Source organism: Cobetia sp. 5-25-4-2 (genome assembly GCF_013374075.1).
Lineage (GTDB): Bacteria > Pseudomonadota > Gammaproteobacteria > Pseudomonadales > Halomonadaceae > Cobetia > Cobetia marina.
This window is the reverse complement of the sequence record NZ_BLWK01000008.1, coordinates 1-57,671: the sequence shown is the minus strand read 5'-3', so window position 1 is coordinate 57,671 and position 57,671 is coordinate 1. Positions and strand designations below refer to the sequence as shown.

Here is a 57,671-nt window from a genome sequence, read left to right as displayed (position 1 = left end):
CTGCGGATGGAGAGTCAGACCACCCTAACCGCAACGCGACTCGCATGCCAACCGACCAGTGCCACACCGGCAATCAGCAGGAAACCCATGAGGCTGGCAGCGTCCGGCACTTCTCCCCAGATCGCCCAGCCGGCCAATGCGGAGAACACGATGGTGAGATAGGAATAGATCGACACTTCCCCCGCGGGCGCCAGCCGATAGGCCGTGGTCATCAGGATCTGGCCACCGGCCGCGAAGACCCCGATCCCCAACAGGGCCAGTGCCTGTGGCGCACTGGGCATCACCGGATTCATCAGCATAGGCACCAGGGTGACGATGCTGGAGACCAGCGAGAAATGTAACACGATTGTCGCGGAAGCCTCACGCCCTCGCAGCGCCCGAATCAGTGTGTAGGCAGCGCCGGCCAACATGGCCGAGCCCAATCCGACCAGCGCCGGAAACAGTGCCTCCACACCTCCCTCGGCGAACGCCATCTGCGGCTTGATGACCAGAGTCGCCCCCACGAAGGCAATCAGCATGCCTACCAACCGCCAGCCGCCCAGGCGCTCTGCCAGAAACATGCCGGCAAACAGCATCACGAAAAACGGCGACAGCTTGTTTAGGATAGTCGCATCCGCAAGCAGCAGGTGATCGATGGCGTAGAAGAAGCTCATCACGCCGCCAAGCCCGATCAGCGAGCGCGCCAGCAGCAACGGCTGATGGTGCCAGTGTCCCAGCAGACGAGCGCCCGCCATGCGAACCATCACGACGGCAACCACCAGGCTTACGAGGTTGCGCACGAAGACCTTCTCGAACAGCGGCAAGTCACCGCTCAACTTGACCATCGCCCCCATCAACGCGAAGGAGATCGCCGACAGGCACATCAGCACGACAGCGCGTGGACGGTTCTCGCCCTCGGTGGATGACGATGATGCAACCTGTGAGGAAGTGGCGGGCTGAGACGTGGCGCAGGATGCATCCGACTTGCCTGCTGACATGGGGGCTGCCTTGATCATGAAGTGAATGAGGAAATGCTCAGGGAGGCCATCAGGCCCACCTGTCGCATGCGGGTTGTCGCATCATTATCAAGTCAGCCGCTCATCGATGGCCAACCTTTCCTGCTTCAGACACGGCCAGGATGTGCACGAGACAGACACTCACGAAACAGGCACCCACGAAACAGGAGCGCATGACCCGGACGCACACGAAAAAAGCGCGGGAGCCAAGCTCCCGCGCTTTCGATGTCGCGACGTGTCTCGTCAGGCCTGCATGGCCGCCATCCGACGAGTTCAGCGGTTGGCGCGATGCTCGATCAGATCATCCACCACCGTCGGGTCCGCCAGCGTCGAGGTATCCCCAAGACCGTCGGTCTCGTTGGCGGCGATCTTGCGCAGGATACGCCGCATGATCTTGCCGGAACGCGTCTTGGGCAGTCCCGGTGCCCACTGGATGACATCAGGTGACGCGATCGGCCCGATGTCCTTGCGCACCCACTGGGTCAGGGTCTTCTTGAGCTCATCGCTTGGCTCGATGCCATCATTGAGCGTCACGTAGATGTAGATCCCCTGCCCCTTGATGTCATGGGGATAACCGACCACTGCGGCTTCGGCGACCGCCTCATGCGCGACCAGCGATGACTCGATCTCGGCCGTGCCCATGCGGTGCCCGGAAACGTTGAGCACGTCGTCGACGCGTCCGGTGATCCAGTAATACCCATCCTCATCACGGCGGCAGCCATCGCCGGTGAAGTACATGCCGGCATAGGTGGAGAAATAGGTCTGCACGTAACGCTCATGGTTGCCCCAGATGGAGCGCGCCTGCCCCGGCCAGCTGTCGAGAATCACCAGATTGCCTTCGGTGGCTCCCTCGAGAATGTTGCCCTCGTTGTTGACCAGCGCCGGCTGCACGCCAAAGAACGGCAAGGTGGCGGAACCCGGCTTGAGATCCGTGGCACCCGGCAGCGGCGCGATCATGATGCCGCCGGTCTCGGTCTGCCACCAGGTATCCACCAGCGGGCAGTTGCCCTTGCCGATCACGCGGTGGAACCACTCCCATGCCTCAGGATTGATCGGCTCACCCACCGAGCCGAGCAGGCGCAGGCTGTCGCGGGAACTGGAGTCCATCACGCCATCGCCGTGTGCCATCAGCGCGCGCACGGCAGTCGGGGCCGTGTAGAGAATATTGACCTGATGCTTGTCGACGATCTCCCCCATGCGCCCGTGAGTCGGATAGCTGGGCACCCCCTCGAACATCAGCGTGGTCGCGCCGTTGGCCAGCGGTCCATAGACGATGTAGCTGTGCCCTGTCACCCAGCCGACATCCGCCGTGCACCAGTAGATGTCGCCATCGTGGTAGTCGAAGACGTAACGATGGGTCATGGCCGCATAGAGCAGATAGCCGCCCGTGGTGTGCTTCAGCCCCTTGGGCGTGCCGGTGGAGCCGGAGGTGTAGAGAATGAACAGCGGGTCTTCCGCGCCCATCGCTTCTGCCGGGCAGTCGCTGGACTGACGGTCGACCAGCTCGTGGAACCACAGATCACGACTCCCCCAGTGCACGTCACCCCCGGTACGCCGCACCACCAGCACGTGGTCGACGCAGCCGTTGCCATCGCGCTCCAGCGCATCGTCGACATTCTCCTTGAGCGGCACTCGCTTGCCACCGCGCAGCGATTCATCGGCGGTGATCACGATGCGCGAGCTGGAATCGGCGATCCGTCCTGCCAGCGCGTCCGGCGAGAAGCCCCCGAAGACCACCGAGTGCACCGCACCGATACGGGTACAGGCCAGCATCGCCATGGCCGCTTCGGGGATCATCGGCATGTACAGGGTGACCACGTCACCACGCCCCACGCCCAGTTCCTTGAGGCCATTGGCGAACTGGCTGACGCGCGCATGCAGCTCGCGATAGGTGATCGACTGGGACTCACTGGGGTCATCCCCTTCCCAGATGATCGCCACCTGGTCGCCACGCTCCTCGAGATGACGATCCAGGCAGTTGTGGGCCACGTTGAGCTGACCATCCTCGAACCAGCGCACATCGACATTCTCAGGGCCGAAGTCGGTACTGCGTATCACCGAGGGCGCCTTGAACCAGTCCAGCGACTGCGCCTGCTCGGCCCAGAAATCCTCGGGTGCCTCGACAGACTGCTGATACATGGCCTGGTAGCGCTCACGATCTACCCATGCACGGGCGGCAACATCAGGCTTGACCGGGTGAACCTTGGCATCTTCGCTCATTGTTGTTCGACCTCTGGAAGTTGGCGGGCGACACGCCTCGGGCTGCCTCATACGACACGGGTACGCTGCGGACGAGTCATGGCTAGTCCGTTTCAGCTTAAACCCAAGCATGGGGGGGCCACACACTAGACCTTGGTAGACAATTTTTTCCCAATAATTTCAACTATTTATCAACAAATAACACCAAGGTCACAGCGACTTTCGCCGCAGAAAACCCGCACTCCAGAGGGACTGAGCGCGCCACGGCGGCATTGAAAACGGGAGGCAGGACAGCACGGAAGGCGATGGCAGGCATCAGGAATCGCTCAATGGCCCCTTGAGCGCTTTCCCGCACTGCCGGCATCGGTAACGCTGCCCACGAAGCGCATTGGCATGTCGACGATGACTCAGATAGTGCGGTGTCTCGCAATCGCATCCGTAGGCCCAGGGCATCGGACTCGCGCGGGAAACATCCATGCGGTGGGTCACCTCAGGTGCGACACCATAGAGATTCGTCATGACCTGCTGCCACTCCGGGCCATGCGGCTTGACCCGCTGGCCGCGCGCGCGCTCCACCACTTCCATCACCACCCAGTGCGCCACCTCATGAGGGACGGTCTGGCTCAGGAAGTGATGGCGGTTCTCGCACAGCAATTGCCAGTTGAAGCGCAGGCGCTGGCGCGCCGGTTCGGCTGTCCCGGCAGTGCGTCCTCTGAGACGACAGGACACGGCGGGCATGCGCATCTCGGGATAGTGCGCACGTGCGCGCGCCAGACAGGCCAGCACACGGGATTGCAGCATGGCATGCAGTTGCGGCTCGCTGAGGGCATCCAGTGTCTGCTCATCGGCCAACGGCAGGGGGTCGGCGACCGCATCACCGAGACACGCCAGCACATGGTCGACGGGAAAGCGATATCGACTGACGACACCGCCATCCACGGCGGGCGCGACACGGGAACAAGACATGAGACGACCCCTTGATGCCAGACGATCGAGGTGAACGGCAACCGCTGAAGAAAGTGGAGAATTCGACGATTCAGGGGCTTTCGTGGCGACGAAAACCCCTGCCACGAGATGATACACTAGCCACATTCGCAGTGGCCGCGACGCCCTGCCCGACTTCTATCCCGCATGTGAGACCTTCCCCATGGCCGAGCCTGTCCAGACCCAGCCGTTGCTGGATGATGAATCCCTCGACATCCTCGATGAGTTCCTTGAATCCGACCTGGTCGGCCCGGAAGCCCTCGACATCATCAGCGCGCATGGCTTCATGCTGGCACTGGCCATCGCACCACGCGAAGTGCCTTCCAGCCTGTGGCTGCCGGAGCTGTTCCAGGGGCAGCCAGCCTATGAAAGCCCCGAGCAGGAAGCCCAGGTGGTCGCGCTGTTCGAGCAGATGCGCGCCAATGCCATCGACGCCCTCGAGCACGGCATCCTGCCTGAGCTGCTGTTCGAGCTGGAACTCGGTGGCCTCGACCCTGTCGAGACGCCGATCGGTGACTGGTGTGCAGGCTTCATGGAAGGTGTCTTCATGGACGAGGATGCCTGGTTCGGGACCCAGGAAGAGACCGCGGCCGAGCTGCTGCTGCCCTTCATGGCCATCTCGGGCGTATTCGACGATGAAGACCCGGAGATCGGCGAGCTGATCGCCGACCCCGTCGGTGCCCAGCGCTTCGTCAACCAGCTGCCGGAACTGCTGCTGGATCTCTACCTGCTCTATCGCGTGCCGCCGGAAAGCCCCAAGCCATCACCGCGCCGCAAGGGAGCCGCAACGCCGGGCGCCGCGGGCATTCCGCGTGGCAAGCATGCGGGCGGCAAGGGCAGTGGCAAAGGCGGCGCGAAGAAGCCTGCTGGCAAGGGTAGCGGCAAGAAGCGCTGAGCCCCCGCCATCCCCCTCTTTGCGCCGCGCAGCGCCAGACACGACAACGCCGGACGCCCCTTGGGGTCGTCCGGCGTTGTCGTTTGATGAAGCAGTGTCTGACATCCGTGAACTGGCTAGCGCAGCCGCGTCACCAGGCTATCCAGGGTGCCATAGCCCCACTCGCGACAGCGTTGCGCCAGAGAGCGTCGCTGCCAGGCAGCCCGGGTGATCTCGACGCTGCGCGCGAAATGCTGCTCGAACAGCGCCGCCACCTCCGCCGCGAAGCGATGGTCCTGCACCTCCTGATTGGCCTCCAGATTCCATTGCAGGCTCCAGTGATCGAAGTTGCATGACCCCAGCGTGACCCAGTCATCCGCCAGCGAGAACTTGGCATGCAGAAAGCGCGGCTGGAATTCATGGATCCGCACGCCCGCCTTGAGGAGACTCGCATAGAAACGCTGCCCCGCAGAACGCACGCCGGGATGGTCGTGATGCTGTCCCGCGATCAACAGCTGCACATCGACGCCGCGCCGAGCCGCCCGCTTGAGGCGTCGACGCATGCTGAAGGTCGGCACGAAGTAAGGCGTGCAGATCCACAGCCGCTTGCGGGTGCTGCTGGCCTGATGCTGGAGCGAGTGGCGAATCGCCTGATAACGAAATCCATGGCCCCAGACGACACGCCCGCGCATCCCCAGATATCCCGTGACGACGTTGACCGCATTGATGTTGACGCTGCGCACGGCCTCACGACGCCCCTGCCCCTCGCTGGCAGCGGAATCCCAGACCCGCGCGAACAGCCTGACCCAGTCACGGATACAGGGCCCCTCGATGCGTATCGCCACTTCTGACCAGGCCTCGGCAAACTCATCGACCGCGCCGAAACCACCGGTGAAGCCCACCTCGCCATCCACGACCAGCAGCTTGCGGTGATCCCGCGTCAGGTTGCGACCGAACCGCCACCAGCGAATCGGGTTGTAGAAGCGCAGGGCGATGCCGACCTCGGTCATGCGCTGGCGATCCGCCTCCTCGAGCCCCAGCGAGCCGAAACCATCCAGCAGCACCAGTACATTGACGCCACGCTGGCACGCAGCGCTCAAAGCCTCGATCAGGACCCGACTGAGGTGACCGCTTTCGGCCAGATACAGTTCGAGCAGTATCGAGTGACGTGCGCCTTCCACCGCCTCCAGCATGCTGGGCAGAAAGCGCGCCCCCTCCGGCAGCAGGGTAAATCGATTGCCTGAACGCCACATTCCGAGCATGACATGCCTCCCGTCGCTCCCGCACTGGGCAATGACAGCCGATATCGGCGTCATCGAACAGAATGCGTATAATGATCAATATCATGCATGCGGCGACCCAACGTCGATATCCTCGGATCGCCACTCCCGCATCCTGTGAGTCAACGCAAACGATCCTGCTTGTGACAGCGTCTCACCATCGAACTTTTCGAGTACACCTGCGAGGCTCCGCCATGTCGCCCGTCACCCTGTTATTGCGCCCTCTGCGCAACCTCAGCCGCCGTCTGCTGGACAAATGGGTGGAGCTGCGCGCGGTGGAACCCGACATCAACGCGCTGGACCACAGTGCCCTGAATCTCGACCCCGACCTGCCGGTGGTCTACGTCTTCCCCTATCAGGCGCTCTCCGATGAACTGGTGATCGAGCAGCTTTGCGAGGGGCGTGGCCTGCCATCTCCCACTCTGCCCTTGAGCATAGGCGACATGCGTCTGAGTCACTCGCGGTTGCGCCTGCTGCGTCACTCACGCAAGGGCAAGGGCCTGCTCTCCCGACGACTCGCGCAGCTGATCGAGGCACTGGAGAACGCCCCGGATGAGGTCGAGGTCCAGCTGGTACCGGTCAGCGTGTTCTGGGGGCGTGCGCCGGGCAAGGAATTCGGCTTCTGGAAGTTCATCTCCGCTGACAGCTGGCGTGTCACCGGGGTATTGCGTCGCGCCATCGCCATCCTCGTGCATGGTCGCTCGGTGGATGTGCACTTCGGCCAGCCGCTCAAGCTCCACGAGGTGCTGCGCGAAGGTCCCGAGGATCAGGCGCTGGCGCGCCGGCGCATCGCTCGTCTGCTGCGCGTGCACTTTCGTCGCGTGCGCACTCGACTGCTGGGGCCGGACCTCTCGCATCGCCACACCATGATCCGCAATCTGCAGAAGGCGCCCGCCGTACAGGACGTGATCAGCGAGCTGGCCCGCGACCAGAACCAGCGTCCCGCGCGTCTCGAGAAGCGCGCGTTGAGATACGGCCGCGAGATCGCCTCCAACATGGGCTATCCCGTGCAGCGCTTCCTGGCTCACGCCCTCAAGCGCTTGTGGCACAAGCTGTATGACGGCATCGAGATCCGCGGCATGTCGCGCGTCAAGGCGATCGCCGGGGACTGCGAGCTGATCTATGTGCCCTGCCATCGCAGCCACATCGATTATCTGCTGCTGTCCTACGTGCTGTTTCACGAAGGGCTGATGACGCCGCACGTGGCAGCCGGCAAGAATCTCGACATGCCGGTGATCGGCCCGATCCTCCGGCGTGGCGGCGCCTTCTTCCTGCGCCGCAGCTTCCGTGACAATCGCCTCTATGGCGCGGTCTTCGATGAATATGTCCACCAGCTGATCACCCGCGGGCACCCGGTGGAATACTTCATCGAGGGTGGACGCTCACGCACGGGGCGCATGTTGCCGCCACGCCCGGGCATGCTGGCGATGACGCTGCGTTCCTTCCTGCGTGACACGCGCCGCGAGGTCGCTTTCGTCCCGGTCTACATCGGCTACGAGAAGGTCTTCGAGAGCCTCAGCTATCAGCGTGAACTGTCGGGCGCCAGCAAGAAGAAGGAGTCGCCGCTGGATCTGATTCGCGTGCTGGGCCAGCTCAAGCAGCCCTTCGGCAAGGTCTATCTCAACATTGGCGAGCCGCTCAAGCTGGGAGCCTGGCTGGACGAGACCACTCCCGAGTGGCAGGCCAGTCGCCACCAGCGGCGCCCGGAATGGCTGACCAGTGCCGTGCCGCGACTGGGCAACGAGATCGCCACGCGCATCAATGCCGCCGCGGCCCTCAACCCTGTCTCGCTGTCGGCGCTGGTGCTGCTTTCCACCGCACACCACGCCATCGAGTCCAGTCTGATGCAGCGCCAGCTGGCCATGCTGGTGCGACTGGCCGGCAAGCTGCCTGGCCGGCAGGACCACAGCCTGCCCGAAGGCACGCCGGAAGAATGGATCGCGCACTGTGCGCACCTGGGGCTGGTCACCCTACGCCCCCAGCACCTCGGTGAGCTGGTGATCGCCACACCGGAACAGGCCAGCCTGCTGACCTGGTACCGCAACAACGTCCTGCATCTGCTGGCGCTGCCGGCGCTGATCGCCTTCGCCTTCCGCAACACCGCCCAGTACACCCTGCAGGCGCTGGATGAGCAGATCAGCCCGGCCTGGCCCGTGCTGGTACGTGAACTGTTCGTGCCGGAAGCCCCGGAGCTGAAAGGCGATATCGCCGCCACCCTCGCGCTGCTCAGCGACGAGGGCCTGCTGGAGCACCAGCCGGCAACCGAGAACACGCCCGAACGCTGGTCGCGTCCGGTCGCAAGCCAGGAATCCTCCGAGCAGCTGCGGCTGCTGGCCCAGCCGGTCCAGCCGACGCTGGAGCGCGGCTACCTGCTGATCGCGGCCTTGCTGCAACACGGCAGCGGCACGCTGGATCGCGAAGCCCTCGAGACCCACTCCGGCGCGCTGGCAGAGCGGCTGACGCTGCTCTCGGGCCTCAACGCGCCCGAGTTCTTCGACAAGCGACTGTTCCGCGGCCTGCTGGATACCCTGCTGGAGCTGGACTTCATCTGGCTGGACGACAACCGCCTGTGCTTCGGCGAAGCGCTGGAAGACCTGCAGACCCGTGGGCGCGACCTGTTCGACCCGGCATTGCGCCATCGCTTGCAGCATGTGCGCCTGCGCGATACGCCGGACACGCCAGAGGACAATGCTGACTCGGCTGACGAGCCACGCTGACAACGGTGCCACGCCATCCCTTCGCATGAACGACAGGACCCCGCTCGCGGCAGACGCGAGCGGGGTCCTGTCATCTTCAGAGCGGTCATGCACGTCAGGGTGCATCACCCGGCCTTCGCGGCTAGCGCAGCGCCTGCTTGACGTAGACGTCGTAGCGGCTGGTCTTCTCCTCCACCACATGACTCGGCGCGATGCCGCCGATCGGCTCAGCCTTGCGTGGACGCTTGACCACCACCCGATGGGTCGCGACCTCCAGTGCCGAATCCAGCAAGGCCGGCGCATCCGCGTCATCCCCCGCCAGGGCACGGAAGAGCCGCATCTCCTTCTTCACCAGCGCGGACTTGTCACGGTGCGGGTACATCGGATCCAGATGCACCACCTGCGGCGGCTGATCCCACAGCGCGACGAGCTCTCCCAGATCACGCGAGGCATCCCCCTGCAGCGCCTGCATGCGTAGCGCGATCTCGCGTATCTCGTCGTCTGCACAGCCCTGCGCGCGGGTCAGGCCATCGACCAGGATCGCCGCCGTCGCGGCGACACGCTCGATCATCAGCACCGGCGATCCGAGACTTGCCAGCACGAAGGCATCGCGCCCCAGCCCGGCGGTGGCATCGACGATGCTTGGCAGTGCGCCGCGATTCAGGCCACAGGCCCGCGCGATCAGCTGATTGCGCCCCCCACCGAAACGCCGGCGGTGGTCCGCCCGACCAGCGACGAAATCCACATGCAGCGGTTTGCCGTACTCGCGCTCGTCACCGGCGATCACGACCCGCGGTATGCCCTGCTCGTCCTGCGCCACCTCGAGCCGCAGAGCCGGCAACGCATCATCGTCCCGGATGGCGATCCCGAAGTGCGCCGCCAGCATGGCGAGCTCCGGGTGCACCGCCAGCTGCGAGCGAGCGATGGCGATCACGGGGGTCGCGGCAGCGGCGTCAGAGGAAGGAGCGAGGGGATCGGATGGCAGCATGAACGGGCTCTATGGAAATGAAGAGACGCTGGGACTCGCGAAAGACCAGCACAAAGGCGACATGATAAACGCAAGCAAGGCTGACAGAAACGCCGACGGCGCCGCAAGAGCGACGCCGTCGGAGAAAGACTGAACCTGCCGTATGCGACTTACAGCAACAGCATGCCGAACAGCAGCACGCCCAGCAGCAGACGGTAGATGACGAAGGGCAACATGCCGATGCTGTCGATGGCCTTGAGGAACAGCTTGATGCACACCAGCGCCGAGACGAAGGACAGCACCACACCCAGTCCGACATCGAACAGCTGGGCTTCACTGCCGGTCTCGATCAGCTCCAGCCCCTTGAGTGAGCCCGCCGCGAGAATCAGCGGAATCGACAGCAGGAAGGAGAAGCGTGCCGCACTCTGACGCTCGAAGCCCAGCAGCAGTGCGGCAGTGATGGTGATGCCCGAGCGCGAGGTGCCCGGAATCAGTGCCAATGCCTGGAACAGACCGATGATCAACGCCCCCTTGAGCGTGAGCGTCGCCAGATCCCGCGTGCGCGTGCCCTTGGCATCCGCCCACCACAGCAGCAGACCGAAGACGATGGTGGTCGTGCCGATCACGGCAGTCGAACGCCCGGCCGTTTCCACCACATCGCCCAACAGGCCACCGAAGACGACGGCCGGCAGCGTCGCCAGCAATACCGCCCAGCCCAGACGGCTGTCGTCGGTCTGACGCGCCGCAAGCCCGCCAGAACCGCTGAACTGTCCGAACCAGCCAGCGAGGATATTGACGACATCCTTGCGAAAGGCCATCACCACGGCCAGCAGAGTGCCGACATGGACCGCGACATCGAAGGCCAGTCCCTGGTCCGGCCAGCCAAGCACCTGGGAGGGCAGGATCAGGTGAGCGGAGGAGGAAATCGGCAGAAATTCGGTCAGACCTTGAATGACGGCCAACGCCACCACGTGCATGAGTTCCATGAAACATCCTTTTAAGAGTAACGGGCCTCAATGGCCCACACGGACGACAGACATCGCCTGTGGCACTGCGAGGTGCGGTGATGACAGAACGGTTCCCTGTCAGCCGATGCGCGACCGACATCAGGGGCCGCAGTGTGATGCTGAAACCTTACGGCAGCCTTGGCAGACCACCTGACTGACGCGAGAGGATGGCGATCCCTGGCGCCATCAGCGCCATGCCACCTCGTTGCGCAGATAGACAGGCTGCGCCTCGACGGCAGCGACTGCCTCGCCGCGCGCAAAGGCCTGCGCCGCCAGGATGACCATGTCCTCGGCATCCGGCTGCGGTGCCTCCAGGCGCTGCACGATGCTGGCGCGCAAGGCTTCCGGCAGCGCATCGTGCATGACCAGCCCGGAACCGATGGCCAGCCAGTCGTGCTCACGAAGCTCCTGGGGCAACTCCACGAGTCCCGGCGCCACGACCTGCTCGGGCAGCAGCTGGCTGACCTCGACCTCACCTTCGGCGGAGGTCGCCACACGATAGGCGCCGGTGTAAAGCTCGCCCATGCGGGCATCCAGCATCGGCAACACGAAACGGGCGTGGTGATGGCGATGGGCCTGCAGCGCCAGCGCCGCCAGGGTCGAGACACCGATCACCGGCACCTCAAGCCCGAAGGCCAGCCCCTGGATGGTGCCAGCCGCGATGCGCAGGCCCGTGAAGGAACCCGGGCCGTGGCCATAGGCCAGCGCGTCCAGATCCTTCAACGTCAGCTGGGCATCTGCCAGCAGCGTCTCGATCATCGGCATCATCAGCTGGGTATGCTGACGGGGAGCTTCACAGCGCTCGGCAGTAACAACGCCGTCCTGCCACAGGGCAACGGAACAGGCGGAGGAGGATGCATCAATGGCCAGAAGCGTGGTCATGGGCGGTTCATCATCAGAAAAATGTGACGCGATTCTACCCGTCCCCCGCTAGCAGCAAAAGACGCAGGGTGTCCACGGCAGGTGTCGGCGCTGTGCGTCAGTCGTGCCACAGGCCGCGAACCTGCGCTGCAGAAGGGGTCTGTCGCAACACGCCATTTCGCTTTCGCGACCAAAGAAAACGCCCGCAGACAAAGCCTGCGGGCGTTTTCAAGGCGCTTGATACCGAAAGAGCACATCATGCGGGCCATGGCGGCGCCATAGTCCTCATGCCGTCTCAGGCAACGCGACTCACTGCTCCAGCGCGCTGACCAGCTGGGCACGAATGTCATCGACGGAACCGATGCCTTCGATGCGATGGTAGGCCGGTGCCTGGGCATCGCCAGTGGCGGACCAGCTGGAGTAGTACTCGACCAGCGGCTCGGTCTGCTCATGGTAGACGGACAGACGGTTGCGCACCGTGGCTTCACGGTCATCTTCACGCTGGATCAAGGCTTCGCCAGTGACGTCGTCCTTGCTTTCCTCGCGCGGCGGGTTGTACTCGATGTGATAGACACGACCGGAATCCGGGTGCACACGACGACCGGACAGGCGCTTGACGATTTCCTCGTCCGCCACGGCGATCTCGACCACGTGGTCCAGCTTCACGCCCGCTTCCTTCATGGCGTCAGCCTGCGGAATGGTGCGCGGGAAGCCATCGAACAGGAAGCCGTTCTCGCAGTCGGGCTGGCTGATGCGTTCCTTGACCAGAGCGATGATGATCTCGTCGGACACCAGCCCGCCGGTATTCATGATCTCCTTGACCTTGAGCCCCAGCTCGCTGCCGGCCTTGACCGCTGCACGCAACATGTCTCCGGTGGAAATCTGCGGGATGTTGAAACGCTCGCAGATGAACTGGGCCTGAGTGCCCTTGCCGGCGCCGGGGGCGCCCAACAGGATCAAACGCATCGGTACTGCTCCTTGAGTGTGCAAATGAAAAGCGTGAAACAGGTGTAAATGGGTCATCCGGGCTTGTGTGCCCTGCCCTCGACGGCAGATGGCCATCCGAGGCGCTCTGGCCGCCGAGCGCTCAAGACGACTCGGCTCACGCGCTGACCTGCGCAGTGTCTCCCCATCGACATGACAGTGAAGGAGACAGCCACGGGGCCTCGAGCGGCTTGCGACCAGGATGAAACAGGAAGCGGACCGACTGGTGGCGTGACCAACACTCTCCACGCACTGACGATCTCATTATGTCATCGCTATGCAACGCAAGGGCTGACGATACCGCTCACACGGCCATCGCACAAGCACACCAAAGGCGCGCATGACGCCCCTTGGCACTGTTTTGGCTCATTGATGACGGACGAGGCGATCGCCGCGTGCAGCGCCTCGTGATCCAGCCTCACGATGGCATGACGCCCCCCGCGGCACTCGGTCGCAGGGGCGTCATGGCAGGGTTCCACTCATTTCAGGGTTCAGGCGTCATGGCCTGGGGGTCATGACCTCACTCGGCGACCTCTTCCGCCTGGCTGCTGCGACGCAGCCGCACCGCCTTGGCCCGCTTGCCGCGTAGCCGGATGTTGAGCATTTCCACCGCCAGCGAGAAGGCCATCGCCACGTAGATGTAGCCCTTGGGCACATGGACGCCGAAGCCTTCGACCATCAACATCATGCCGACCATGATCAGGAAGGACAGGGCCAGCATCTTGATGGTCGGATGGCGATCGACGAAATCACCGATCGGCTTGGCCGCCACCATCATGATGCCCACCGAGATGACGATCGCGATGATCATCACCGTCAGATGGTCGACCATGCCCACCGCCGTGATCACCGAATCCAGCGAGAAGACGATATCGATCAACGCGATCTGGACCATGATCGCCATGAAGCTGGCACCGCCCTTCTTCGCGCCCTCTTCCGCCGGGTCCTCACCCTCGAGGTTGGCATGGATCTCATGGGTGCTCTTGCCGAGCAGGAACAGCCCCCCGAAGACCAGGATCAGATCCCGCCCGGAGAAGCTGAAATCCAGCACGCTGAACAACGGTGTCGTCAGTGACATCAGCCACGACAACGACATCAACAGCACGATGCGCATGCCCATCGCCAGGCCGAGACCGATCATGCGGCCACGTTGGCGCTGAGCCTCGGGCAGGCGCGCGACCAGAATCGACAGGAAGATGATGTTGTCGATGCCCAGCACGATCTCAAGCGCGGTCAGGGTCGCCAGAGCCACCCATGCCGAAGGGTCCATCAACCATTCCATTGTCTTGCTCCTTGTGTGTTGCGAGAACCGGCCTTCCCGGGTAGTGCCAGCACGATGCGGCAGATCGCGGCAGGTTGGCGTGAAGCATCGCATGTTGTGCAGGGCAGCAACAGCTGTCGCCGCCCTGCCACGCCAACGGACATGCACAAAAAAACGGCCTCCCGAAGGAGGCCGTTCTGTCGACAGGCCATCTGGCACCTGCCCTTGTCATGCAAGGTACGGATCAGAGCAGCAGACGACGCACGTCGGTCAGCACCTGAGCCAGATACGCCGTGAAGCGTGCCGCATCCGCCCCGTTCACCGCACGGTGATCGTAGGACAGCGACAGCGGCATCATCAGACGCGGCTGGAAGGCAGCGCCATCCCACACCGGCTTCATCTGCGCCTTGGAGACACCCAGGATGGCGACTTCCGGCGTGTTGACGATCGGCGTGAAGGCAGTACCCCCAATGGAGCCAAGGCTCGAGATGGTGAAACAACCACCGGTCATCTCTTCGCGCTTGAGCTTCTTGGTCTGCGCCTTCTTGGCCAGCTCCACGGATTCGCGGGCCAGCTCCAGCAGGCTCTTCTGATCCGCATTGCGGATCACCGGCACCATCAGGCCGTCCGGCGTATCCACCGCGATACCGATGTGCACGTATTTCTTGTGCACCAGGGTCTCGCCGTCAGACTTGAGGCTGACGTTGAACTGCGGATACTTGGCCAGCGCGTGGGCAGCCGCCTTGATCATGAACGGCAGCGGCGTGAGCTTGGCGCCTGCCGCTTCTGCCTCGGCCTTCATGGACTTGCGGAAGGCCTCGAGCTCGGTGATGTCGGCTTCATCGAACTGGGTCACGTGCGGGACGTTGAGCCAGCTGCGATGCAGGTTGGTGGCACCCGCCTTCATCAGGCGGCCCATCTTCGACTCTTCGATCTCACCGAACTGGCTGAAGTCCTGATCCGGCACCTGTGGGATACCGGCACCGCCGGTGGCCTGCGCGGCAGGGGCCGCCGGTGCGGACTTGGCCTTCTGCATCATCTGCTTGACGTAGGCCTGGACATCTTCCTTCACCACACGGCCCTTCGGACCGCTGCCGGACACGTCCGCCAGATCGACACCGAACTCACGCGCCAGCAGGCGAACCGCAGGCCCTGCGTGGACCTTGGCACCCTTGCTCGGCTTGTGGGCCGCCATCTGGGCTTCCGGGCTCGGCGTACCGGCCGGTGTCGGCTCAGGCTTCTGCTCGGCCTTGTCTGCCTTGGGCGCGGCCGGAGCCTCCGCCTTGGCAGCCTTCGGCGCAGGCTTGGCACCGGCAACCTCGAGGTAACCGATCAGGTCGCCCTCGGACACGGTGTCGCCTTCCTTGACGGAAAGCTCCACCACCTTGCCCTTGTAGGGGCTCGGGATGTCCATGGTCGCCTTGTCGGATTCCAGCGTGATCAGCGCGTCTTCCTCGTTGACCTCATCACCGACGGCCACGGCCATCTCGATGATCGGCACGCTGTCGCTGCCGGAGAGATCCGGGACACGCAATTCCTTGCGCTCCGGCTCACCGGAGGCCGGCTCACCGGAGGCCGGCTCTTCTTCGGCAGCCGGCGCTTCAGAGGCGGTCTCTTCAGACTCAGTCTCAGACGCGGAGGATTCTTCCGCCGGCGCTGATTCCGCCGCACTGTCACCGCCTTCACCGGCGATTTCCATCTGACCGATGACGTCACCGGACGCGACGTTGTCGCCTTCCTTGACGGTCAGCTTGACGATCTTGCCCTTGTGCGGGCTCGGGACGTCCATGCTGGCCTTGTCGGACTCCAGCGTGATCAGCGCATCCTCGGCGTCGACTTCGTCGCCTTCGGAGACGGCCATCTCGATGATCGGCACGGCCTCGGAGTCGCCCAGGTCCGGCACGACGATGTCGACGGTCCGGGTACCACCGGAAGCGGCCTTCGGTGCAGCAGCGGCCTCTTTCGGCGCCTGCTGCTCAGACGCTTCCTGCTTGGGAGCCTCTTCCTTCGGCGCATCCTGCTCATCAGAAGCATCAGAGGAGGTGTCACCACCGCCTTCCGCTTCCAGCTCCAGGATGTCGTCGCCTTCGGAGACGGTGTCGCCTTCCTTGACGAGAATCTTCACCACCTTGCCGCCCTTCGGTGCCGGCACATCCATGCTGGCCTTGTCGGACTCAAGAGTGATCATGGTGTCTTCGGCGGAGATGACATCTCCGACCGCCACCGGTATCTCGATGATCTCGACATCGGAACTACCGCCAATGTCGGGAACCTTGATGATTTCGCTGCTCAAGATCGTGCTCCTTCCAAAACGTGCACGGGGAGCGACACCCGAATCACCTTCGCATCATCTTGATGTCGAGGATGGAGTGCCGCTCGCCTGTTCCGCGATCTCCGCTCAGACGCTCAGCGGATTCGGCTTGTTGGGGTCGATGCCGTAGGTCTTGATCGCTTCCGCGACCACCTTGCGGTCGATCTCACCACGATCCGCCAGCGCCTTCAGGGCCTGGACGGTGACGAAGTTGCGGTCGACTTCGAAGAAGTGACGCAGCTTCTCGCGGGTATCGGAACGACCGAAACCATCGGTACCGAGCACGTGATAGTCAGCCGGCACCCAGGCGCGAACCTGGTCAGCAAACAGCTTCATGTAGTCAGTGGCCGCCACGACCGGGCCGTCACGTCCTTCCAGGCACTGGGTGATGTGCGGCTTGGCCGGGGTCTCTTCCGGCTTGAGGAAGGCCTGACGATCCAGTTCCAGCGCTTCGCGACGCAGCTCGTTGAAGCTGGTGACGCTCCAGATGTCGGCATCGACACCGTAGTCGTCCTTCAGCATCACGGCAGCGGCTTCGACTTCACGCAGGATGGTGCCGGAACCCAGCAGCTGAACGCGTGCCTTGCCGTCCTTCGCGCCTTCCTTGAGCAGGTACATGCCCTTGATGATGTCGTCTGCGGGCACCGTTTCAAGCTCCGGCTGCTCGTAGTTCTCGTTCATCACCGCCAGGTAGTAGAAGACCGGCTCGTGCTGCTCGAACATGCGCTTCATGCCGTCCTGCACGATGACCGCCACTTCGTGAGCGTAGGTCGGGTCGTAGGTGCGGCAGTTCGGGATGGTCGAGGCCAGGATATGGCTGTGGCCATCCTGGTGCTGCAGACCTTCACCGTTCAGGGTAGTACGCCCGGCGGTCCCGCCGACCAGGAAGCCCCGTGCCTGCAGATCGCCCGCGGCCCACGCCAGATCACCGATGCGCTGGAAGCCGAACATCGAGTAGTAGACGTAGAACGGCATCAGCGGCAGGTTGTGGTTGGCGTAGGACGTTGCCGCCGCCACCCACGCGGACATGGCGCCCGCTTCGGAGATACCTTCCTCGAGGACCTGACCTTTCTGGTCCTCGCGGTAATACATGATCTGACCCTTGTCGACCGGCTCGTACTTCTGGCCTGCCGCGGTGTAGATGCCCAGCTGACGGAACATGCCTTCCATGCCGAAGGTACGCGCTTCGTCAGGAATGATCGGCACGACACGCTCGCCGAGGGTCTTGTGCTTGACCAGACCGTTGAGCACGCGCACGAAGGCCATGGTGGTGGACACTTCACGCCCGTTGGAGCCCTTGAGCTGGGACGCGAAGATCTTGTCGTCCAGCGGCGGGATTTCCAGCGTTTCGTACTCGGTGCGACGCTGGGGCAGGTAGCCGTTCAGGCGTTCGCGCATGAGGTGCATGTACTTCATTTCCGGGCTGTCGTCCGCCGGCTTGTAGTACGGCACTTCCTCGAGCTGTTCGTCGGTCAGCGGAATACCGAAGCGATCGCGGAATGTCTTCAGCGCTTCGTGTTCCATGGTCTTGACCTGGTGGGCTTCGTTGGCCGCTTCGCCATCGCCCATGCCCATGCCGTAACCCTTGACGGTGTGCGCCAGGATGACGGTCGGACGACCATTGGCGTTGTTGACTGCCTCGTGATACGCCGCGTAGACCTTGTACGGGTCATGGCCACCACGGTTCAGACGCCAGATATCGTCGTCTGACATGTCCTTGACCAGATCGGCCGTCTCCGGGTACTTGCCGAAGAAGTGCTCACGCGTGTACGCGCCGCCATTGGCCTTGTAGTTCTGGTAGTCACCGTCGACCGCCTCGTCCATGCGCTTCTGCAGGATGCCTTTCTTGTCCTGCTCGAACAGCGGATCCCAGAAGCGACCCCAGGTGACCTTGAGCACGTTCCAGTCGGCACCACGGAAGACGCCTTCCAGCTCGTCCATGATGCGGCCGTTGCCGCGCACCGGACCATCAAGACGCTGCAGGTTGCAGTTGATGACGAAGATCAGGTTGTCGAGGTTCTCGCGACCCGCCAGCGAGATGGCACCCAGGGATTCCGGCTCGTCACACTCGCCGTCACCCATGAAGCACCACACCTTGCGGTCGTACATGGACTTCAACTCACGCGAGTTGAGGTACTTCATGACGTGCGCCTGGTAGATCGCCTGGATCGGGCCCAGACCCATGGAGACGGTCGGGAACTGCCAGTAATCCGGCATCAGCCACGGGTGCGGATAGGAGGACAGGCCATTGCCGTCGACTTCCTGACGGAAGCTGTCCATCTGCTCCTGGCTGAGACGACCTTCCAGGAAGGAACGTGCATAGATACCCGGTGCCACGTGGCCCTGGATATACAGCAGGTCGCCTTCGAAATCGCCTTCCGGTGCACGGAAGAAGTGGTTGAAACCTACATCATAAAGCGTCGCACTGGACATGAAGCTCGAGATGTGACCGCCCAGGCCCTTGTGGGCACGGTTGTTGCGGATCACCTGAGCGATGGCGTTGTAGCGGATAAGCGAACGGATACGACGCTCCATGAACAGGTCGCCCGGCATGCGCGCTTCGCGGTGCACGGGGATACTGTTGCGATGGGGCGTGGTCACCGAGAAGGGTACTTGATGGCCATCACGACGCAGGCGGTCGGCCAGGCGTGACATCAGGTACTGGGCACGATCCTCACCCTCACGATCCAGAACCGATTCCAGGGAGTCCAACCATTCCGTGGTTTCGATCGGATCGAGATCTTCTCTTGCCTCCAGACTCATAGACGTCTCTCCGAGTGAAGAAATTTTTTGTCAGTTGTTCCGACGAAATGCTACATCGGAACCAGTGGCGCTCTTCAGTGTGGGCACAGCCTTCTGAGTGGGCCGCGTCTCCGATAAAACCGCGGCAACCGGAAACTCCGGCTGCCAGATGCGTTGTGCTTCGTGCGTCAAAGCAGGGCACAAGATGCAGTCATTTGGCGTGAAAGATACCGCAAACACCCCCCCGTGCCAATTCGGTGCGCATGGCCGCGCAGCCGTGCGCCATGGACTGGCACCGCCGTGGCCGTGCGGGTCTCGGCCAGTGCCGAGCGGGATTTCCCGCCGCATGCCAGCCGTCGCCTGGAGCACGTCTTGTAATAAAACTACCAACGCGCCCCGTGGCTACGCTCCCTGACCGGAATCCGGCCCCTGCATGCTGCATTGCACCATCGCGAGGCACTTGCGACCTTAGTCCTGAATGTCGTCCAGCAGGCGATCGAAGTAAGCCCAGTCAAAGGCGGGACCAGGATCCGTCTTGCGCAACGGCGCAATCCGCGCATGCGAGGTGATGCGCTCACGGGTCAGCGCCGGGTAGCGGGCCATCAGGCCGGCGACCGTCCGTGCCAGCGTCCGGTACTGCACCTCGCGGTAGGGGTGCACCTCATCGCCCTCGAGCTCGATGCCGATGCTGAAGTCATTGAGCTCCACGCGCTCACGCGCTCCGTCATGCCAGCGCGACCGCCCCGCATGCCAGGCACGACGATCGAAGGGCACGAACTGCACCAGACGACCATCACGCTGGATCAGCACATGCGCCGAGACGCGCAGATGATGGATGTCGGCAAAGTAGGGATGGGCACCGGGGTCGAGCTGATTGGTGAACAGCTGCTCGATGGCCGGCCCCCCGAAGCGCCCCGGTGGCAGGCTGATGGAATGCAGCACCAATGCCGACACTTCGCCCTCGGGACGCGCATTGTGGTTGGGCGACGGCACCTGACGGGCATTTTCCAGCCAGTGCTCAGGGGTGACAGCCAGTCGCGCCAGCTGGCCCGACCATGGGGAGGAAGACGAGGGGGGCATCGATGACTCCAGACGGGAACGACATTGCACGCGGGGCGTGAGATTCATGACGGCCTGATCGTGATCCTGCCGGCCCGGTGCACCGTCAGGCGAGATATCGCACCGGTATCGCACACAGGGACTGACCGCCCGCGCGGCTTTTCCTATAATGGCGCACATTATGGCATGCTCGGCAGCCATGGGTCTGTGTCGGGGGGCTTCCTGCGGCGCGATACCAGCTCCGGCAGCACTTCTTGCACAAGGATCAGACGCGCATGAACTTCCACGACGCCCTCGCCGAGGATATCCGCACCAGCGCCGCCCGCCTGCTCGCCGAAGATGTTGGCGGTGGCGACATCACCGCCGAGCTGATTCCCGAAAGACAGTGGGCCAAGGCCCGGGTGATCAGCCGTGAGGCGGCCATTCTGTGCGGCGTGCCCTGGGTGGATGAGCTCTTTCGTCGCCTCGACTCGCGTGTCAGTCTCAAGTGGCTGGCCAGCGATGGTGACCGACTCGAGGCCGACACGCCCTTCCTTGAGCTGGAAGGCCCCGCTCGCTCACTGCTGACCGGAGAGCGCGCAGCACTCAATCTGCTGCAGACGCTGTCCGGTACCGCGACCCGCGCCCACCACTACGCTTCACTCGTGGAAGGCAGCGGCGTGCGTCTGCTGGATACCCGCAAGACGCTGCCCGGGATGCGAGTGTCCCAGAAATACGCCGTCAGCTGCGGGGGCGGCCACAATCATCGCATCGGCCTGTATGACGCCTTCCTGATCAAGGAAAACCATATCGCTGCCTGTGGCAGCATCGCGGCCGCCGTCCGTGAGGCACGCGATATCGCCTCGGACCTGACCTGCGAAGTGGAAGTCGAGAATTTCGCGGAGCTGGAACAGGCGCTGGATGCCGGTGCCGACGTCATCATGCTCGACAACTTCAACAACGATCAGCTCATCGAGGCCGTCGCGCGCAACAAGGCGCATGCCCAGCCAGCCGTGCTGGAAGCCTCGGGCAACGTCAACGAGAGCACCCTGGCCGGCATCGCCGCCACCGGCGTGGATTGCATCTCGATCGGCGCGCTGACCAAGGACGTGACGGCCATCGACCTGTCGATGCGCATCTACACTGTCGAGACCCGCTAGCCAGATGACAGGTGAGTGTCTTCCTGCTGGTCAGCTCCTGTCCTGCTGATGCCACCGGTGACACCGGTCCATCTTCATGACGCCTTGCCATACCGCCAGGGAGGCGCTCCATGTCCTCGCCATCTCCTCATCAGCGTCCGCCTGCCGCCTCCACGGTGTCAGGCGGACGCTGGCAGACCCGCCGCTGGAGCCTCTACGCACCGGTCTACGACCGCGTGGCAGCGCGTGTCCTGCGCTCGGCACGCCGAGACGCCATCGCGACACTGGACCTGAAAGCCGGGACTCGCGTGCTGCTGCTCGGCGGCGGTACCGGGCTCGACCTGCCCTTCCTGCCCCGTGACATCGAACTCGAGGTGGTCGATGCCTCGCCCGCCATGCTGCGCCGCTGCCGCGAGCGCGCCGAGGCGCTGGGCTTCGATGCCAACGTCAAGCTGGGCGATGCCATGGCACTCGACTTTCCCGATGGCCACTTTGACGTCGTGATCGCCCACCTGATCTTCGCGGTCGTGCCAGAACCGCAGACAGCCTTCGATGAAGCATTGCGCGTGCTGGCATCAGACGGCGAGATGTCCCTGCTCGACAAGGGCTTGCGCGGTCAGCAGCCAGCCGGGGTGATCCGGCGGCTGCTCAATCCGCTGGCCCGCCTGCTGGCCACCAATCTCAGCGTGCCTCTCGATGGCCTGCTGGAAGGGCATGCCATACAGCGCATGGAAGACCGCGACCTCGGGCCTGGCGGCCTGTTGCGTCACATGCACCTTCGCAAGATCTGATCCGCACCGGCGCTGCCCCTTGCATTGCGCGCCCGGCACCGCCACGCAACAAGGACATCCAGATGACAGCAGCGAGCCGATTCGTGACCGTTGTCCCGGCACTCACCCAGGTGCCGGGCCATCGTGTGCGAACGCCGTCGCTTGCCGTGAAGGAGGTTGCATGCAGATTGATCTACACGGACGCAGCGCCATCATCAGTGGTTCCACCGCCGGCATCGGCCTTGCCATCGCGACGGGACTCGCCCGCGCGGGTGCCAGCGTCACCCTGACCGGCCGTACCCAGGCACGTGTCGATGACGCCATCGCCCAGCTCAAGCGTGACGTCCCTGACAGCAAGGTACAGGGCGTGGCCGCGGACTTGGGCTCGCGCGAAGGCTGCGACACGCTGATCCAGACCGTCCCGGACACCGACATCCTGATCAACAATGTCGGCATCTTCGCCCCACAGGACTTCTTCGAGACCGACGACGACACCTGGGAGCAGTTCTTCCAGGTCAACGTGATGTCGGCAGTACGTCTGTCCCGCCACTATGCGCGTGGCATGAAGGAGCGCGACTGGGGGCGCATCCAGTTCCTGTCCAGCGAGTCGGCGCTCAACATCCCCAGCGAGATGGTCCATTACGGCATGACCAAGTCCGCCGTCCAGTCCGTCTCACGCGGGCTCGCCAAGGTGCTGTCCGGCACGCAGGTCACCGTCAACGCCATCCTGCCCGGGCCGACCCGCTCCGAGGGCGTGCTCGAGATGCTCAAGAAGAACGCCGAGGAGCAAGGCAGGACGCTTGAGGAGGTCGAGGCCGACTTCGTCCAGCAGACCCGCCCCACCTCCATCCTCCAGCGCATGGCAAGCCCCGAGGAAGTCGCCAACATGAGCGTCTACGCGGCCTCCGAGCAGGCCAGCGCCACCACCGGCGCCGCGCTGCGGGTGGAAGGTGGTATCGTCGATACCATGGCCTGATCGCCAGCCAGGTCCGTTACCCTGTCGAACGCAAGACGCCCCCACCGGGTGACCGGTGGGGGCGTCTTCATGTCCGATATCACCGTGACGCACGCGTCACTCGTCGAGACGTTTCTCGAAGCGCTCGCGCTTGAGGCAGATGCCGCCTCGCTTGACGTGCTCAAGCCCCAGACTCTCCCAGCCGCGGCGTGCAAGCCCTGGCGACAGCATCAGACTGGCCTCCAGACTCACCACCCGCACCTTGCGTCGGCGAAGGTCCTGTTCGGCCTCCTCCAGCAAGCGGGTGCCTATCCCCTGCCCGGTCAGCCCCGGGTAGACGTAGAGCATCTCGATCCGGGCCAGCGGCCATTCAGGGGCATACTCGCAGAAGGCGATGCAGCGCCCGTCCCGTTCGGCCACCAGCACTTCGAAGCGATGCTGGCGCGCCGCCCAGCGCTCGGCATCCCTGGGCACACGGGACGCCCATTGCTGGCGTTGCGCCAGATCATAGTGACTGGCCGCTCCCTGCATCACGGCCTGATAGAACACCTCGGCCTGATCCGCGGCGTGGCGCGGCTGCGCGGTCACGATGCTGATGCGCGAGGCTGCTGCGCGGCTATCGGTCTGGCTGTGCAATCGTAGGTCCTCCTTGTGCCCCGGGACGGGGCGATTCGCTTTCGGGAATGCGGCTGACTCGCGGTGGCGCAGAGGGTGTCGAGAGACGTCTGATCAGCGACTGCCTCTCACCCACTGAAGGACACTTCATCGAAGCGACTGGCCTGAGGGTGATCCCCCGTGACCATGCCGGGCTCACGGACCAGCTGCCAGGTCTGGAAGCCGGCGGCCGCGGCGGCATCGAGCTCAGCCACCACATCGGACAGGAACAGGATCTCGGCACCGGGCAGGCCCAGTTGTGCGGCAATCCGACGATAACTCTCGGCCTCCTGCTTCGGCCCTGTCGTGGTATCGAAGTAGCCCGCGAACAGCGGTGTGAGATCCCCGGCATCCGAGTGACCGAACAGCAGCTTCTGCGCCTGGATCGAGCCTGAAGAATAGACATGCAGGGACAGCCCGCGTTCCTTCCAGTCACGCAATCCCTTCACGGCATCGGGATACACATGGCCGGTGAAGTCGCCGTCCGCGTAGCCCTTCGCCCAGACCATGCCTTGCAGGGCCTTGAGTGGCGTGGCCTTGCGATCGGCATCGATCCAGCCTTCCAGGATGCCGATCACGGTTTCGAGGTCCGCCTCGGGCGCCTCGGCCAGCTCACGGGTGGCTGCCAGCTGCTCGGCGACATCATCGCGCTCGGCATTGGCGCGCAGGAAATCGCCCAGATTGGCGCGCGCATAGGGGAACAGCACCTGATGCACGAAGCGAATCGAGCCGGTGGTGCCCTCGATGTCAGTGACGATGGCGCGAATCATGCGGACTCCTGGGAATGCGGGGCGGCAGTCTGGGTGAAGTGTTCCGCCAGCGCTTCATGACGCGGGAAGCGGGCGGCGATGTCGTTGTCGGTGAAGTTGGCGACCCAGCCCTCCGGATTGGTGAACAGGCGGATGGCGGTGAAGTCCGGCGTCGGTCCCATGTCGAACCAGTGCGCGGTACCGGCCGGCACGGCGATCAGGTCATCCTTCTCGCAACCGACCGCCAGCACCCGCTCACCCAGATGCAGGTAGAAGATGCCGCTGCCGCGCACGAAGAAGCGCACCTCGTGCTCCGCGTGGCGATGCTCATCGAGGAACTTGCCCCGCAGCGCTTCCCGCTCGGGGTGATCCGGCGTCAGACCGATCACGTCGGCGGTCACGAAGCCGTTTTCCAGCTTGAGACGCGCGACATCGTCGGCGTAGGCCGCCAGCACCTGAGCCTGGTCGGTGGGATCACGCAACTCGCAGCCCGCCGTCCAGCGCTCGAAGCGGATGCCTTCGGCCTCGAGTTCGCTGGCGATCCGCGCGCCATCGGTCGTGATCAACTGCGGACGCGAGGCGTCCTGTTCGGCGTAGATGGCCAGAAAGCTCATCGCTGTCTCCTCAGTTCCAGTTCACAGCCCATCAGGAAATCGAGCGCTTCGACATGCCGGCGGCAGGCCGTCATGCTGCTGGCCCAGGTATAGAGGCCATGACCACGGATCAGGTAGCCATGCAGGCCGGCATCCGCCTTGAGGCGGGCCCGCACGTCCAGCGCCAGTGCATCGATGTCCTGAGTATTGTCGAACACCGCCAGACGTACTGGCGTCTCATGGCTCTTGATACCTTCCAGGGCCTTGTTGAGCTCGAAGCCCTCCAGGTTCAGGGTGTCGCCCTCATGACACAGCGACAGCACGGTGGCGGCCCTGGAGTGGGTATGCAGAATCGCCTGCGCCTGCGGCAGATCCTCGTAGAGCTGGCCATGCAGGCGTGCCTCGTCCGAGGCCTTGCCTGAGGTGCCCAGCAATCTGACGGCGAAATCGCTGACCAGGATATCGCCACTGGTCAGGCGGCCCTTGTGGCATCCCGAGGCAGTCACCGCCATCAGGCGATCACTGAGGCGACAGGAGAAGTTGCCGCCCGTGGCGGGCACCTGACCGGCAGCGTCCAGTGCGCGCCCGGCCTCGATCAACTGCTGGCTCGCCTGCGCCAGATGATCAAGATCCAGCGTCGGCTGCAGGCCATCGGCGGTGGCGGCAATGGCGATGGGGTCTGACATGGTCTGATTGGCCCTCAAGAATCGCGTGGAGCACTCTCGCTCCGACGCCAGCATCACGACTCAGTGCCGCTGGGCACTGCTCTCGCGGCAGACTACACAAGCCAGCCCGGCGAGACCAGTCATGCCGTACGACGACGAGCATGGCATCATGGCGGCCCGGGATGTCACACGACACCCTGCCCCGTCATCACTTCAGCCTCTGCCACGGTCTTGCCATGTCCTCTTCCGATCAGCCCGCCAGCCCCCATCCGACCGCCGACACGGCCGAGCGCCCGATGAGCGATGCCGCACTGGCCAGGCGCATGCCGCTGCTGCCCTCTCATCTGCGTGAGCAGGCCATGGCACTGGGGCAACAGACCATGCAGCCGGTGGGCATCATCGAGAGCTGCTACCCGGACAAGTTCGGCATTCCCCGCCAGCCGGGTCTGGCACGCCATGCCACCGCCATCCTGCACCTGCTGCCGCCCTTCGATGACCCGGACTGCGTGCGCGACATCGACGGCTTCAGCCACCTGTGGATCCACTTCCTGTTCCACGCCAGCCCCACACGCTGGACGCCGCTGATCCGCCCGCCACGCCTGGGTGGCAATGCACGCACCGGCGTGTTCGCCTCGCGCAGTACCCATCGTCCCAACCGACTGGGCCAGTCGGTGGTCGAGCTTGCAGGCGTCGAGACAGGCGCCAGCGACAGGCCGGGGGGCAGACAGACGGGCAGGCACAGCGGCGTGCGCCTGCTGCTGCGCGGCCATGACCTGCTGGATGGCACGCCGGTGATGGACATCAAGCCCTATCTGCCGTGGGTCGATGCCGTGCCCCAGGCACGTGCCGGTTACGCGCCTGCCCCGCCGCCACGCCATGCCGTCATGTTCAGTGACGAGGCCGAGCAGCAGCTTGAACAGCGCTCCGACAGTGCCACGCTGCGCGCGCTGATCGAGGAAGTGCTCGCCCAGGACCCGCGCCCCGCCTACCACGCCGCCAAGGCTGCCGATGGCAAGCGTCAATATGGCGTGCAGCTGGTGGACGTGGATGTGCGCTTCACGGCGTACACCCAACCCGACGGCAGCCTGACGATGCAGGTCGCCGCCATCGTGGCCAGCTGAACGAGAGAGCGGTGCCAGATCAGGACAATGCCAGATTGCATTGGCGAACCGTCACGACTCCTGACCATACTGGGCGTGCATTCCAGCATCTTCACGTGTTCCACCGGGAGTCCGCCGCATGAGTATTCGTCTGCTTGCCTTTGCCGCCAGTACCCGCAAGGCCTCCGTCAATCGGCGCCTGATCACTCGTCTCGCCCATCTGGCCGGCGATCAGGGAGCCGAGATCAACCTGCTCGACCTCAACGACTTCCCGATGCCGCTCTACGATGGGGACAGCGAAGAAGCCAACGGGCGTCCTGCCAGTGCAGACCGTCTGCAGGCCCTGTTTGCCAGCCATCAGGGGCTGTTGCTGGCCACCCCGGAATACAATGGCTTCTTCAGCCCATTGCTCAAGAACACCTTTGACTGGCTGTCGCGTCCGGACACCGAAGGCCAGAGCGGCATGGATGCCTTGCGCGGCATGCCGGTCGGCATCGTCTCGGCGTCCCCGGGCGGGATGGGCGGCATGCGCGCCCTGCCGTTCGTGCGACTCTACCTGAACAACCTCGGCATGCTGGTCGCGCCCCAGCAGATCGCGGTATCCCGGGCAGGCAGTGCCTTTCGCGAGGATGGCAGCCTGGATGACGAAGGTCAGGATCACGCGCTGGCGAGTGTCGCACAGCAGGTGATCGAGCTGGCGAGACTGCGCCACGGGTAACGCCTCCGTACCGCTTCACCTCTGCACATGCAAACCTCTGCACATGCAAACTTCTGACACGAGACGACCCTCCTGCCACTGGCAGGAGGGTCGTCTCGTTCATGCGTGCATCGTGAGTGAGGCGGCGGCCTCACGCCATGCTCACGCCGTGAAATCGATCCCGATACGACGGCCGACTTCCTCGTAGGCTTCGATCACGCCGCCCAGCCCCTGACGGAAGCGGTCCTTGTCGAGCTTCTCGCGCGTCTCGGCATCCCACAGACGGCAGCCGTCCGGCGAGAATTCGTCACCCAGCACGACCTCACCCTTGAAGACACCGAACTCGAGCTTGTAGTCGACCAGCAGGATGCCGCCATCGAGGAACAGCTGTTTGAGGATGTCGTTGACCTGGAAGGTCAGTTCCTTGGCGCGCGCCAGGTGCTTGGGCTCTGCCCAGCCGAAGGTCTCGACCAGCGATTCGTTGATCATCGGATCGCCCTTCTCGTCGTTCTTGAGGAACAGCTCGAAGGTCGGCGGATTGAGCTCGAGGCCTTCCTCGACACCCAGACGACGCACCAGTGAGCCGGCGGAGATGTTACGCACCACGCACTCCACCGCCATCATGTCGAGACGCTTGACCAGACACTCGTTGTCGCTGACCAGACGCTCGAAGTGGGTCGGGATACCGGCCGCCTTGAGCTTCTCCATGATGAAGGCATTGAACTTGTTGTTGACCATGCCCTTGCGGTCCAGCTGCTCGATACGCTTGCCGTCGAAGGCGCTGGTATCGTCGCGGAATTCCAGCAGCAGAAGATCCGGATCGTCGGTGACGAAGACGGATTTGGCCTTGCCAGCGTAGAGCTCTTCACGCTTTTCCATGAGATTCCCCCTGATGACGCTAGTCGCGTCGAGTGTTGAGGCGGTCGACGATGAATCGATCACGCTTGAGTCTGTCACGCCCAGTCGAGAAGGACCGTGGCGTTGGTGTATGGCGTGATTCGAGAGCTGTCCATCTGGTCAGCTCATCCAGAATCACAAACGCCCGATCGCGAAGCGACCGGGCGTCATGAGTATCAGGCGATGGCCTGCCAGCCAAAGCCGCTGTCCTGCGCGGCGATGATCAGGCGGCTATCGTCATCCGCAAGCCAGGGGGCCAGTGCCTCCCGGGCCAATGACGGATGATTGTTGCTTTCCGACAGGTGCGAGGCGACCAGCCGCTGCAGGCGCTCCAGCCCCAGATACGGCAGCGCGGCACAGGCCTGGGCGTTGGCCAGATGGCCGAGCCGTCCACCGACCCGCCGCTTGAGGCTGGGCGGGTAAGGGCCACTGGCCAGCATCTGCGGGTCGTGGTTGAACTCCAGCACCAGACCATCGCAGTCGGCAAAGCAGCTCAGCACGTGCTCGCTGACGTGACCGAGGTCCGTCAGCACGCCCAGACGCCGCGTGGCCGTCTCGCCACGTCGGCTGAACACGAACTGCACCGGCTCACGTGCATCATGCGGCACGGTCACCGGCAGGATCTCGAGATCCTTGATCGCGAATTCCTGCTGCGGCGTGATCAGATGACGGCTCGGCAACGTGCCCAGCTTCTTCGCGCGACCGGCAAGCCAGGTGCCCGTGGTCAGATGCACCGGCACGCCATGACGGCGCGCCAGCGGTCCGATGCCTCCCAGATGGTCACCATGTTCATGGGTGACCAGCACAGCATCCAGCTGCGAGGGATGCACCCCGAGCCGCGCCAGACGCGCCTCGCTCTCCTTGAGCGTGAAGCCACAGTCCACCAGCACCAGCGCCTCACGCGTGCGTATCAGCGTGCCGTTGCCCTTGCTGCCACTGCCCAGCGAAGCCATCGACATCACGCCGCTGCGGGCCGGCGCCGAGAACGCAGCCGCCTCATCCGACGCAAGGTCGAATGAGGCGGCAGACGCATCAAGCAGCATGCTCAGCGCAGCGTCGACGCCACGGCGTCGAGTAGCTCGCGGGCCAGTGCAGGCGTGGTCTCTTCACCGTCGGCGCGCTTGGCTGTGACCAGCGTATGGTCCTGCTCGCCACGCAGCGTGAGCACCATCGGCAGCGGCTCGCCATCCCCGCCGATCCCCAGCCAGCCACCGTCGCGATCTTCCCGCGGGATGTAGTTGACCATGAATTCGCCACGTGAGCGGTTCTGATCCACCAGCTTCTGGTAGTCAGTGTTGAAGTTCTTCTGCAGCTGGTAGAGCAGCTCGGCCCAGCTGCGCTCGGTATCCAGTGCCAGGTCGATCTGCCAGGTACCGTCACGGCCTTCCAGACGTACCCGGTCGTCACGGCTGAGCGACTGCGCCGCCAGCGAGACACCGCTGTCTGCAGGCGAGGCGGCCAGATAGCCACGCAGCGCGTTCAGGCAGCTGCCGGAGACGTCACCGCCCTGCTGACAACGCACTTCAGAGGCGTCGGCACGCAGGCCCTGATTGACGCTGATCACGCCCTGGCTGGTGGTGATCTCGCCCTTGCCGGCATCGATGCTCTGCACGTCCAGCTGCTGGTCACGCGCGAAGGTCTGCAGGCGCGTCCAGACCGCTGCAGGCGCGGCATTCACCGCCAGCCAGCGGGCATCGCCACTCTGACGCAGGGCGACGAATTCACGCTGTCCCTTCTCGCTGGTCGCCAGCGGCTGCGGACGCGGCGCCTCGAAGTCATCGCTGGCCAGGAAATCGCTGCTGGCCTGTGGCACCGGCATCGAGTCCTGATATTCGGCACGATTGCGTGTCTCGGGCAGCTCGAGCGGCGGCGCGATGCTGGCGTTCGCATACTCGCTGTTGCGGTCATAGTAATAACCATCACTGGAGCAGCCGGCGACCGCGAGAGCCGTCAGCAGGGCCAGTGGCACAAGACGCTGACTCATCAGTTGAGCACCTCGGCCAGTTGCAGCGCTTCATCGACCGTGGAGTGATACTGCTCGGACAGCCAGGTCAGCGGCAGACGCACGCCGGCTTCCGGTGCCAGCGCCATGCGATGCATGGCGTACTTGACCGGAATCGGGTTGGACTCAACGCCCATCGCGGAGTGCAGCGGCATCAGACGCGTGTTGATCTGGTGAGCACGCTCGGCATCGCCGGCGACGGCGGCGGCGCACATCTCGTGCATCAGGCGCGGTGCGACGTTGGCCGTCACGGAGATGTCACCGTGGCCGCCCATCAGGATGAAGTCGCAGGCCGTGGGGTCATCACCGGAGTAGAGCGCGAAATCGGTGCCCTTGAGGCGGTCGATCAGCTCCTGACCACGCTCCAGATTGCCGGTGGCATCCTTGAGGCCGACGATGTTGTCGAGCTCGGCGAGGCGGAAGACCGTCTCGTTGTAGATATCGGAGCAGGTACGACCCGGCACGTTGTAGAGAATGACCGGAATGCCGGCCTGCTCGGCGACGGCCTTGAAGTGCTGATAGAGCCCTTCCTGGGTCGGCTTGTTGTAGTACGGCGCCACGGAGAGGCAGTAATCCGCACCGACTTCCTTGGCATAACGGGCAAGCTCGACGGCTTCGGAGGTGGCGTTGGCGCCAGTCCCGGCGATGACCGGAATCTTGCCGGCGACCGTCTCGACCACACAGCGGATCACATCGAAGTGCTCCGCGAAGGACATGGTGGTCGGCTCGCCGGTAGTGCCGGCGGCGACGATGGCATCGGTGCCATTTTCGAGGTGGAAGGCGACCAGCTGGCGCAGGGCGTCCCAGTCGATCTCGCCGGTGGCCTTCATCGGGGTCGCCAGTGCGACAATGCTACCTGTGATCATCCCTCGAATTCTCCTCTGGTGCCTGATGCGCCAGGCGTGTCCCTGTGCTGTTGAAACAGCAGATCCCGGGGACAGACATCTGACATAGATTGGTTGACGCAGGACTCTGATTGCGTGGGCACGCCGACACGCGAGTCGCGCCAAGGGTGATGATGTTACAAAGACCATCGAAGCCTGTACAGACGCCATCTGCACCGGTTGTGCAAAGCGATGGATTCCCTCGCCTGTCCACGGGACAGATGCACGCCGGACGGGCCCGATGACGCCGGTCGCCAAGGCGGTGAAACACAAGAGTTCTGCCCCGTCTTTGACAAGTTCGGGCGCCCTGCGTGTAATGCAGGACATACCGCAGAACCGGGCAAGCGCGATGCCCATGACTGCCGGTTTTTTTCCTCATTCCATACTGTCAGCCGCCACATGGCCGTCAGTCATCGCCAGGAGAGCACGATGAGCGTCAGCCTCGGTCAGCCAATTCCCGACTTTACCGCACAAGCCACCAGTGATACCGAAGTCACCCCGGCGAGCCTCAAGGGCAAGCAAGCCGTCATCTACTTCTACCCGAAGGACCACACGCCGGGCTGTACCACCGAAGGCGGTGACTTCCGCGACCACCTCAAGGAATTCGAAGCGGCCAACACCGTGATTCTCGGCGTCTCCCGCGACAGCCTGCGCACCCACGAGAACTTCCGGGCCAAGCAGGGCTACCCGTTCGAGCTGATCAGCGACCCGGACGAGACACTGTGCAAGATCTTTGACGTCATTCACATGAAGAAATTCATGGGCAAGGAAAGTCTCGGCGTGGTGCGCTCCACCTTCCTGATCGACGCCGACGGCAATCTGGCGCGCGAATGGCGTGGCGTGAAGGTCAAGGGCCATGTCGAGGAAGTGCTGGACGCCGCCCGCGAGCTCGACGCCGGCAAGTGATGCTCGCCGGAAGGCTGCAAGCCCCGAGCGTCAAGGCCTGCCTGTGCGCAAGGATCCTGCTGGAGGGCCATGGCGGTGAAACGCCGCCACTCGCCCATGAAAAAGCCCCGCCGATCGGCGGGGCTTTTTCATGCAGGCGACACGGGACGAGGCCCGGGACATGCGCTCAGCTCTGCACTTCTTCTTCGGGCAGGCCTGCCTCGGCGCGGGAACGACGCGGCCAGGCGTAGAGCAGCGACTTCATCAGCGTGGCCAGCGGGATGGCGAAGAACACGCCCCAGAAGCCCCAGATCCCGCCGAAGAACAGCACGGCCAGAATGATCGCCACCGGGTGCAGATTGACCGCCTCCGAGAACAGCAACGGCACCAGCACGTTGCCATCCAGTGCCTGGATGATGCCGTAGGCGATCATCACGTACATGAAGGTATCGCCCAGCCCGAAATGGAAACCGGCCACGGCGGCCACCGGCAGGGTCGCCCCCGCCGCCCCGATGTAGGGAATCAGCACCGAGAAACCGACCACGATGGCCAGCAGCGCCGAGTACGGCAATCCGAAGATGACGAAGGTGACGTAGCTGACGCCACCGACGATGACGATCTCGATCACCTTGCCGCGCACGAAGTTGGCGATCTGGTCATCCATCTCGTTCCACACCCGACTCATCAGCAGGCGCTTGCGCGGCAGCAATGCCAGCGTGAACTCCACCAGCCGCTCGCGATCCTTGAGCATGAAGAACACCAGGATCGGCACCAGCACCAGATAGATCACCACGCCCATCAGGTTGCCGAGCGACGCCAGCGACAGGGACACCGCACGTTGCCCGAACTGGGTCAGCTCACGCCCGGCGGCGCCGACCCACTGCTGGACCTGCTCCGGCGTGATCAGGCCGGGGAAGCGCTGCTGCAACTCGCCCAGCCAGCGCTGACCCGAGGCGAACATGCCGGGAATCTCCTGGATCAGATTGGCCAGCTGATGCCAGACCAGCGGCAACAGGATCAGCGCACTGGCCAGCATGATGCCCATGAACACCAGCGTCATCAGACTGACGGCGGCCAGACGCGGCAAGCCGAACCGCTCCAGAAAGCTCACGCCGCTCTGCAGCAGGAAGGCGACGATCAAGGCCGTGAAGAATGGCGCCAGCATGCTGCCCAGCCAGATGACGGCCGCGAAGACCAGCACCAGCACCAGAAACAGCACCACCGCCTCCTCATCGGAGAAATAGCGCTCCAACCAGCCACGCAACAGGGTCTTCATGGTCATGAGGGGTCATCCTCCGTGAGCGCCTTGATCACGAAGCGATAATCACCCGCGGCCGTCTCTTCACGCGAGACCAGCGCGTGATCGCTCAGCGCCAGATAGGCGGGGATGTCGCCCCAGGCACCGGCGTCGCTGGCGAGGACCTCGAGTTGCTCGCCGGCACTCATGCCAGCCAGTGCCAGCTTGGTGCGCAGCAGCGGCAACGGACAGTGCAGGCCGCGCGCATCGAGCGTTGTCAGGTGGGTATCGGCCGTGGAATCAGCCGTCGGATTCGCAGTCTCAGCGCCAGGTCGTTCGAATGCCATCTGCCCTTCCGTTCTCGTTATGATGTTCTGCCACACGCATGAAGGGTGCAGCTTGAAAACGCCCCGATTTAAGGGCACCTTGCCTGACAAAGCAACTTTCCGCCCCGCCACCCCCTGAGAGTGAGGGGGCGCCAGGTCAGTCCGGCTCACTTCATGTGTCGTGCGGGCCGACTGTGCCTTGCACCTTATTGAAGAGGATTGCCTGCATGTCGTTGCTGTCCCCCTTGAGCGGTCGCGTTCGTCACGCACGCACCACACGCGTCACCCTGTCCAGCCTGCTGCTCAGCCTGACGCTGATGGGTGCCTCCCTGGCCACCCCCTCCGCCGTGGCGCAGAACGACTATGGACTGCCGGACCTGGGCAGCGCCAGCGGCGGCATTTCCAGCAACGATGAATATCGTATCGGACGCGCCTGGCTGCGCCAGTTCCGCGCCCACGTGCGTGAATGGGATGACCCTATCACGCTGGACTGGATCAATGGCATCGTTCGCAAGCTGGCGCCCTGGAGTGAGCTGGACCGCAATGACTTCATCATCACCCTGGTGGCCAGCAGTCAGCTGAACGCTTTCGCCGTGCCCGGCGGCGTGGTCGGCGTCAATACGGGGCTGTTCGCCTTCGCGCCGGACCGCGACGCCTTCGCCTCGGTGCTCGCCCACGAGCTGGGCCACCTCTCCCAGCATCACTTTGCCCGCAACATGGAACGTCAGGCTGAAACTCGCCTGCCGACACTGGCCGGTTTTCTCGCCGGCATGGTGATCGCGGCCGGCGGTGGCGGCTCGGCCGGTCTCGCGACCATGGCCGGCACCCAGGCGGCGGCGATCTCGGATCAGCTGGCCTACTCACGCCGCTTCGAACAGGAGGCGGACCGTGTCGGCATCGAGGCGCTGGCGCGTGCCGGCTTCGACCCCGAGGCCATGCCCCGCATGTTTCGCGCCATGCAGCGCATGGCCAGCCTGCAGGGCAGCAACGCGCCGGAATTCCTGCTGACGCACCCGGTCACCGAAGCACGTATCGGTGACACCCAGGCGCGTGCCGATGCCCTGGAGACCGCGACCCCTGATCCGCTGGGCACGCTGGCCTACGAAATGATACGCGCCCGTGCCCTGCTGGCGCTCAACCTGAGCCAGCCCTCCCAGGGGCTGGTGACCTTGCGTGAGGATTCAGCCGATCCGGATGCCATCGCCTACTACCAGGCACTGGCGGCCGCCGAGAATCACGAGATCGACAGCGCCCTCGCCGCGCTGGACCGCCTGCACGACAAGCATCCCGACCTCACCCTGATCAGCGCCAGTGCCATCGAGGTCGCCCGGGATGCACGTCGCTATGACGAGGCCACGCAACGCGCCAGACGCCTGCTGCGCCTGCAGCCGGATTACCTGCCGACACGCCTGGCACTTGCCGAGGTCAGGCTGCAGCAGGACCCCGCCAGCGCACGCCAACAGCTGGAAGACATGCGCCGCGAACATCCCGATGATCCCAAGGTGTGGAATCTGGCAGCCGAGGCCAGTGGCCGCAGCGGGCATCAGGCCGAAGCCTTCCTGTACCGGGCGGAATTCGAGCAGCTCGAGGGACGCATGGACAGTGCCTTCGCCCAGCTGAAACTGGCCGATGAGGCGGCACGCAAGGCAGACGACTTCGCGCTGGCCAATCGCATCAATGCGCGGCGTGAGGACTTCAAGGACTACCGCAACGCCATCGAAGCGTTCTGATCTCCACCGCCCCTTCCCGCCGACAATGAAAAACCGCCGCCCCGACTCCTCGGGTGCGGCGGTTTGCGTCGCCTGCCTGCAGCGCCTCTCGTCGATCAGGCGTCGGCGTGATCAGCCACGATTGAACTCCAGCATGCGGGTCAGCGGCTTGAGCGCGCGCTCACGCAGGCTGTCGTCGACGAAGATTTCCTCGCCGTTGGCCTCGGCGGGATCACGGCGCAGCACTGCGGCCAGATTCTCGAGACCATTCATCGCCATCCACGGGCAGTGCGCACAGCTCTTGCAGGTCGCGCCATTGCCGGCGGTCGGCGCCTCGAACAGCTGCTTGCCCGGTGCTGCCTGCTGCATCTTGAAGAAGATGCCGCGGTCGGTGGCGACGATCATCTGCTCGTGAGGCAGCTCGACGGCGGCCTTGATCAGCTGGGACGTGGACCCCACCACGTCGGCAAGCTCCACCACCGACTGCGGCGATTCCGGGTGCACCAGCACCGCGGCGTCCGGGTGGACCTTGAGCAGGTCGGTGATGCCCTGGGCGCGGAACTCGTCATGCACGATGCAGGCACCATCCCACAGCAGCATGTCAGCGCCGGTCTGCTTCTGCACATAAGCGCCCAGATGCTTGTCCGGGGCCCAGATCAGCTTCTCGCCCTTCGCGTGGAGGTGCTCGATCACGTCAACGGCGATGGAGGAGGTCACCACCCAGTCGGCACGCGCCTTCACCGCCGCCGAGGTGTTGGCGTAGACGACCACGGTGCGATCGGGATGGGCATCACAGAAGGCGGCGAATTCGTCTTCCGGGCAGCCCAGATCCAGCGAGCAGGTCGCCTCCAGCGTCGGCATCAGCACGCGCTTCTCCGGGGAGAGGATCTTGGAGGTCTCGCCCATGAAGCGCACGCCGGCGACGATCAACGTCGAGGCGTCATGACGGGCGCCGAAGCGCGCCATCTCGAGGGAATCCGCGACACAGCCGCCGGTGTCCTCGGCAAGCTGCTGGATGGCGTCATCGCAATAGTAATGGGCGACCAGCACGGCATCACGCTTGACGAGCAGCTGCTTGATCTCGGCGATCAGCGCGGCATCCCCTGCCGCGGGGCGGGTCGGGCAGTACGCACGGGCGAGGTGCTCTCGCACCTGCTCGCGGACGCTATCGTGGGCCTCACGACCCGGCATGGCATTTGTCAGGCTGTTCATGTGTCTCTCACCTAGCCCACAGGGGCTCCCCCTGTGCTGAGTGGGTCAGGGCCCGGCCATGAGCACGAACGGCGCGTGGCGGCCCTCCCTTGCGCTGCAGCTGGGCTCCCCAGACTGCAACTGGTGCCTTAAGCGTCTATCGCCCTTGGCGGTGTCCTGTCGAGCGTCATCCTCTGAAGGACATGAGCCGTGGCTCGCGCACAAGGATACGCCTGCCACGCTCCCCGCTCCAGTCGACCTCACGCCAGGTACCCGGGCGTGCGTCGAGGCAACGCCGCGGAATCTTTCTGACGCATAACAAAAATTGCCCCGCGCCAATGAAGGCACGGGGCAAGATCTGGTGGGTCGTGAGGGATTCGAACCTTCGACCAATTGGTTAAAAGCCAACTGCTCTACCACTGAGCTAACGACCCAAAACTGGGTGGCGGATGGTGGGTCGTGAGGGATTCGAACCTTCGACCAATTGGTTAAAAGCCAACTGCTCTACCACTGAGCTAACGACCCGCCGCCGGGTGCTTTGCAAGAGACCATTTCGAGAAATGGTGGGTCGTGAGGGATTCGAACCTTCGACCAATTGGTTAAAAGCCAACTGCTCTACCACTGAGCTAACGACCCTTGCGAAGCGGGGCGTAAGATACCGCCATTCCTGAGACGACGCAAGTCTTTTGCAAAAAAACTTCAAGCAAATGACCAGCTTGACCGCTCATGGCGCCCCGAGAGCCCCACGCCATCCACCGTCCAGATGCACGCAAGCCCGCGACAGGCGCGGGCTTGCGAGACTTGCCGACGGCATGTCGAGGCTGACATGCACGTCAGGCCCACGGGAGGCCAGCCGGAGATGGCGAGCGCAAGGCACGCGATCTCCGCAGAGCCTCAGCGCGGCTTGCGTGTGCGCTGCGGCGGCTTCTTCATGGCGCGCACTGGACGACGCTTCTGCTTGTCGCGGCTCCAGCGGTTCTGCTCATCCGGCGTCAGGGCCGGCGCCTTGCGGTGCTCGAGACCTGCCAGCGTGGACAGTTCATCGATCTCGCTCTGCTCCATCTCCACCCACTCGCCGGCGCGAGCGCGCTTGTCGAGGAAGATGTTGCCGTAGCGCACGCGCTTCAGGCGGCTGACGGTCAGCCCCTGGGAGTCCCACAGACGACGAACCTCACGGTTGCGGCCTTCCATGATCACCACGTGGAACCAGCTGTTGATGCCTTCGCCGCCGAATTCCTGCACGTCGGTGAAGCGCGCCGGGCCATCTTCCAGCATGACGCCATTGACCATGTTGACGACGTGCTCGCGCTTGACCTCACCCATGACACGCACGGCGTATTCACGCTCGATCTGGGTCGACGGGTGCATCAGGCGGTTGGCCAGCTCACCATCGGTGGTGAACAGCAACAGACCGCTGGTGTTGATGTCCAGACGACCGATGGCGATCCAGCGCTCACCTTTCAGGCGCGGCAGACGCTCGAAGACGGTACGACGGCCTTCCGGGTCCTTGCGCGTGCACAGCTCGCCTTCCGGCTTGTTGTACATGATGACGCGGCGCGCACTTTCCTCGGCACCCTTGAGGTTCTGCGGGCGATCATCGAGGCTGACCTGGTCGTTGGGGCCGACGCGGTCTCCCAGCTGGGCGACCTTGCCGTTGACCTTGACGCGGCCAGCGCTGATCGCGACTTCCATCTCACGGCGTGAGCCGAGACCGGAGCGCGCCAGCACCTTCTGCAGCTTCTCGTCGTCGGCCAGCTTGTCGCCCTTGGCCTGCGGCGGCAGCGGACGCAATTCCGGGGCTTCGGCGGCGGCCGGCTTCTTGCCGACATTGGCCTTGCTGCCACGGGTGGACTTGCCCATGTCGCGACGCGGCTGTGCGCCGTCCTTGCTGGCAGCGTGCTTGCCAGCCGCCTTGCTGTCCGTCGCCTTGCCGCCCGCGAAGGCCTTGCCAGTGGTCGACTTGCCGTCGTTCTGGCGTGACGCCTTGCGCTTATCAGTGTCTGTCTTGCTCATGACATGAACCATTTCATCAATAGGAATTTCGCTTACGCAGGGTCGTCATCATCGACGGTCCCGGCAGCGGAGGAGTCATTGGGTGGCGTATCGCCAGCCCCGTCCTCATCTTCTGCACCGCGCAAACGTTGGCTGAGGCGCGCTTCGATCGTGGCGAAGTCGAACCCCGAGCCGGTGGACGCCATCCCGGCGTGATCATGTTCCGCCTGTGAGGCGGAGGGTCCTGCGGTATTCGGTGAATCATCCGCGACATCGAGCGCGCGCGCCTTCAGCGCCTCCTCCAGCTGCTCGGCGGTGATCTCCGGCGGCTGCCAGTCGGCGGGCACCTGAGCCCCCCTCGTCTCTGACGATGTCTCGTCTGAAGACGTCTCGTCCGAGAAAGTCTCGCTCGAGGAAGTCTTGTCCGAGGAAGTCTCGGCTGACGGCGCATCAGCGGCTGTCGCATCAACGGCTGTCGCATCAGGACCTGACGGGGCGGGATCCGGCGCATCATCGGCCGATGCCTCCCCGTCGCCCTCGCCATCCGGGTCTTCCGGCAGCGGCAAGGTCTGTGAGGGCGGCACATCATACAGCTCCGCTTCCAGCTGTTCGAGTCCTTCGAAGCCTTTCAGTTCATGCACCGGCGGCAGCTCTTCCAATGTCTTGAGCCCGAAGTCGTCAAGAAACTGGCGCGTGGTGGCGAAGACCGCCGGCCGCCCCGGCACGTCACGGTGCCCGACCACCCGCACCCAGCCGCGCTCGACCAGGGTACGCATGATGGAAGAGCTGACCGTCACGCCACGCACCTGCTCGATATCACCACGGGTCACCGGTTGACGATAGGCCACCAGCGCCAGCGTCTCCAGCAGAGCGCGAGAATAGCGCTGCGGGCGTTCTTCCCACAGCCGTGACACCCAGGGAGAGAACTGCTGGCGAACACGCAGCCGCCAGCCACTGGCGGTCTCGATCAGCTCCAACGCACTGGCGTCGGCCGGATGGCGCTCTCCCAGCCGGCCCAGTGCCTCACGCAGCGCAGGCTTGGTGGGGCTTGAATATTCATCGAACAATCCCGCCAGACGCTCCAGCGTCAGCGGTTCACCGGCAGCCAGCAGCGCCGCTTCGATGATCTGGTCGAGGGGGGCATCGCGCGAACTCATGACGGCGCGTTCTCCTGCTCGTCGGATGGGGGGAAGGAAGGTGACGTCTGCGCATCCTCGAACGCCGCGTCATCGAACGCCGCGTCATCGTACGCTGCGTCATCGAACGCCCCCTGGTCGGCCGCCACCTCGTCTTCGTCGGCGAATTCCAGAGCCAGCCAGTCCTCGTCGTCCTCGCTGTCAGGCTCCGGCGTACGAGCACGCACGTGAATGGGCGACAGCGGCGCATTCTGCACGACCTCGATCAGCGCCTCCTTGGCCAGCTCCAGAATCGCCATGAAGCTGACCACCACGCCGGCACGCCCCTCTTCGAGGGTGAACAGTCTCTCGAAGGGCGTGAAGTGCTCGTGGCTCAGCAGATTCATGATCGCCAGCATGCGCTCACGGGTCGACATCACCTCACGCGAGATGGTGTGCGCCTGGACGAGATCCGCCTGACGCAGGAGACCGGACAGCGCGCCGAGCAGCTCCGAGAGGTCCACTTCAGGGTGGACGACACGCGTCTCCAGCTCCGGCAGCTCCGCCGTGGCGACGAACCAGTCACGCCCCTGGCGTGGCATCTCGTCCAGCCCTTCGGCGGCCAGCTTGGTCTGCTCGTACTCCTGCAGACGCCGGATCAGCTCGGCGCGCGGGTCCTCTTCCTCGTCATCATCACTCTCCTTCGGCTGGCGCGGCAGCAGGCTGCGCGACTTGATCTCCGCCAGCATGGCGGCCATCAGCAGATATTCCCCGGCAAGGTCGATCTGCATGGCGTGCATCAGCTCGACGTACTCGATGTACTGATGCGTGATGGCCGCGACGTTGATGGCGAGAATGTCGAGGTTCTGACGACGGATGAGATACAGCAGCAGATCCAGCGGCCCCTCGAAGGTCTCGAGAAAGACCCGCAGTGCCTCAGGCGGGATGTAGAGATCCTGCGGCATCTCGGTGAGCGGCGTGTCGTTGACGCGCGCCAGCACGGCCGATCCCGCTGCAGGTGCGGTGATCAGCGGTGCGGGCTGATGCCCATCGGTCAGGGAAAAGCTGGCGCCATCGAGCAGGTCGCTCATGAAGTCTCCTGCAGGAGGCTGAAGTCGGGAGAACCAGGGCGGAGGATGCACCGGGTCGTCGGAGGCACCATCGAGCCGCACGGCGACCGGGGGACGGGCATTCTAGCCGTTCAGGGCCCATCCCCCAAGTCATGATGGTACCGAGAGCATGATGGTACCGAGAGCATGATGGTACCGAGAGTCATGATGGTACCGGGAGTCGCGATGGGATCGAAGGTCATGGTGGCACGGGGACCTGCCGGATTCGCGACGTCCTGCGCAAGACGGATCACCGATAGGTGAGGCCGATCACGCGTCGCAGCTCATCCAGAGTATCGCGAACGGTGTCCCGGGCACGCTCGGCACCCTCGGTCATCATGGTACGTACCTTGCCATGCTCGCCTTCCAGCGCCTCGGCGCGATCGCGGATCGGCGTCAGGGTGGCATCGATATGCTCGACCAGACAGCCCTTGCAGTCCAGGCAGCCGATACTGGCCTCACGACAGCCTGCGGCCGCCCACTTGCGGTCCGCTTCGGGAGTGAAGCTTTCATGCAGACTCCACAGCGGGCAACGTTCAGGGTCGCCCGGATCACTGCGCCGCACCCGCGCGGGGTCGGTGGGCATCTCGCGCACGCTGGCGCCTATCTCGGCACGCCCACTGCGCAGGAAGATGGCCTCCTCATGCGACGACAACCGGGTCTTGAGTTCCATGCCCAGCAGCGGCTGGCTGTCCCCCTGCCAGTGTTCCGGCTCACCGAGGATGCGCCGCCCGCCGCCTTCCAGATAGCCGAGCAGGCGCTCCTGCTGATTGCGGTTGAGCTTGCTGGTCTCGGCCAGCAGTCCACGCGCGCGCTCGAAGGCCTCGAGATCCCCCTCTTCCTGATAGTCACTCAGCCATTCGCGATACAGGCGACCACTCTTCTTGCCGAGTCGCGCGATGGCCCGCTCCGCCTGCTCCTCGAAGCCGGCGTCGCGTCCATAACGATGGTTGAAGCGCCTCGCCACCTCGCGGGTGAACTCGATGTGCGCGCGCTGTTCCGGTCCGGCGGGCACGACCTCGCCCCGCAGCGCCAGGATGTCGGCCGCCTGCATCAGAGGGGCACCCAACATCGCGAAACTGGCCCCCTGCTGCTCACCGAGTCCCGCCACCATCTCACGATAGCTGGGCAGACGCTCCAGCCATGCCTTGGGCGTCACGCTGGACAGGATCATGTGCACGTCGGTCAGCTCCGGCACCCACGACTGGATGAACAGGGTGGCGACCTTGGGGTTGATCCCACAGGCAAGGCAATCGATGACCATGGCCCAGCTGTACTGCTCGATTTCATGGGGCGCATGCCCACTGACCGCCAGCGCGTTCCAGTCGGCGATCAGAAAATAGGCATCGTGGTGGTACTGCAGCTCGGTCCAGCGTCGGATCACGGCATGATAGTGTCCGAGCGTCAGGTGTCCGCTGGGGCGTAAGCCGGACACCAGCCTGGCCGAGGTATCGGTGGCACTCACCTTGTGAGTTCTCCCTGAAACGTATGAAGCGGCCAGTCTAACAATCCCGGCCCCCGATCAGCATCCCCGTGACGTCGTGTCTCGTACGGGGGGCGTCATGCTCTGCGTCACGCAGACGACTCACCCCGCCGCGATGCCGGTGCGATAGCGCCCGGCGTAATCGAACAGCTTGTCACGAATCTGCCAGTAGCGGCCGCTCTTGCGCCCGATGACGAAGTCAGGGGCCTTGAGGCGCTCCTCGCCGGCCAATACCTCGGCGATGTCCTTCGGCGCCCAGTCACTGCCCGGCGCCCGCAGGTGCCGGGCGAGAAAGCTCAGGCGAAAGGCATGGCGCTGAGCGGACGTCTCGAGCGCGAACCACTCGGACAGATCGGTGCCATCCTCGTCGTAATAGGTCACCTTCAAGCGTGGCAGACCGCGCCCGTTGCGCGTCTCCTCCAGCTGCCAGCCACTGACGCGCAGCACCCGTGCATCACGCAGCTTGAGCGCATCGCGCAGCTTGTCATCCGGGTCCACCAGCCGCGCCTGACAGGCGTGACAATGGCGCGCGGCGATGTCATTGGCCTCGCCACACTGCGGACAGGCCTTGGCGCGATAGCGGAAATCACACTGCACCAGCGGCTTGCCCTCGCCGTCGGGCGACTCCACCAGCCCCTGACAACGCCGCCCGAAGTGCTCCACCACCAGCTCCCCATCCTTGCGCCCCCAGAACAGATTGGCATTGCCGCACACGGGACACTCGACCTGCACGATCTCGGTATCCCCTGCCGGTTTGGGGGTAGCGACTTCCGGCGCGTAGAGATCCCAGGGGTTGCCGGCGTAATCGAGAATCAGGCAGTCCGTCTTGCCGGGACTCAGGCGCAGCCCACGCCCGACGATCTGCTGATAGAGACTGACGGATTCGGTGGGCCGCAGGATGGCGATCAGGTCCACGTGCGGGGCATCGAAGCCGGTGGTGAGCACCGCCACGTTGACCAGATACTTGAGCTGCTGCGCCTTGAATGCATGGATCAGGCGCTCGCGCTCATCGCCGGGCGTCTCACCGGTGATCAACGCCGCCTCACCCTCGGGCAGGAGTCCCGTGACCTCCTCGGCATGCTCGACGGTGGAGCAGAACACCATCACCCCACGTCGCTCGCGTGCCTGGGCGACGATATCCAGCACGATGCCTGGCGTCGCGCGTGAGCCCTGCACCACCTCGTTGAGCTCGGCTTCCTGGAAGCTGCCGCCGATCCCCGGTGCCAGCTGCGAGAAGTCATAGCGCGCCACGGCGACATCGACACGCCGCGGCTCGCTCAGAAAGCCCTGGCGTACCATCAGGCGCAACGGTTGCTCGAACACGCAGTCACGGAAGAAGCAGTCGTCATCACCGCGCACCATGCCGTGATAATGACGATGGAAGATGAAGCCCTGCCCGAGGCGATACGGCGTCGCCGTCAGCCCCAGCACCTTGAGGCGTGGATTTTGCTCACGTAGATGATGGATGACCTTGCGATAGCTGGCGTCCTTCTCCAGCGAGACCCGGTGACACTCGTCGATCACCAGCAGCGTGAACGCACCTGTCTGCTCACCCGGCGTGAAGGCCGCGAGATTGCGCACCACCGACTGCACCGAGCCGAACACCACCTGACGCGCGGCCTGCTTGCGCTTGAGGCCGGCACTGAAGATGTCGGCCTCCTTGCCATAGGATTCGTACTTGGCGTGATTCTGCTCGACCAGCTCGCGCACATGCGCCAGCACCAGCACGCGCCCGCGCGCGATACGCGCAAGCTCCGCGATCACCAGTGACTTGCCGCTACCGGTGGGTAGCACGACCACCGCCGCCTCGTCACTCTTGCGGAAATGCTCCACGGTGCGCCGGACGGCTTCCTGCTGATAGGGACGTAGCTCAAACATGCCGGCTGTTCCCTGCAAGGACACGTGGGCCGGCCATGGGCAGCGGCATGATCAGAAAGAGTGGTGCAGACATGAGAGCTCGCCGGGTCACGGAAAAGGGGCACAGGTTGAGGGGCAATGGCCGCCCATGAGGGGTGAGGCAGCCATCCACCTGCAGAAGACCCATTATCCTGATCCCGCCCCCCGGCGGTAAAGCGACCGGGTGTGGATAACCCGAATGAAGGTCAGGTGCGCTCAGAAGCGCGGCGTGCGGCCTTCAAGCCTGGCGCCAACACATTCCATGTGCTCTGGCTGGCCGAGCAAGTCGGATTGCAGCCTGGCCTCCAGGGCAAGTGCCTCGCCCTCCGGTGCCGCCAGCGCCTCGGCATACAGCCGGGTGATGCAGCGAATCGCCCTGGGAGAACGTGTCGCGATCTCCCGCGCGAGCGCCAGTGCCTCTTCCCGCGGATTGGAGACCAGGCGCGTCACGAGCCCGGCTTCCTGGGCCTCGCGGGCGGCAACCTTGCGGCCGCTCCAGCTCAGTTCATGCAACCAGTCAGGACGCACTCCACGTGCCGTGACGCTGATGCCCATGTCAGGAATGATGCCCCAGTCAATCTCGAGCACCGCCAGGCGCGCATCCGGATCACACAGCCGGACATCCGCTCCCAGCGCGATCTGCAGCCCGCCCCCGAAGACATTGCCCTGCAGGGCCGCGATCACCGGTACGCCGGCATCCCGCCAGCCCAGTGCCAGCTGCTGAACGGTATTGCGCTCAGGCGTGCAGCCATTGGCCCCCGCGACGAGCAACTGCGGCACCCGCGCGGCCTCCCCCATGATGGCGGCCATGTCGAGCCCCGCGCAGAAACTGGCGCCTTCTCCGGATAGCACGATGGCTCGCAGCCCTCCCTCCTCGGCACGTGCCCGCAACTCTGCCTGGGCACCGAGGATGGCATCGATCATCGCCCAGTCGAGTCCATTGTGCTTGTCGGGTCGATTGAGGCGCACATCGGCGACATGCTCATTGATCATCACTGTCACGCGGCGTGCGGACGGGCACTTTGCGGCATCACTCATGGCGGCTCCCTCGAACGGCGAATGAAACGGCGGTCAGCGATTGCTCACGAGACACGACGGGCAGCCAATGCCCATGTCGACATGAGGTATCTGCGAGACACCTGACAGATAGCGCAATCTCGAGGTCCAGTGTGGCTGTCCGCACGCCATCATGAAACGGTCGTTTGGTCGCAGAGGGTCCACACCCGGCCAATCGACATCGCAAGGCACCCTCTTGCATGACGTCTATTCGCGCTTGGCACCCGAGACGTCTGCCAGCGAGCGTGACTGGAAGCTGTCCGCCTGAGCCATCTCCCACACGCGGCGATAGAAGGGGAAATCATCCGCTTCCTTGAGCAAGGCGCCGGGCGTCAGGAAGGGGTGCAGGTGCGAGAAAAGACGCACCTCATTCTCCGACACACGATGCACGAGATGGTCCGGAGTGATCTGCCACGGGGTCGAGAGCCCCGAGGCCGCGATGATTTCCGCCAGCGCATGCAGGGTGTTGTGATGGAAGTGCCGGACCTGCTCGGCCTTGTCTTCCACTACCAGCGACTTCTGTCGCAAATCATCCTGGGTGGCGATGCCCGTCGGACACTTGTTGGTATGACAGCTCAGCGACTGGATGCAGCCCAGGGCGAACATGTAACCGCGCGCGGCATTGACCCAATCCGCCCCCAAGGCCAGCACGCAGGCGATATCGAAGGCACTGATGATCTTGCCACTGGCGCCGATGCGCACGTCATCACGCAGCCCCGCGCCCACCAGGGTGTTGTGGACGAACAGCAGCCCTTCGCGCAGCGGTGTCCCGAGGTGATCGGTGAATTCCGTCGGCGCGGCTCCGGTGCCGCCCTCGCTGCCATCCACCACGATGAAGTCCGGCACGATTCCCGTTTCGCGCATTGCCTTGACGATGGCCATGAACTCCCAGGGCTGGCCCAGACACATCTTGAACCCGACCGGCTTGCCACCGGACAGCTCTCTCAGCCGCTGGATGAACTCCAGCAACTCGACAGGGGTACTGAAGGCGCTGTGACTGGCCGGCGAGATGCAGTCCTCGCCCATCGGAATGTCACGCGTCTCGGCGATCTCGCGGCTGATCTTGCTGGCTGGCAGCACACCGCCATGCCCCGGCTTGGCTCCCTGGCTCAGCTTTATCTCGATCATCTTCACTTGCTCGCTGGCCGCCTGACGGGCGAACTTCTCGGCATCGAAGCCCCCCTGCTCGGTGCGGCAGCCGAAATAGCCACTGCCCAGCTCCCAGATCAGATCGCCGGCGAATTCCCGATGGTAGGGGCTGATGCTGCCCTCGCCGGTATCGTGCGCGAATCCTCCCAGCATCGCGCCCTTGTTGAGCGCACGGATGGCATTGCCACTCAGCGAACCGAAACTCATCGCCGAGATGTTGAACAGCGAGGCACTGTAGGGCTGCGCACACTGCGTATTGCCGATCGTCAGACGGAAGTCACGAAAGTCAGGCACTTCGGAGGTCTGCATCGAGTGTCCGATGAATTCGTAACTGTCGGAGTAGACATCCAGCAAGGTACCGAAGGGCTGCGAGGAATTGCGCTGGCGTCCGCGGGCATAGACCAGCTCACGTTGCTTGTGGGAGAACGGTAGCTGGTCGGTATCCGACTCGAACAGGTACTGACGCATCTCCGGGCGCAGCGCCTTGAACAGATAGCGCATGTTGCCGATCACCGGGTAGTTGCGCCGCACGGCGTAATCCGACTGCCGCATGTCGTTGATGCCGACGGCGACCAACAGCAGAAAGATCACGGCCAGCGGCCACACCCAGGGGGTCTGCATCGTCAGAAGCAGACAGACGAGAGCCCCCAGCACACAGAGCAGAAAGACGGAATAACGCGGCAACAGCGACCATTTCAGCTTCATCACGACATCCTTGTAATGTGTCAGGCAGGGATTCGTGCCCCAGACCTCGAGGCATCCCCCACCTTAAGCCACCCGGCGTCCGACACCCAGCTCCCGACGTGGAACGCCACGTTGAGGGAGCCAGATGCCGCCAGCCAATCGGCTCGCGCGTCAGTCAGAACGCAAGACGCCCCCATGGCGTTCACCATGGGGGCGTCGGTCAGGCAATCATCACCTGTGCATTGCGCGCTCTCGCGGGATCAATCGACCCAACGACGTGCATTGCGGAACATGCGCAACCAGGCGCCATCCTGCTCCCAGTCATCCGGACGCCAGGAGTTGGTGACGGCGCGCGCCACACGCTCCGGGTGCGGCATCATGATGGTGACGCGCCCGTCGTTGGTGGTGAGACCAGTGATACCGGACGGCGAGCCGTTCGGGTTGGCCGGATAACGCGTGGTGGTCTGGCCGTAGTTGTCGACGTAGCGCAGTGCCACCTGGCCGCTGCTCTGCATCTTGCGCAGGTGAGCGCTGTCGCGGAACTCGGCACGCCCTTCACCATGCGCGATGGCGATCGGCAGGCGCGAGCCTTCCATGCCATCGAGGAACAGCGAGGCACTCTTCTCGACCTCGACCATCGCGACACGCGCCTCGAACTGCTCGGACTCGTTGCGCACGAAGCGCGGCCAGGCCTCGGCACCCGGGATCAGCTCCTTGAGCTGGGAGAGCATCTGGCAACCGTTGCAGACGCCCAGCGCGAAGCTGTCGTCACGCTGGAAGAAGCGCTCGAACTGTTCACGCGCACGCGCATTGAACAGCACCGACTTGGCCCAGCCGCCGCCGGCGCCCAGCACGTCACCGTAGGAGAAGCCGCCACAGGCGACCAGACCCCGCATGGTGTCCAGATCGACACGTCCTTCAAGGATGTCGCTCATGTGGACGTCCACCGCCTCGAAGCCGGCGCGGTCGAAGCTTGCCGCCATCTCGAGCTGACCATTGACGCCCTGCTCACGCAGGATCGCCATGCGCGGACGTGCACCGGTGTTCAGGTACGGCGCCGCGATGTCCTCGTTGACGTCGAAGGTGGCCTGGACGGAGAGACCCGGATCACGCACGTCGTTGATGGACTCGAATTCGCTCTTGGCGCAATCGGCGTTGTCACGCGCGGCCTGCATGCGATAGCTGGTCTCGGCCCACAGACGCTCGGCACTGGCACGCGTGGTGGAGAGCAGGTTCTGGCCCAGCAGCGTGATGTTGATCTGCTCATCATGACGCGGCGTGGCGATCACGCCACTGTGCTCGAGACCCACGGCCTTGAGCTCGGCGAGAATGGACTCGGTGTGCTCGCGACGCACCTGCACCACGGCACCCAGCTCTTCCGCGAACAGCGCGCCGGTGGCCTGACCCGGCTCGGCGGCGGTCCAGTCGAGGGAGATGTCGAGACCGACACGCCCCGCGAAGGACATTTCCATCAGGGTGGTCAACAGGCCACCGTCGCTGCGGTCGTGATAGGCCAGCAGCTTGCCTTCGACATTGAAGCGCTGGATGGCCTCGAAGAAGTGCTTGAGGTCTTCCGGCTTGGCAAGATCCGGCGCGTCATTGCCGACCTGTCCATAGACCTGCGCCAGCGCGGAGCCACCGAGACGGTGAGCGCCATGGCCGAGATCGATCAGGATCAGGTCCGTCTCCACGGCCTCGCCATTCAGCGTGCGACGCAGCTGCGGCGTGAGGGTACGCATGGCGTCGGTGACCGGCGCGAAGCCTGTCATCACCAGCGACAGCGGCGCGGTGATCGACTTGTCTTCGCCGTTCTCGTCCTGCCAGGCGGTACGCATGGACATCGAGTCCTTGCCGACCGGAATGGTCAGATCCAGCGCCGGGCACAGTTCCATGCCGACGGCGTGGACGGCATCAAACAGCGCCTGATTCTCGCCGGTGTGATCGGCAGCGCTCATCCAGTTGGCGGAGAGCTTGATGTCAGACAGCTTGGCGATCGGCGCGGCGGCGAGGTTGGTGATCACCTCGGCCACGGCCAGACGCGCGGAGGCGGCCGGCGAGATCAGCGCGACCGGCGTGCGCTCGCCCATCGCCATCGCTTCACCGACGTGGCTGTCGAGGGAGCTGGTGGTGACGGCGCAATCCGCCACCGGCACCTGCCACGGACCGACCATCTGGTCACGCGCGACCATGCCGGTGATCGAGCGGTCACCGATGGTGATCAGGAATTTCTTGGAGGCGACGGTGGGCAGCTGCAGCACACGGGTCATCGCTTCACGCGGGTCGAGGTTGTCCAGTGCCAGTGCCGGCAGTTCCAGCGCCTGACGTTCGAAGCTGCGTGACATCTTGGGCGGCTTGCCGAACAGCACGTCCATCGGCAGGTCGACCGGACGCGTATCGAAGTGACCATCCTTGACGATCAGCTCGTGCTCTTCCAGTGCTTCCCCGACCACGGCGTAGAGGCAGCGCTCACGCTCGCACAGCGCTTCGAAGGTGGCCAGATTCTCCGGCGCCACCGCCAGCACGTAGCGCTCTTGGGATTCGTTGCACCAGATTTCCAGCGGGCTCATGCCGGATTCGGCGCTCGGCACGGCGCGCAGGTCGAACAGACCACCGCGACCGCCATCCTTGACCAGCTCCGGCAGTGCGTTGGACAGACCGCCCGCGCCGACATCGTGGATGAAGCAGATCGGGTTCTTGTCATCCAGCGCCCAGCAGCGATCGATGACTTCCTGCACGCGACGCTCCATCTCGGCGTTGTCACGCTGCACGGAGGCGAAGTCGAGGTCTTCGCTGGAGCTGCCGGAGGCCATGGAAGAGGCGGCACCGCCACCCAGACCGATCAGCATCGCCGGGCCACCCATCACGATCAGCTTGGCACCGACCGGAATGTCGCCCTTCTCGACGTGCTGGCTGCGGATGTTGCCGTAGCCGCCCGCCAGCATGATCGGCTTGTGATAGCCGCGACGCTCGATACCACCGGCGCCGAAGGCATCCTGCTCATACGTACGGAAGTAGCCGTTGAGGTTGGGGCGGCCGAATTCGTTGTTGAAGGCAGCGCCCCCGATCGGACCTTCGAGCATGATGTCGTAGGCGGTCTTGATGCGCTCCGGCTTGCCGTAGTCGTGCTCCCACGGCTGTTCGAAGCCCGGGATACGCAGGTTGGAGACGCTGAAGCCGGTCAGACCCGCTTTCGGCTTGGAGCCGACACCGGTCGCGCCTTCATCACGAATCTCGCCACCGGCACCGGTCGCGGCGCCCGGATAGGGGGCGATGGCGGTCGGGTGGTTGTGAGTCTCGACCTTCATCAGGATGTTGATCGGTTCCTGATGATAGGTATAGATGTGGCCTTCGCCTGTCGGGAAGTAACGCCCGGCGGTCGGGCCTGCCATGACGGCGGCATTGTCACTGTAGGCGGACAGCACGCCATCCGGATGATGCTGGTAGGTGTTCTTGATCATCTTGAACAGCGAGTGCGACTGCGCTTCGCCGTCGATGGTCCAGTCCGCATTGAAGATCTTGTGGCGGCAATGCTCGGAGTTCGCCTGGGCGAACATCATCAGTTCGATGTCGGCAGGATTGCGGCCCAGAGTCTTGAAGGACTCGACCAGATAATCGATCTCGTCATCCGCCAGTGCCAGGCCCAGAGAGCCATTGGCCTGCACCAGTGCGTCACGACCACCGCCGAGGATGTCGACATGGGCAAGCTTTGCCGGGGCCTGATGCTGGAAGAGGCGCGCCGCGTCCTGAGTACGCGTCAGCACCGTTTCGGTCATGCGGTCGTGCAGGCGGGAAGACAGCGTGGCGAAGAGTTCTTCGCTCAGAGGGGCGTCGAGCTTGATGCGATAGGCGATGCCACGTTCGAGGCGGCGGACTTGCGGGAGACCACAGTTGGCAGCGATGTCGGTGGCCTTGGAAGACCAGGGCGACAGCGTGCCGAGGCGGGGAACGACGAGGAAGAGATGACCTTCGGGAGAACTCTCGTCGCGACTGGGGCCGTAGTCCAGCAGACGCTCGAGCGTGGTCCGGTCGGTACTGCTCAGTTCACCATCGACCTCGGCCAGATGCAGGTACTCGGCATGAAGGGATTCCACCTCCGGCACCAGCTCGCGCAATGCAGCCAGTAGACGGGAGTGACGGAAGGCGGAAAGGGCAGGCGCGCCTCGCAGTTCGAGCATGGTCAGGGAAAGCCTCTGAAGCAGCGTGAACGGACAACCGCCGAGCGGCGGCAGCAAGCGCATATCATACGTGAAAGCCGCCCGTGAACGAAGCCCGACAGTCACATGCGTTGGATGACAGTGTGAAGCGCTGTCGGTATGGTGAAACCCCTGCCGTGAATGATGCTGACGCATGCTCAAGACCTCGCTTTCCTCCCTCATCACGCCCCTGCAAGCACTGCTGCGCCATTCGCGCCGGTGGCTTGCGCTCGTGGTGATGGCGCTGGCCCTGCTGTTGCCGGAAAAGACCCTGATCGCCCCGCCCTCCCGGCTTGACGATGTTCGCACGCGCGACTTCCTTCAGGTGGTGACTCGCAACAGCCCGACCACCTACTACCGTGGCCGTCAGGGCCCCACCGGTTTCGAGTATGAGCTGGCGCGAGACTTTGCCGACTACCTCGGCGTCAGCCTGTCGATGGATGCAGAACACAATATCGAATCCCTCACCCGAAGCGTGCGTGATGATCAGGCCGATTTTGCCGCCGCCACCCTCCCTCTTGACCTGTCAGAGCAGGGGCTGCGCTTCACTCGACCGATTCTCGAACTGCAGGCGATGGTGGTCTATCGACGCGGAATGCAACCGCCCAGAGAGCTTGAAGATCTGGTCGGCAAGCGGATCGGCGTCATCAAGGGAGCCGGTACCAGCCTGATTCTGCATGAGCTTCAACAGCAGCTTCCCGAGCTCAGCTGGAAGGAAACCGGCGAACTCGAGGTGGCCGACCTCCTGCAGCGCATCGAGGAAGACAGCCTGGACGTGGCGGTCGTCTACGCCCACCAGTTCAAGCTCAATCGGCTGTTCTTCCCCAATGTGGAGAACGGTTTCACCGTGGGGGACCCATTGACTCTGGCCTGGGCCTTCCCGGCGCAGGGAGATATCTCCTTGCTGAGCGCTGCCAACGATTTTCTCGAGACACGCAGCGAGGATGGCACCCTGGACCAGCTGGTCGACCAGTACTTCGGGCATGATGACTATCTGGAATATGTGGGCGCTCGTACCTTCATCCGCCAGGCACGAGAGCGGCTCCCGCGCTACATCGATACCTTCAAGCAAGCCGCTCGCGATACCGGCATCGATTGGAAACTGCTGGCGGCGGTGGGGTACCAGGAATCCCATTGGCAACCGAAAGCGACGTCACCTACCGGGGTACGTGGGCTGATGATGCTGACCAACGCCACCGCCCGCGAGATGAACGTGGCCAATCGTTTGGACCCCGTCCAGAGTATCGATGGCGGGTCACGCTATCTTGTGAGTATAAAGGGACGTCTTCCCGAAGGAATTCAGGAGCCGGACCGGACCTGGATGACATTGGCAGCCTACAATGTCGGTCTCGGGCACCTGCTGGATGCCAGGCGCATCGTGCGCATGAAGGGTGGCAACCCCGACCACTGGAAGGATGTGCGCGAGGCGCTGCCTCTGCTGCAGAAACGCCAATGGTATCAACAGGTACGTTATGGCTATGCCCGCGGTGGTGAGCCTGTCATCTATGTACGCAACATCCGGCGGTATTATGAAATACTCAACTATGTTTACCGCAGTCAGCAGCAGTTCTATCAGCTGAATGAGCGCCAGATAACCGATGATGAAGGGGACAACAATCCCTTCGATACCGTCCCCCCGATCCTGTGATCCATGAACAAGGTAGTGGGAAACCTGTCGGCGACTCGTGACAGGCGAGAAAAGCGCGCACGGGGCGTGGTGCATCAGGAGCTTCTAAGGACAGGGAATGACACGCAGATTCATCTTGATGTTGCTTGGCCTGCTTGCCTTCGGCGTCGCCTTGCTGGGCCTCTGGCCTCGCGCCGGCCACGAAGCCAATGCACTGCTGTTGATCATGCTGACATTGCAGGCGGCAGGGCAGACTGCGTGGCACTGGCGAAACCTGTTCCTCAGTCCACTGTTTCTCGGCATGTCCCTGCTCATCAACCTGGTGCTTACCTGCACCTTTCTCTTGCCGGAAAGCTGGGTCGGTGTCGATCATTGGGGCGCGTTGCTGACCGCCCTGCCCGGTGACTGGCATGTCGCCAACATTCGCCCTCCGATTCTGATTCTGCTGGCATGCCTGGGGCTCAACTGCTGTTCTCTCTTGCGGATGCGCCTGGGCTTCGGCGCCACGATACAGCTGGCGCAGACGACTCTCATACTGATCTTCGCCATCATCGCCGACCCGAGTCTCTCCGTGGCCAGCATGCCACTGGTAGGGGTGGAGCGAACCACGCTGCTTGCCTTCCTGGGATTGCTTCTGGCTGCACAATGGCTGGATCTGCTGCCAGCGCTCACTCGCATGTGGCGACGCAACGTGCTGCCCCTGGCCATCTCTGCCTCCATCACGCTCGTCTGTCTTCTGGCGTGGCAACAGCAGACAAAGGATGAGAACAACCGCATCAACCAGGCGACCTATGTACTGGGCGACAAGATCGCGACACAGCTGTCACGCGAGATCGATGATCAACTCAATGCCATGCGGCGCTTCGCCGGCTTCTGGAGCCTGATGGGGCAGACACCTTCACGGGGTGAATGGCAACGTCTGGCACGAAATTATTACAATGATTTCAATTACTTCCAGAATATCGCCTTCATTGATCCCGACAGCGTGGTGACTCTGGTATTCCCCGACAAGGGCGGCAACCATGATCTGCTGGGCGTGAGGCTATTTGATGCCCAGCCAGATACCCCCCTGCGCAATCCGCTGGAGCTGGGCATTGAAGGCCACACCGGCATCATCGATCTCCTGCAGGGCGGCAAGGGCATGGTGTCCTACCTGCCTGTACGCAATCCGCGTGATGGCGACATCCTCGGCGCCATCGCCATGGTGGTAGATCTGGCACCGCTGCTGGACCAGGCACTGGATGCCGCCCGCAATGATGCCTTTGCCATCACGTTGTCAGAACGCAGCAATGTCTACATTCATGTAGGCCCAGAAAGCCGTCTTGCTCCCTGGGGGCATCGAATCCCCATCGAACTTCCCGCCACGGACCTGACGCTGGGCTTGCAGCCGACGCAGCATTACCTCGCAGCAAGCCGTGGCCGCCTGCCAGAAGTCACGCTCCTGACCGGCATCATGCTCTCGTATCTGCTCTTCCTGGTGGTCTACATGTACCGCCGCGTCTCCCAGGAGCATGGCATCGTCAAGCAAGCCAACGATGCCCTGAAGGAAGAGATGACGCGCCGAGAGCGACTGCAGAACGAGATACAATGGCTGGCACGTCATGATGAGCTGACCCAGCTCCCCAATCGCCGTTATTTCCTCGAGCAGGTGCAGACCTTCAATGGCCAGATGCCACTGACGGTGATGATACTGGACATCGATTTCTTCAAATCGATCAACGACAAGCTGGGGCACCTCGAGGGCGATCGCTATCTGCAGAAGATAGCCTCGGTATCGCGAGCGCCTGTCGAGGCAGCGGGAGGGATTCTGGCACGTTTCGGCGGCGAGGAATTCGTCGTCTGCATCCCCGAATGCCCTCGTGCTGTCGGCCGGACGCTCGCGGAAGAGCTGCGTCGTGCCGTACAGGCGGCAGGTCTCCCCCAGCCTGCCACGGACAGTGTCGTCACCGTCTCGGTTGGCATGGCCTGCGTGGCCAGAGCGCCTCTGCGACTGGAAGCACTGCTTCAGGCTGCGGATGAGGCGCTGTATCGCGCCAAGTCCAGTGGGCGCAATCAGGTCCAGGTCGCCGCCTGAAGCCTCATTCTCCCTTGAAGCACCGGCTTCATCGCAGGGTCATGGCAGGCGCCGAGTCAGGGTGACGCATCGGTTGGCAACGCGGCAGCGCGCCGCTCGGCGAAGAACTGCTTGAGCAGGCGTTTCGCCTGGGCAGCCAGCACCCCACCTTCTATCTGTACCTGATGGTTATGCCACGGCTGCACGAAGAGGTTGGCCCGAGACTCCACCATCCCCGTCTTCGGCTCAGCGGCACCATATACCACGCGCGCCACACGGGCATGGATCAGGGCGCCACTGCACATCATGCAGGGCTCGAGGGTGACATAGAGCGTGCAGTCATCAAGCCGATAGTTGCCAAGCCGGGCCGCTGCTGAACGCAGTGCCTGAATCTCGGCGTGTGCCGTCGGATCCGGAGTCCCCACCGGGGCATTGAACCCGCTCCCGATGATCTCCCCCTGTGGGTTCACCACGACGGCCCCCACCGGCACCTCTCCGGCCTCCAATGCCAGCCGCGCCTGATCCAGGGCGCGGTGCATGTAGTACTGATCCTTGCGAGGCATCGCCGCCTCAGACCTCACGCTCTCGTCGCTCACCGTCATTCTCCGGTATCCTGATGTCATTGGCGCAAGCGACATGATACCGACTAATGCCAACCCGCTCATTTGCTCGTATCAAAGCCGCTTGCCGTGACTCTTTTTCCTGAAGGATGGGACGATGACCGACGCTTCACCGACACCGCTTGAATCACTCGTCACCTTGCTGGGGCTGGAAACTCTGGAAGAGAATCTCTTCCGGGGTCACAGCCAGGATCTCGGCTTTCCACAACTGTTCGGGGGGCAGGTACTTGGCCAAGCGTTGTCCGCCGCGACACGCACCGTCCCCTCGGAACGGAAGGTGCATTCGCTGCATGGCTACTTTCTTCGCCCGGGGGATGCTCACAAGCCAGTCGTCTACCAGGTCGATGGCGTACGTGATGGCGGCAGCTTCACGACCCGACGCATCAGCGCCATCCAGAACGGCAAGACCATCTTCTTCTGCAGCGCCTCCTTCCATGGCAAGGAAGAGGGCTTCACGCATCAGCTCGCCATGCCCGATATCGAATCCCCTGAGCAGTTGATCGAACAGGGGGCACGCATCGAGCGTTACGAGGGCCATCCCATCGAGTTCCTGCGCATGAAGGCCCCGGCTACGACAAGCGAGGGCGCGTCATCAGCGCCACCCCGTCAGCGCCTCTGGTTCCGTCTTTCAGGCGAGCTGCCGGAAGATGATGCTCTGCACCGTTATCTCCTGACCTACAGCTCCGACTTCAACCTGCTGGCCACTGCGCTGGGAGGACACGGTGTACGCTTCGGCTCCCCGGAGCTGCAGATGGCCAGCCTGGATCACTCACTCTGGTTCCACCAGGATGTTCGCGTCAACGACTGGTTGCTGTACGAGATGGATAGCCCATGGGCAGGCGGTGCTCGCAGCTTCTCGCGCGGCAGCCTCTACAATCGCCATGGCGAATTGGTCGCGTCCAGCGCTCAGGAAGGGCTGACGCGCCTGCGCCAACGCTCCTGAACGATCGATGGAACGACGATGCCCCTCTTGAGAAGCACTCTTGAGGGGCATCGTTTGTTCTGACTTGCAGCCAAGGGGTCGTGCTGCAACCACCGCCATTGCCACGAGATGCAGATCACTTCAGTGCCGTTCGGACCCGCGTACAGTTCTCGTCCCGATAACGCTGCTTGTAGTCATTGCGCTGAGACTGCCAACTACGCATCTGGCCTGAAGACCCACCGCCACGACGCATGGCGGTATAATATTCGATCTTGTTCTTGATGAACTGGCAACGTTTTATCTTCTCTTCACGCTCACCAGCAGATGCTGCTCCTGAAGCCGTCAGACCTATCAAGAGCACCATCAACGCTGCCAGCAATGACCTTGATGGGATAAATGAAAAGTATTTCGACATGCCGCCTCCTTGCGCGCGTTCACGAATAGTCCCGTGCGTGGTATTCAATGACATCGCAATCATCGATCAGGTTCTGCAGTAGAGAGAATATCCCCCGAGAACGTGGAATGCCTGCCCATGAGACTGATCATCAGCAGAGTACTGCCGTACTTCACCCTCCGTACTGATCAATAAACAAGAAAGCCGCTATCACGAAAATGATAGCGGCTTCTTGAGTCAATGTTTCAGCGGGCTTCGCTTATCCATGGCCCTCTCTCGCACAACCTTCTGAGAGCACGACTTTTCTCACTCACAAAGAGAACCGCCCCTGCAGCAAGGCTACAGGGGCGGTTCGGGATAAGTGCCTGACGATGACCTACTCTCACATGGAGAAACTCCACACTACCATCGGCGCTAAGCGGTTTCACTTCCGAGTTCGGCATGGGATCGGGTGGTTCACGCTCGCTATGGTCGTCAGGCGAAACGGTGGCATCTTGCGATGCCTGAGTCTCGAGGCTTGTGGCCTCGCGACTCGCAATATGAATCATGCTGACCGATATGTCTCGATCCTGTCGCAATCCCGGCGGTTTGCCTGGGCAAACCCCTTGGGTGTTATATGGTCAAGCCTCACGGGCAATTAGTACTGGTTAGCTCAACACATTGCTGTGCTTCCACACCCAGCCTATCAACCTTGTAGTCTTCAAGGGCCCTTCAGGAGGCGCAAGG

General features: G+C 63.6%; 45 protein-coding genes, 3 tRNA genes and 2 rRNA genes. 12 read left to right on the top strand and 38 right to left on the bottom strand.

The features are described from left to right. Window positions 1-14 precede the first annotated feature (14 nt). From HXS65_RS15155 to HXS65_RS15145, 3 genes are all read right to left on the bottom strand, one after another. Window positions 15-977 carry a DMT family transporter gene (locus HXS65_RS15155; protein WP_255304531.1) on the bottom strand — a complete coding sequence of 321 codons (963 nt, stop codon included), beginning with the start codon at window positions 975-977 and terminating at the stop codon, window positions 15-17. Window positions 978-1,268: 291 nt separating this feature from the next. Beyond that, window positions 1,269-3,215 carry an acetate--CoA ligase gene (acs, locus tag HXS65_RS15150; RefSeq protein ID WP_176494305.1) on the bottom strand — a complete coding sequence of 649 codons (1,947 nt, stop codon included), beginning with the start codon at window positions 3,213-3,215 and terminating at the stop codon, window positions 1,269-1,271. A 294-nt stretch (window positions 3,216-3,509) separates the two neighbouring features. Beyond that, window positions 3,510-4,160 (bottom strand): SprT-like domain-containing protein, encoded by a 651-nt coding sequence (locus HXS65_RS15145; protein ID WP_169477287.1) that lies wholly within the window; start codon window positions 4,158-4,160, stop codon window positions 3,510-3,512. A 181-nt stretch (window positions 4,161-4,341) separates the two neighbouring features. Between HXS65_RS15145 and HXS65_RS15140 the strand changes: the two genes are divergently transcribed. Further along, window positions 4,342-5,073, top strand: a complete 732-nt coding sequence (locus tag HXS65_RS15140; RefSeq protein ID WP_176494304.1) for a YecA family protein — start codon at window positions 4,342-4,344, stop codon at window positions 5,071-5,073. A gap of 116 nt (window positions 5,074-5,189) precedes the next feature. Here HXS65_RS15140 and HXS65_RS15135 read toward each other — a convergent pair whose 3' ends face one another. Further along, window positions 5,190-6,314: a phosphatidylserine/phosphatidylglycerophosphate/cardiolipin synthase family protein gene (locus tag HXS65_RS15135; protein WP_176494303.1), complete on the bottom strand. Its 1,125-nt coding sequence runs from the start codon at window positions 6,312-6,314 to the stop codon at window positions 5,190-5,192. Window positions 6,315-6,526: 212 nt separating this feature from the next. On the opposite strand from HXS65_RS15135, the gene plsB reads away from it, so the two are divergent. Then, entirely contained in the window at window positions 6,527-9,049 is a 2,523-nt protein-coding gene (gene plsB, locus HXS65_RS15130) for a glycerol-3-phosphate 1-O-acyltransferase PlsB (RefSeq protein WP_141392096.1), read from the top strand. Between the two features lie 121 nt (window positions 9,050-9,170). On the opposite strand, the gene HXS65_RS15125 is transcribed toward plsB, so the two are convergent. The 8 genes from HXS65_RS15125 to ampD all read right to left on the bottom strand — a co-directional run bounded on the left by HXS65_RS15125 (window position 9,171) and on the right by ampD (window position 20,241). Continuing rightward, complete coding sequence (locus HXS65_RS15125; RefSeq protein ID WP_176494321.1) at window positions 9,171-9,914, bottom strand: class I SAM-dependent methyltransferase; 744 nt, start codon at window positions 9,912-9,914, stop codon at window positions 9,171-9,173. Between the two features lie 251 nt (window positions 9,915-10,165). Further along, the gene (locus tag HXS65_RS15120; RefSeq protein WP_077380138.1) at window positions 10,166-10,981 is read right to left on the bottom strand and encodes an undecaprenyl-diphosphate phosphatase; all 816 of its coding nucleotides are present in this window, start codon (window positions 10,979-10,981) and stop codon (window positions 10,166-10,168) included. A 207-nt stretch (window positions 10,982-11,188) separates the two neighbouring features. Then, window positions 11,189-11,884 carry a tRNA (adenosine(37)-N6)-threonylcarbamoyltransferase complex dimerization subunit type 1 TsaB gene (gene tsaB / locus HXS65_RS15115; RefSeq protein WP_077380140.1) on the bottom strand — a complete coding sequence of 232 codons (696 nt, stop codon included), beginning with the start codon at window positions 11,882-11,884 and terminating at the stop codon, window positions 11,189-11,191. A 288-nt stretch (window positions 11,885-12,172) separates the two neighbouring features. Further along, window positions 12,173-12,829, bottom strand: coding sequence for an adenylate kinase (gene adk / locus HXS65_RS15110; RefSeq protein ID WP_176494302.1), 657 nt, complete (start codon window positions 12,827-12,829; stop codon window positions 12,173-12,175). A 538-nt stretch (window positions 12,830-13,367) separates the two neighbouring features. Beyond that, window positions 13,368-14,129: a TerC family protein gene (locus HXS65_RS15105; protein WP_077380144.1), complete on the bottom strand. Its 762-nt coding sequence runs from the start codon at window positions 14,127-14,129 to the stop codon at window positions 13,368-13,370. 223 nt (window positions 14,130-14,352) lie between these two features. Then, entirely contained in the window at window positions 14,353-16,401 is a 2,049-nt protein-coding gene (aceF, locus tag HXS65_RS15100) for a pyruvate dehydrogenase complex dihydrolipoyllysine-residue acetyltransferase (RefSeq protein ID WP_176494301.1), read from the bottom strand. Window positions 16,402-16,506: 105 nt separating this feature from the next. Continuing rightward, window positions 16,507-19,182 carry a pyruvate dehydrogenase (acetyl-transferring), homodimeric type gene (gene aceE, locus HXS65_RS15095; RefSeq protein ID WP_077380148.1) on the bottom strand — a complete coding sequence of 892 codons (2,676 nt, stop codon included), beginning with the start codon at window positions 19,180-19,182 and terminating at the stop codon, window positions 16,507-16,509. A gap of 447 nt (window positions 19,183-19,629) precedes the next feature. Then, the gene (gene ampD, locus HXS65_RS15090; RefSeq protein WP_084207887.1) at window positions 19,630-20,241 is read right to left on the bottom strand and encodes a 1,6-anhydro-N-acetylmuramyl-L-alanine amidase AmpD; all 612 of its coding nucleotides are present in this window, start codon (window positions 20,239-20,241) and stop codon (window positions 19,630-19,632) included. A gap of 254 nt (window positions 20,242-20,495) precedes the next feature. Here ampD and nadC point away from each other — a divergent pair, with 254 nt between their 5' ends. The 3 genes from nadC to HXS65_RS15075 all read left to right on the top strand — a co-directional run bounded on the left by nadC (window position 20,496) and on the right by HXS65_RS15075 (window position 23,084). Then, window positions 20,496-21,359 (top strand): carboxylating nicotinate-nucleotide diphosphorylase, encoded by an 864-nt coding sequence (gene nadC / locus HXS65_RS15085; RefSeq protein ID WP_077380152.1) that lies wholly within the window; start codon window positions 20,496-20,498, stop codon window positions 21,357-21,359. Between the two features lie 110 nt (window positions 21,360-21,469). Then, window positions 21,470-22,129, top strand: coding sequence for a class I SAM-dependent methyltransferase (locus tag HXS65_RS15080; protein WP_176494300.1), 660 nt, complete (start codon window positions 21,470-21,472; stop codon window positions 22,127-22,129). A gap of 160 nt (window positions 22,130-22,289) precedes the next feature. Further along, window positions 22,290-23,084, top strand: coding sequence for an SDR family NAD(P)-dependent oxidoreductase (locus HXS65_RS15075; protein ID WP_077380156.1), 795 nt, complete (start codon window positions 22,290-22,292; stop codon window positions 23,082-23,084). A gap of 96 nt (window positions 23,085-23,180) precedes the next feature. Here HXS65_RS15075 and HXS65_RS15070 read toward each other — a convergent pair whose 3' ends face one another. The 4 genes from HXS65_RS15070 to HXS65_RS15055 form a co-directional block, all read right to left on the bottom strand. Next, complete coding sequence (locus tag HXS65_RS15070; protein ID WP_240499645.1) at window positions 23,181-23,699, bottom strand: GNAT family N-acetyltransferase; 519 nt, start codon at window positions 23,697-23,699, stop codon at window positions 23,181-23,183. 107 nt (window positions 23,700-23,806) lie between these two features. After that, a complete protein-coding gene (gene mtnC / locus HXS65_RS15065) occupies window positions 23,807-24,487 on the bottom strand; it encodes an acireductone synthase (protein ID WP_077380158.1) in 681 nt (226 codons plus the stop codon). Continuing rightward, a complete protein-coding gene (locus HXS65_RS15060) occupies window positions 24,484-25,080 on the bottom strand; it encodes an acireductone dioxygenase (protein ID WP_077380160.1) in 597 nt (198 codons plus the stop codon). The genes mtnC and HXS65_RS15060 overlap by 4 nt, the downstream gene beginning before the upstream one ends. After that, complete coding sequence (locus HXS65_RS15055) at window positions 25,077-25,745, bottom strand: methylthioribulose 1-phosphate dehydratase (protein WP_176494299.1); 669 nt, start codon at window positions 25,743-25,745, stop codon at window positions 25,077-25,079. Before HXS65_RS15055 ends, HXS65_RS15060 begins: the two co-directional genes overlap by 4 nt. 359 nt (window positions 25,746-26,104) lie before the next feature. Here HXS65_RS15055 and tsaA point away from each other — a divergent pair, with 359 nt between their 5' ends. Both tsaA and HXS65_RS15045 read left to right on the top strand, forming a co-directional pair. Continuing rightward, entirely contained in the window at window positions 26,105-26,845 is a 741-nt protein-coding gene (gene tsaA, locus HXS65_RS15050) for a tRNA (N6-threonylcarbamoyladenosine(37)-N6)-methyltransferase TrmO (RefSeq protein ID WP_174775667.1), read from the top strand. Window positions 26,846-26,963: 118 nt separating this feature from the next. After that, window positions 26,964-27,542 (top strand): NADPH-dependent FMN reductase, encoded by a 579-nt coding sequence (locus HXS65_RS15045; protein WP_077380162.1) that lies wholly within the window; start codon window positions 26,964-26,966, stop codon window positions 27,540-27,542. 141 nt (window positions 27,543-27,683) lie between these two features. Here the strand turns inward: HXS65_RS15045 and purC are convergent, their stop codons facing one another. From purC to dapA, 4 genes are all read right to left on the bottom strand, one after another. Then, window positions 27,684-28,400: a phosphoribosylaminoimidazolesuccinocarboxamide synthase gene (purC, locus tag HXS65_RS15040; RefSeq protein ID WP_077380164.1), complete on the bottom strand. Its 717-nt coding sequence runs from the start codon at window positions 28,398-28,400 to the stop codon at window positions 27,684-27,686. A 194-nt stretch (window positions 28,401-28,594) separates the two neighbouring features. Next, entirely contained in the window at window positions 28,595-29,377 is a 783-nt protein-coding gene (locus HXS65_RS15035) for an MBL fold metallo-hydrolase (RefSeq protein ID WP_084209591.1), read from the bottom strand. An 86-nt stretch (window positions 29,378-29,463) separates the two neighbouring features. Continuing rightward, window positions 29,464-30,402 carry a hypothetical protein gene (locus HXS65_RS15030; RefSeq protein ID WP_176494298.1) on the bottom strand — a complete coding sequence of 313 codons (939 nt, stop codon included), beginning with the start codon at window positions 30,400-30,402 and terminating at the stop codon, window positions 29,464-29,466. After that, window positions 30,402-31,286 (bottom strand): 4-hydroxy-tetrahydrodipicolinate synthase, encoded by an 885-nt coding sequence (gene dapA, locus HXS65_RS15025; RefSeq protein WP_077380168.1) that lies wholly within the window; start codon window positions 31,284-31,286, stop codon window positions 30,402-30,404. The genes HXS65_RS15030 and dapA overlap by 1 nt, the downstream gene beginning before the upstream one ends. Window positions 31,287-31,733: 447 nt before the next feature. Between dapA and HXS65_RS15020 the strand changes: the two genes are divergently transcribed. After that, a complete protein-coding gene (locus HXS65_RS15020) occupies window positions 31,734-32,210 on the top strand; it encodes a peroxiredoxin (RefSeq protein WP_077380170.1) in 477 nt (158 codons plus the stop codon). Between the two features lie 166 nt (window positions 32,211-32,376). On the opposite strand, the gene HXS65_RS15015 is transcribed toward HXS65_RS15020, so the two are convergent. Both HXS65_RS15015 and HXS65_RS15010 read right to left on the bottom strand, forming a co-directional pair. After that, window positions 32,377-33,471 (bottom strand): AI-2E family transporter, encoded by a 1,095-nt coding sequence (locus HXS65_RS15015; protein ID WP_077380172.1) that lies wholly within the window; start codon window positions 33,469-33,471, stop codon window positions 32,377-32,379. Further along, on the bottom strand, window positions 33,468-33,773 hold the full coding sequence (locus tag HXS65_RS15010) for a sulfurtransferase TusA family protein (RefSeq protein WP_077380174.1): 306 nt from the start codon (window positions 33,771-33,773) through the stop codon (window positions 33,468-33,470). Before HXS65_RS15010 ends, HXS65_RS15015 begins: the two co-directional genes overlap by 4 nt. A 206-nt stretch (window positions 33,774-33,979) precedes the next feature. Here HXS65_RS15010 and HXS65_RS15005 point away from each other — a divergent pair, with 206 nt between their 5' ends. Continuing rightward, the gene (locus tag HXS65_RS15005; RefSeq protein WP_176494297.1) at window positions 33,980-35,482 is read left to right on the top strand and encodes a M48 family metalloprotease; all 1,503 of its coding nucleotides are present in this window, start codon (window positions 33,980-33,982) and stop codon (window positions 35,480-35,482) included. Window positions 35,483-35,593: 111 nt separating this feature from the next. Here HXS65_RS15005 and nadA read toward each other — a convergent pair whose 3' ends face one another. The 12 genes from nadA to purL all read right to left on the bottom strand — a co-directional run bounded on the left by nadA (window position 35,594) and on the right by purL (window position 51,311). Further along, window positions 35,594-36,673 carry a quinolinate synthase NadA gene (gene nadA / locus HXS65_RS15000; RefSeq protein ID WP_374700439.1) on the bottom strand — a complete coding sequence of 360 codons (1,080 nt, stop codon included), beginning with the start codon at window positions 36,671-36,673 and terminating at the stop codon, window positions 35,594-35,596. A 338-nt stretch (window positions 36,674-37,011) separates the two neighbouring features. After that, a tRNA-Lys gene (locus HXS65_RS14995) sits at window positions 37,012-37,086 on the bottom strand. A 16-nt stretch (window positions 37,087-37,102) separates the two neighbouring features. Further along, window positions 37,103-37,177, bottom strand: a tRNA-Lys gene (locus tag HXS65_RS14990). A 36-nt stretch (window positions 37,178-37,213) separates the two neighbouring features. Further along, a tRNA-Lys gene (locus tag HXS65_RS14985) sits at window positions 37,214-37,288 on the bottom strand. A 258-nt stretch (window positions 37,289-37,546) separates the two neighbouring features. Further along, window positions 37,547-38,407, bottom strand: coding sequence for a 23S rRNA pseudouridine(2605) synthase RluB (rluB, locus tag HXS65_RS14980; RefSeq protein ID WP_240499734.1), 861 nt, complete (start codon window positions 38,405-38,407; stop codon window positions 37,547-37,549). Between the two features lie 290 nt (window positions 38,408-38,697). Further along, on the bottom strand, window positions 38,698-39,801 hold the full coding sequence (gene scpB, locus HXS65_RS17695; RefSeq protein WP_176494296.1) for an SMC-Scp complex subunit ScpB: 1,104 nt from the start codon (window positions 39,799-39,801) through the stop codon (window positions 38,698-38,700). Continuing rightward, window positions 39,798-40,850, bottom strand: coding sequence for a ScpA family protein (locus tag HXS65_RS14970; protein ID WP_176494295.1), 1,053 nt, complete (start codon window positions 40,848-40,850; stop codon window positions 39,798-39,800). Before HXS65_RS14970 ends, scpB begins: the two co-directional genes overlap by 4 nt. A gap of 268 nt (window positions 40,851-41,118) precedes the next feature. Continuing rightward, complete coding sequence (locus HXS65_RS14965) at window positions 41,119-42,333, bottom strand: tryptophan--tRNA ligase (protein WP_167592962.1); 1,215 nt, start codon at window positions 42,331-42,333, stop codon at window positions 41,119-41,121. A gap of 120 nt (window positions 42,334-42,453) precedes the next feature. Then, entirely contained in the window at window positions 42,454-44,229 is a 1,776-nt protein-coding gene (locus tag HXS65_RS14960) for a DEAD/DEAH box helicase (RefSeq protein WP_176494294.1), read from the bottom strand. A gap of 234 nt (window positions 44,230-44,463) precedes the next feature. After that, on the bottom strand, window positions 44,464-45,285 hold the full coding sequence (locus HXS65_RS14955; protein ID WP_176494293.1) for a crotonase/enoyl-CoA hydratase family protein: 822 nt from the start codon (window positions 45,283-45,285) through the stop codon (window positions 44,464-44,466). Window positions 45,286-45,510: 225 nt separating this feature from the next. Further along, the gene (locus tag HXS65_RS14950; protein ID WP_218015101.1) at window positions 45,511-47,157 is read right to left on the bottom strand and encodes an FMN-binding glutamate synthase family protein; all 1,647 of its coding nucleotides are present in this window, start codon (window positions 47,155-47,157) and stop codon (window positions 45,511-45,513) included. A gap of 239 nt (window positions 47,158-47,396) precedes the next feature. After that, a complete protein-coding gene (gene purL, locus HXS65_RS14945; protein WP_077380230.1) occupies window positions 47,397-51,311 on the bottom strand; it encodes a phosphoribosylformylglycinamidine synthase in 3,915 nt (1,304 codons plus the stop codon). Between the two features lie 172 nt (window positions 51,312-51,483). Here purL and mltF point away from each other — a divergent pair, with 172 nt between their 5' ends. Beyond that, window positions 51,484-52,977 carry a membrane-bound lytic murein transglycosylase MltF gene (mltF, locus tag HXS65_RS14940; RefSeq protein WP_077380190.1) on the top strand — a complete coding sequence of 498 codons (1,494 nt, stop codon included), beginning with the start codon at window positions 51,484-51,486 and terminating at the stop codon, window positions 52,975-52,977. Window positions 52,978-53,074: 97 nt separating this feature from the next. Continuing rightward, window positions 53,075-55,030, top strand: a complete 1,956-nt coding sequence (locus tag HXS65_RS14935; RefSeq protein WP_077380192.1) for a GGDEF domain-containing protein — start codon at window positions 53,075-53,077, stop codon at window positions 55,028-55,030. A gap of 56 nt (window positions 55,031-55,086) precedes the next feature. On the opposite strand, the gene tadA is transcribed toward HXS65_RS14935, so the two are convergent. Continuing rightward, window positions 55,087-55,572: a tRNA adenosine(34) deaminase TadA gene (tadA, locus tag HXS65_RS14930; protein ID WP_083730713.1), complete on the bottom strand. Its 486-nt coding sequence runs from the start codon at window positions 55,570-55,572 to the stop codon at window positions 55,087-55,089. 154 nt (window positions 55,573-55,726) lie between these two features. Here tadA and HXS65_RS14925 point away from each other — a divergent pair, with 154 nt between their 5' ends. Continuing rightward, window positions 55,727-56,572, top strand: coding sequence for an acyl-CoA thioesterase II (locus HXS65_RS14925; protein WP_077380196.1), 846 nt, complete (start codon window positions 55,727-55,729; stop codon window positions 56,570-56,572). A 115-nt stretch (window positions 56,573-56,687) separates the two neighbouring features. Here the strand turns inward: HXS65_RS14925 and HXS65_RS14920 are convergent, their stop codons facing one another. From HXS65_RS14920 to HXS65_RS14910, 3 genes are all read right to left on the bottom strand, one after another. Continuing rightward, a complete protein-coding gene (locus HXS65_RS14920) occupies window positions 56,688-56,966 on the bottom strand; it encodes a hypothetical protein (RefSeq protein ID WP_176494292.1) in 279 nt (92 codons plus the stop codon). A 342-nt stretch (window positions 56,967-57,308) separates the two neighbouring features. After that, window positions 57,309-57,424, bottom strand: a 5S ribosomal RNA gene (rrf, locus tag HXS65_RS14915). A gap of 137 nt (window positions 57,425-57,561) precedes the next feature. Continuing rightward, window positions 57,562-57,671: ribosomal RNA gene (locus HXS65_RS14910) — 23S ribosomal RNA — on the bottom strand; the annotation flags it as partial.

Excerpts from the sequence above, each read along its gene's own strand:
- HXS65_RS14955 (WP_176494293.1), bottom strand. The coding sequence starts at position 45,285 with ATGAGTGATGCCGCAAAGTGCCCGTCCGCACGCCGCGTGACAGTGATG.
- HXS65_RS15125 (WP_176494321.1), bottom strand. The coding sequence starts at position 9,914 with ATGCTGGCGGCGCACTTCGGGATCGCCATCCGGGACGATGATGCGTTG.
- HXS65_RS15055 (WP_176494299.1), bottom strand. The coding sequence starts at position 25,745 with ATGTCAGACCCCATCGCCATTGCCGCCACCGCCGATGGCCTGCAGCCG.
- nadC (WP_077380152.1), top strand. The coding sequence starts at position 20,496 with ATGAACTTCCACGACGCCCTCGCCGAGGATATCCGCACCAGCGCCGCC.
- HXS65_RS15075 (WP_077380156.1), top strand. The coding sequence starts at position 22,290 with ATGCAGATTGATCTACACGGACGCAGCGCCATCATCAGTGGTTCCACC.
- ampD (WP_084207887.1), bottom strand. The coding sequence starts at position 20,241 with ATGCCCCCCTCGTCTTCCTCCCCATGGTCGGGCCAGCTGGCGCGACTG.
- tsaB (WP_077380140.1), bottom strand. The coding sequence starts at position 11,884 with ATGACCACGCTTCTGGCCATTGATGCATCCTCCTCCGCCTGTTCCGTT.
- HXS65_RS15015 (WP_077380172.1), bottom strand. The coding sequence starts at position 33,471 with ATGACCATGAAGACCCTGTTGCGTGGCTGGTTGGAGCGCTATTTCTCC.
- HXS65_RS15145 (WP_169477287.1), bottom strand. The coding sequence starts at position 4,160 with ATGTCTTGTTCCCGTGTCGCGCCCGCCGTGGATGGCGGTGTCGTCAGT.
- purL (WP_077380230.1), bottom strand. The coding sequence starts at position 51,311 with ATGCTCGAACTGCGAGGCGCGCCTGCCCTTTCCGCCTTCCGTCACTCC.
- HXS65_RS14920 (WP_176494292.1), bottom strand. The coding sequence starts at position 56,966 with ATGTCGAAATACTTTTCATTTATCCCATCAAGGTCATTGCTGGCAGCG.
- HXS65_RS15035 (WP_084209591.1), bottom strand. The coding sequence starts at position 29,377 with ATGTCGATGGCTTCGCTGGGCAGTGGCAGCAAGGGCAACGGCACGCTG.
- HXS65_RS14950 (WP_218015101.1), bottom strand. The coding sequence starts at position 47,157 with ATGAAGCTGAAATGGTCGCTGTTGCCGCGTTATTCCGTCTTTCTGCTC.
- acs (WP_176494305.1), bottom strand. The coding sequence starts at position 3,215 with ATGAGCGAAGATGCCAAGGTTCACCCGGTCAAGCCTGATGTTGCCGCC.
- HXS65_RS14970 (WP_176494295.1), bottom strand. The coding sequence starts at position 40,850 with ATGAGCGACCTGCTCGATGGCGCCAGCTTTTCCCTGACCGATGGGCAT.
- mtnC (WP_077380158.1), bottom strand. The coding sequence starts at position 24,487 with ATGATTCGCGCCATCGTCACTGACATCGAGGGCACCACCGGCTCGATT.
- aceE (WP_077380148.1), bottom strand. The coding sequence starts at position 19,182 with ATGAGTCTGGAGGCAAGAGAAGATCTCGATCCGATCGAAACCACGGAA.
- HXS65_RS15005 (WP_176494297.1), top strand. The coding sequence starts at position 33,980 with ATGTCGTTGCTGTCCCCCTTGAGCGGTCGCGTTCGTCACGCACGCACC.
- HXS65_RS15105 (WP_077380144.1), bottom strand. The coding sequence starts at position 14,129 with ATGGAATGGTTGATGGACCCTTCGGCATGGGTGGCTCTGGCGACCCTG.
- HXS65_RS14935 (WP_077380192.1), top strand. The coding sequence starts at position 53,075 with ATGACACGCAGATTCATCTTGATGTTGCTTGGCCTGCTTGCCTTCGGC.
- scpB (WP_176494296.1), bottom strand. The coding sequence starts at position 39,801 with ATGAGTTCGCGCGATGCCCCCCTCGACCAGATCATCGAAGCGGCGCTG.
- HXS65_RS15020 (WP_077380170.1), top strand. The coding sequence starts at position 31,734 with ATGAGCGTCAGCCTCGGTCAGCCAATTCCCGACTTTACCGCACAAGCC.
- HXS65_RS15010 (WP_077380174.1), bottom strand. The coding sequence starts at position 33,773 with ATGGCATTCGAACGACCTGGCGCTGAGACTGCGAATCCGACGGCTGAT.
- HXS65_RS15140 (WP_176494304.1), top strand. The coding sequence starts at position 4,342 with ATGGCCGAGCCTGTCCAGACCCAGCCGTTGCTGGATGATGAATCCCTC.
- HXS65_RS15030 (WP_176494298.1), bottom strand. The coding sequence starts at position 30,402 with ATGAGTCAGCGTCTTGTGCCACTGGCCCTGCTGACGGCTCTCGCGGTC.
- HXS65_RS15080 (WP_176494300.1), top strand. The coding sequence starts at position 21,470 with ATGTCCTCGCCATCTCCTCATCAGCGTCCGCCTGCCGCCTCCACGGTG.
- tsaA (WP_174775667.1), top strand. The coding sequence starts at position 26,105 with ATGCAGCCGGTGGGCATCATCGAGAGCTGCTACCCGGACAAGTTCGGC.
- HXS65_RS15120 (WP_077380138.1), bottom strand. The coding sequence starts at position 10,981 with ATGGAACTCATGCACGTGGTGGCGTTGGCCGTCATTCAAGGTCTGACC.
- HXS65_RS15155 (WP_255304531.1), bottom strand. The coding sequence starts at position 977 with ATGTCAGCAGGCAAGTCGGATGCATCCTGCGCCACGTCTCAGCCCGCC.
- nadA (WP_374700439.1), bottom strand. The coding sequence starts at position 36,673 with ATGAACAGCCTGACAAATGCCATGCCGGGTCGTGAGGCCCACGATAGC.
- mltF (WP_077380190.1), top strand. The coding sequence starts at position 51,484 with ATGCTCAAGACCTCGCTTTCCTCCCTCATCACGCCCCTGCAAGCACTG.
- HXS65_RS15060 (WP_077380160.1), bottom strand. The coding sequence starts at position 25,080 with ATGAGCTTTCTGGCCATCTACGCCGAACAGGACGCCTCGCGTCCGCAG.
- HXS65_RS15135 (WP_176494303.1), bottom strand. The coding sequence starts at position 6,314 with ATGCTCGGAATGTGGCGTTCAGGCAATCGATTTACCCTGCTGCCGGAG.
- tadA (WP_083730713.1), bottom strand. The coding sequence starts at position 55,572 with ATGCCTCGCAAGGATCAGTACTACATGCACCGCGCCCTGGATCAGGCG.
- HXS65_RS15045 (WP_077380162.1), top strand. The coding sequence starts at position 26,964 with ATGAGTATTCGTCTGCTTGCCTTTGCCGCCAGTACCCGCAAGGCCTCC.
- purC (WP_077380164.1), bottom strand. The coding sequence starts at position 28,400 with ATGGAAAAGCGTGAAGAGCTCTACGCTGGCAAGGCCAAATCCGTCTTC.
- plsB (WP_141392096.1), top strand. The coding sequence starts at position 6,527 with ATGTCGCCCGTCACCCTGTTATTGCGCCCTCTGCGCAACCTCAGCCGC.
- HXS65_RS14925 (WP_077380196.1), top strand. The coding sequence starts at position 55,727 with ATGACCGACGCTTCACCGACACCGCTTGAATCACTCGTCACCTTGCTG.
- dapA (WP_077380168.1), bottom strand. The coding sequence starts at position 31,286 with ATGATCACAGGTAGCATTGTCGCACTGGCGACCCCGATGAAGGCCACC.
- HXS65_RS14960 (WP_176494294.1), bottom strand. The coding sequence starts at position 44,229 with ATGTTTGAGCTACGTCCCTATCAGCAGGAAGCCGTCCGGCGCACCGTG.
- adk (WP_176494302.1), bottom strand. The coding sequence starts at position 12,829 with ATGCGTTTGATCCTGTTGGGCGCCCCCGGCGCCGGCAAGGGCACTCAG.